Annotated in this window: 57 protein-coding genes and 2 tRNA genes (2 of these 59 only partly in view); 20 read left to right on the forward strand and 39 right to left on the reverse strand. The window is 52.9% G+C overall.

Translation table 11 applies throughout. From position 1 onward, the window contains the following. On the forward strand, positions 1–369 hold the final stretch of the coding sequence (locus CWM66_RS18160; protein WP_035887936.1) for a U32 family peptidase. The gene continues 510 nt to the left of window position 1, outside the view; only the last 369 of its 879 coding nucleotides appear in the window; its start codon lies beyond the left edge, outside the window; it ends in the stop codon at positions 367–369. A 141-nt stretch (positions 370–510) separates the two neighbouring features. Then, positions 511–1,518: an LLM class flavin-dependent oxidoreductase gene (locus tag CWM66_RS18165; RefSeq protein WP_007369936.1), complete on the forward strand. Its 1,008-nt coding sequence runs from the start codon at positions 511–513 to the stop codon at positions 1,516–1,518. 86 nt (positions 1,519–1,604) lie between these two features. Here the strand turns inward: CWM66_RS18165 and mtr are convergent, their stop codons facing one another. The 12 genes from mtr to CWM66_RS18235 all read right to left on the reverse strand — a co-directional run bounded on the left by mtr (position 1,605) and on the right by CWM66_RS18235 (position 15,422). After that, positions 1,605–2,849 (reverse strand): tryptophan permease, encoded by a 1,245-nt coding sequence (mtr, locus tag CWM66_RS18170; RefSeq protein WP_007369935.1) that lies wholly within the window; start codon positions 2,847–2,849, stop codon positions 1,605–1,607. A 138-nt stretch (positions 2,850–2,987) separates the two neighbouring features. Continuing rightward, entirely contained in the window at positions 2,988–4,904 is a 1,917-nt protein-coding gene (locus CWM66_RS18180) for a DEAD/DEAH family ATP-dependent RNA helicase (protein ID WP_007369934.1), read from the reverse strand. Next, positions 4,897–4,977, reverse strand: coding sequence for a protein YrbN (yrbN, locus tag CWM66_RS29550; protein ID WP_107147034.1), 81 nt, complete (start codon positions 4,975–4,977; stop codon positions 4,897–4,899). Before yrbN ends, CWM66_RS18180 begins: the two co-directional genes overlap by 8 nt. 106 nt (positions 4,978–5,083) lie before the next feature. Continuing rightward, positions 5,084–5,968 (reverse strand): lipoprotein NlpI, encoded by an 885-nt coding sequence (gene nlpI / locus CWM66_RS18190; protein WP_035887942.1) that lies wholly within the window; start codon positions 5,966–5,968, stop codon positions 5,084–5,086. Positions 5,969–6,078: 110 nt separating this feature from the next. Beyond that, positions 6,079–8,214, reverse strand: a complete 2,136-nt coding sequence (pnp, locus tag CWM66_RS18195) for a polyribonucleotide nucleotidyltransferase (RefSeq protein WP_007369932.1) — start codon at positions 8,212–8,214, stop codon at positions 6,079–6,081. 244 nt (positions 8,215–8,458) lie between these two features. Then, entirely contained in the window at positions 8,459–8,728 is a 270-nt protein-coding gene (rpsO, locus tag CWM66_RS18205; RefSeq protein WP_007369931.1) for a 30S ribosomal protein S15, read from the reverse strand. A gap of 148 nt (positions 8,729–8,876) precedes the next feature. Then, positions 8,877–9,824 carry a tRNA pseudouridine(55) synthase TruB gene (gene truB / locus CWM66_RS18210; RefSeq protein ID WP_107147035.1) on the reverse strand — a complete coding sequence of 316 codons (948 nt, stop codon included), beginning with the start codon at positions 9,822–9,824 and terminating at the stop codon, positions 8,877–8,879. Beyond that, a complete protein-coding gene (rbfA, locus tag CWM66_RS18215) occupies positions 9,824–10,225 on the reverse strand; it encodes a 30S ribosome-binding factor RbfA (protein ID WP_035887947.1) in 402 nt (133 codons plus the stop codon). The genes truB and rbfA overlap by 1 nt, the downstream gene beginning before the upstream one ends. A 207-nt stretch (positions 10,226–10,432) precedes the next feature. Continuing rightward, positions 10,433–13,144: a translation initiation factor IF-2 gene (gene infB / locus CWM66_RS18220; protein ID WP_007369928.1), complete on the reverse strand. Its 2,712-nt coding sequence runs from the start codon at positions 13,142–13,144 to the stop codon at positions 10,433–10,435. 24 nt (positions 13,145–13,168) lie between these two features. Further along, a complete protein-coding gene (nusA, locus tag CWM66_RS18225; RefSeq protein WP_007369927.1) occupies positions 13,169–14,656 on the reverse strand; it encodes a transcription termination factor NusA in 1,488 nt (495 codons plus the stop codon). A 28-nt stretch (positions 14,657–14,684) separates the two neighbouring features. Then, entirely contained in the window at positions 14,685–15,137 is a 453-nt protein-coding gene (gene rimP, locus CWM66_RS18230; RefSeq protein WP_017457352.1) for a ribosome maturation factor RimP, read from the reverse strand. A gap of 208 nt (positions 15,138–15,345) precedes the next feature. Further along, positions 15,346–15,422 (reverse strand) — tRNA-Met (locus tag CWM66_RS18235). 376 nt (positions 15,423–15,798) lie between these two features. On the opposite strand from CWM66_RS18235, the gene argG reads away from it, so the two are divergent. Next, on the forward strand, positions 15,799–17,145 hold the full coding sequence (gene argG, locus CWM66_RS18240) for an argininosuccinate synthase (RefSeq protein WP_007369925.1): 1,347 nt from the start codon (positions 15,799–15,801) through the stop codon (positions 17,143–17,145). A 107-nt stretch (positions 17,146–17,252) separates the two neighbouring features. Here the strand turns inward: argG and CWM66_RS18245 are convergent. From CWM66_RS18245 to rlmE, 6 genes are all read right to left on the reverse strand, one after another. After that, positions 17,253–17,339, reverse strand: a tRNA-Leu gene (locus CWM66_RS18245). 9 nt (positions 17,340–17,348) lie between these two features. Beyond that, complete coding sequence (gene secG / locus CWM66_RS18250; protein WP_007369924.1) at positions 17,349–17,681, reverse strand: preprotein translocase subunit SecG; 333 nt, start codon at positions 17,679–17,681, stop codon at positions 17,349–17,351. A gap of 226 nt (positions 17,682–17,907) precedes the next feature. Then, positions 17,908–19,245 (reverse strand): phosphoglucosamine mutase, encoded by a 1,338-nt coding sequence (gene glmM / locus CWM66_RS18255; RefSeq protein WP_007369923.1) that lies wholly within the window; start codon positions 19,243–19,245, stop codon positions 17,908–17,910. Next, positions 19,238–20,086, reverse strand: a complete 849-nt coding sequence (gene folP / locus CWM66_RS18260) for a dihydropteroate synthase (protein ID WP_107147037.1) — start codon at positions 20,084–20,086, stop codon at positions 19,238–19,240. Before folP ends, glmM begins: the two co-directional genes overlap by 8 nt. Before the next feature lie 98 nt (positions 20,087–20,184). Next, positions 20,185–22,116: an ATP-dependent zinc metalloprotease FtsH gene (ftsH, locus tag CWM66_RS18265; protein ID WP_007369921.1), complete on the reverse strand. Its 1,932-nt coding sequence runs from the start codon at positions 22,114–22,116 to the stop codon at positions 20,185–20,187. A 102-nt stretch (positions 22,117–22,218) separates the two neighbouring features. Further along, entirely contained in the window at positions 22,219–22,845 is a 627-nt protein-coding gene (rlmE, locus tag CWM66_RS18270; protein ID WP_007369920.1) for a 23S rRNA (uridine(2552)-2'-O)-methyltransferase RlmE, read from the reverse strand. 118 nt (positions 22,846–22,963) lie between these two features. Here rlmE and yhbY point away from each other — a divergent pair, with 118 nt between their 5' ends. Then, positions 22,964–23,257, forward strand: coding sequence for a ribosome assembly RNA-binding protein YhbY (gene yhbY, locus CWM66_RS18275; protein ID WP_007369919.1), 294 nt, complete (start codon positions 22,964–22,966; stop codon positions 23,255–23,257). A 152-nt stretch (positions 23,258–23,409) separates the two neighbouring features. On the opposite strand, the gene greA is transcribed toward yhbY, so the two are convergent. After that, a complete protein-coding gene (gene greA, locus CWM66_RS18280; RefSeq protein ID WP_035887959.1) occupies positions 23,410–23,886 on the reverse strand; it encodes a transcription elongation factor GreA in 477 nt (158 codons plus the stop codon). A 247-nt stretch (positions 23,887–24,133) separates the two neighbouring features. Between greA and dacB the strand changes: the two genes are divergently transcribed. Next, a complete protein-coding gene (dacB, locus tag CWM66_RS18285) occupies positions 24,134–25,567 on the forward strand; it encodes a serine-type D-Ala-D-Ala carboxypeptidase (RefSeq protein WP_035887962.1) in 1,434 nt (477 codons plus the stop codon). A gap of 79 nt (positions 25,568–25,646) precedes the next feature. Here the strand turns inward: dacB and cgtA are convergent, their stop codons facing one another. The 4 genes from cgtA to rplU all read right to left on the reverse strand — a co-directional run bounded on the left by cgtA (position 25,647) and on the right by rplU (position 28,491). After that, a complete protein-coding gene (cgtA, locus tag CWM66_RS18290) occupies positions 25,647–26,825 on the reverse strand; it encodes an Obg family GTPase CgtA (RefSeq protein ID WP_007369916.1) in 1,179 nt (392 codons plus the stop codon). A 15-nt stretch (positions 26,826–26,840) separates the two neighbouring features. Beyond that, a complete protein-coding gene (locus CWM66_RS18295; RefSeq protein WP_007369915.1) occupies positions 26,841–27,806 on the reverse strand; it encodes a DMT family transporter in 966 nt (321 codons plus the stop codon). A 95-nt stretch (positions 27,807–27,901) separates the two neighbouring features. Continuing rightward, a complete protein-coding gene (rpmA, locus tag CWM66_RS18300) occupies positions 27,902–28,159 on the reverse strand; it encodes a 50S ribosomal protein L27 (protein ID WP_035887967.1) in 258 nt (85 codons plus the stop codon). A gap of 20 nt (positions 28,160–28,179) precedes the next feature. Beyond that, positions 28,180–28,491 carry a 50S ribosomal protein L21 gene (gene rplU, locus CWM66_RS18305; RefSeq protein WP_007369913.1) on the reverse strand — a complete coding sequence of 104 codons (312 nt, stop codon included), beginning with the start codon at positions 28,489–28,491 and terminating at the stop codon, positions 28,180–28,182. A 258-nt stretch (positions 28,492–28,749) separates the two neighbouring features. On the opposite strand from rplU, the gene ispB reads away from it, so the two are divergent. Together ispB and sfsB are read left to right on the forward strand one after the other, a co-directional pair. Beyond that, a complete protein-coding gene (ispB, locus tag CWM66_RS18310) occupies positions 28,750–29,721 on the forward strand; it encodes an octaprenyl diphosphate synthase (RefSeq protein ID WP_007369912.1) in 972 nt (323 codons plus the stop codon). 204 nt (positions 29,722–29,925) lie between these two features. Continuing rightward, positions 29,926–30,201 carry a DNA-binding transcriptional regulator SfsB gene (gene sfsB, locus CWM66_RS18315; RefSeq protein WP_007369911.1) on the forward strand — a complete coding sequence of 92 codons (276 nt, stop codon included), beginning with the start codon at positions 29,926–29,928 and terminating at the stop codon, positions 30,199–30,201. Positions 30,202–30,259: 58 nt separating this feature from the next. Here the strand turns inward: sfsB and murA are convergent, their stop codons facing one another. The 7 genes from murA to mlaF all read right to left on the reverse strand — a co-directional run bounded on the left by murA (position 30,260) and on the right by mlaF (position 35,058). Then, positions 30,260–31,519 carry a UDP-N-acetylglucosamine 1-carboxyvinyltransferase gene (gene murA, locus CWM66_RS18320; RefSeq protein ID WP_007369910.1) on the reverse strand — a complete coding sequence of 420 codons (1,260 nt, stop codon included), beginning with the start codon at positions 31,517–31,519 and terminating at the stop codon, positions 30,260–30,262. A gap of 55 nt (positions 31,520–31,574) precedes the next feature. After that, positions 31,575–31,829 carry a BolA family iron metabolism protein IbaG gene (gene ibaG, locus CWM66_RS18325; protein WP_007369909.1) on the reverse strand — a complete coding sequence of 85 codons (255 nt, stop codon included), beginning with the start codon at positions 31,827–31,829 and terminating at the stop codon, positions 31,575–31,577. A gap of 126 nt (positions 31,830–31,955) precedes the next feature. Further along, on the reverse strand, positions 31,956–32,249 hold the full coding sequence (gene mlaB / locus CWM66_RS18330) for a lipid asymmetry maintenance protein MlaB (protein ID WP_035887968.1): 294 nt from the start codon (positions 32,247–32,249) through the stop codon (positions 31,956–31,958). Continuing rightward, complete coding sequence (gene mlaC, locus CWM66_RS18335) at positions 32,246–32,884, reverse strand: phospholipid-binding protein MlaC (protein ID WP_007369907.1); 639 nt, start codon at positions 32,882–32,884, stop codon at positions 32,246–32,248. The genes mlaB and mlaC overlap by 4 nt, the downstream gene beginning before the upstream one ends. A 15-nt stretch (positions 32,885–32,899) precedes the next feature. After that, positions 32,900–33,451 carry an outer membrane lipid asymmetry maintenance protein MlaD gene (gene mlaD / locus CWM66_RS18340; RefSeq protein WP_007369906.1) on the reverse strand — a complete coding sequence of 184 codons (552 nt, stop codon included), beginning with the start codon at positions 33,449–33,451 and terminating at the stop codon, positions 32,900–32,902. 4 nt (positions 33,452–33,455) lie between these two features. Beyond that, positions 33,456–34,238, reverse strand: coding sequence for a lipid asymmetry maintenance ABC transporter permease subunit MlaE (gene mlaE, locus CWM66_RS18345; RefSeq protein ID WP_007369905.1), 783 nt, complete (start codon positions 34,236–34,238; stop codon positions 33,456–33,458). A gap of 7 nt (positions 34,239–34,245) precedes the next feature. After that, the gene (gene mlaF / locus CWM66_RS18350) at positions 34,246–35,058 is read right to left on the reverse strand and encodes a phospholipid ABC transporter ATP-binding protein MlaF (protein ID WP_043956383.1); all 813 of its coding nucleotides are present in this window, start codon (positions 35,056–35,058) and stop codon (positions 34,246–34,248) included. 229 nt (positions 35,059–35,287) lie between these two features. Here mlaF and CWM66_RS18355 point away from each other — a divergent pair, with 229 nt between their 5' ends. The 11 genes from CWM66_RS18355 (at position 35,288) to npr (ending at position 43,201) form a co-directional block, all read left to right on the forward strand. Continuing rightward, positions 35,288–36,262, forward strand: coding sequence for a calcium/sodium antiporter (locus CWM66_RS18355; RefSeq protein WP_007369903.1), 975 nt, complete (start codon positions 35,288–35,290; stop codon positions 36,260–36,262). A gap of 13 nt (positions 36,263–36,275) precedes the next feature. Continuing rightward, positions 36,276–37,262, forward strand: coding sequence for an arabinose-5-phosphate isomerase KdsD (gene kdsD / locus CWM66_RS18360; protein WP_007369902.1), 987 nt, complete (start codon positions 36,276–36,278; stop codon positions 37,260–37,262). A gap of 14 nt (positions 37,263–37,276) precedes the next feature. Then, positions 37,277–37,843, forward strand: a complete 567-nt coding sequence (kdsC, locus tag CWM66_RS18365) for a 3-deoxy-manno-octulosonate-8-phosphatase KdsC (protein WP_007369901.1) — start codon at positions 37,277–37,279, stop codon at positions 37,841–37,843. Continuing rightward, positions 37,840–38,415 carry an LPS export ABC transporter periplasmic protein LptC gene (lptC, locus tag CWM66_RS18370; protein ID WP_007369900.1) on the forward strand — a complete coding sequence of 192 codons (576 nt, stop codon included), beginning with the start codon at positions 37,840–37,842 and terminating at the stop codon, positions 38,413–38,415. The genes kdsC and lptC overlap by 4 nt, the downstream gene beginning before the upstream one ends. Next, positions 38,384–38,938 (forward strand): lipopolysaccharide ABC transporter substrate-binding protein LptA, encoded by a 555-nt coding sequence (lptA, locus tag CWM66_RS18375; protein WP_007369899.1) that lies wholly within the window; start codon positions 38,384–38,386, stop codon positions 38,936–38,938. Before lptC ends, lptA begins: the two co-directional genes overlap by 32 nt. Positions 38,939–38,944: 6 nt before the next feature. Then, entirely contained in the window at positions 38,945–39,670 is a 726-nt protein-coding gene (lptB, locus tag CWM66_RS18380; protein ID WP_007369898.1) for an LPS export ABC transporter ATP-binding protein, read from the forward strand. Positions 39,671–39,718: 48 nt separating this feature from the next. Beyond that, positions 39,719–41,152, forward strand: coding sequence for an RNA polymerase factor sigma-54 (rpoN, locus tag CWM66_RS18385; protein WP_035887975.1), 1,434 nt, complete (start codon positions 39,719–39,721; stop codon positions 41,150–41,152). 22 nt (positions 41,153–41,174) lie between these two features. After that, positions 41,175–41,462, forward strand: coding sequence for a ribosome hibernation promoting factor (gene hpf / locus CWM66_RS18390; protein WP_007369896.1), 288 nt, complete (start codon positions 41,175–41,177; stop codon positions 41,460–41,462). A gap of 81 nt (positions 41,463–41,543) precedes the next feature. Next, the gene (gene ptsN, locus CWM66_RS18395; RefSeq protein WP_007369895.1) at positions 41,544–42,035 is read left to right on the forward strand and encodes a PTS IIA-like nitrogen regulatory protein PtsN; all 492 of its coding nucleotides are present in this window, start codon (positions 41,544–41,546) and stop codon (positions 42,033–42,035) included. A 42-nt stretch (positions 42,036–42,077) separates the two neighbouring features. Continuing rightward, positions 42,078–42,932 (forward strand): RNase adapter RapZ, encoded by an 855-nt coding sequence (rapZ, locus tag CWM66_RS18400; RefSeq protein ID WP_007369894.1) that lies wholly within the window; start codon positions 42,078–42,080, stop codon positions 42,930–42,932. Then, positions 42,929–43,201 carry a PTS phosphocarrier protein NPr gene (gene npr / locus CWM66_RS18405; RefSeq protein WP_007369893.1) on the forward strand — a complete coding sequence of 91 codons (273 nt, stop codon included), beginning with the start codon at positions 42,929–42,931 and terminating at the stop codon, positions 43,199–43,201. Before rapZ ends, npr begins: the two co-directional genes overlap by 4 nt. Before the next feature lies 1 nt (position 43,202). Here npr and mtgA read toward each other — a convergent pair whose 3' ends face one another. The 4 genes from mtgA to CWM66_RS18425 form a co-directional block, all read right to left on the reverse strand. After that, positions 43,203–43,934 (reverse strand): monofunctional biosynthetic peptidoglycan transglycosylase, encoded by a 732-nt coding sequence (gene mtgA, locus CWM66_RS18410; RefSeq protein ID WP_035942012.1) that lies wholly within the window; start codon positions 43,932–43,934, stop codon positions 43,203–43,205. Further along, entirely contained in the window at positions 43,931–44,584 is a 654-nt protein-coding gene (gene elbB / locus CWM66_RS18415) for an isoprenoid biosynthesis glyoxalase ElbB (protein ID WP_072439303.1), read from the reverse strand. The genes mtgA and elbB overlap by 4 nt, the downstream gene beginning before the upstream one ends. Positions 44,585–44,814: 230 nt before the next feature. Then, complete coding sequence (gene arcB, locus CWM66_RS18420) at positions 44,815–47,157, reverse strand: aerobic respiration two-component sensor histidine kinase ArcB (RefSeq protein WP_072439301.1); 2,343 nt, start codon at positions 47,155–47,157, stop codon at positions 44,815–44,817. A gap of 101 nt (positions 47,158–47,258) precedes the next feature. Next, positions 47,259–48,185 (reverse strand): TIGR01212 family radical SAM protein, encoded by a 927-nt coding sequence (locus CWM66_RS18425; RefSeq protein ID WP_071921602.1) that lies wholly within the window; start codon positions 48,183–48,185, stop codon positions 47,259–47,261. 672 nt (positions 48,186–48,857) lie between these two features. Between CWM66_RS18425 and gltB the strand changes: the two genes are divergently transcribed. Together gltB and CWM66_RS18440 are read left to right on the forward strand one after the other, a co-directional pair. Beyond that, positions 48,858–53,318 carry a glutamate synthase large subunit gene (gltB, locus tag CWM66_RS18435; RefSeq protein ID WP_007369888.1) on the forward strand — a complete coding sequence of 1,487 codons (4,461 nt, stop codon included), beginning with the start codon at positions 48,858–48,860 and terminating at the stop codon, positions 53,316–53,318. 9 nt (positions 53,319–53,327) lie between these two features. After that, positions 53,328–54,746, forward strand: coding sequence for a glutamate synthase small subunit (locus tag CWM66_RS18440; RefSeq protein WP_007369887.1), 1,419 nt, complete (start codon positions 53,328–53,330; stop codon positions 54,744–54,746). Positions 54,747–54,836: 90 nt separating this feature from the next. Here CWM66_RS18440 and sspB read toward each other — a convergent pair whose 3' ends face one another. The 5 genes from sspB to zapE all read right to left on the reverse strand — a co-directional run. Continuing rightward, positions 54,837–55,340: a ClpXP protease specificity-enhancing factor gene (gene sspB / locus CWM66_RS18445; RefSeq protein ID WP_007369886.1), complete on the reverse strand. Its 504-nt coding sequence runs from the start codon at positions 55,338–55,340 to the stop codon at positions 54,837–54,839. A gap of 4 nt (positions 55,341–55,344) precedes the next feature. Next, complete coding sequence (gene sspA, locus CWM66_RS18450; protein ID WP_007369885.1) at positions 55,345–55,983, reverse strand: stringent starvation protein SspA; 639 nt, start codon at positions 55,981–55,983, stop codon at positions 55,345–55,347. Between the two features lie 312 nt (positions 55,984–56,295). Continuing rightward, positions 56,296–56,688 (reverse strand): 30S ribosomal protein S9, encoded by a 393-nt coding sequence (rpsI, locus tag CWM66_RS18460; RefSeq protein WP_000829818.1) that lies wholly within the window; start codon positions 56,686–56,688, stop codon positions 56,296–56,298. A 15-nt stretch (positions 56,689–56,703) separates the two neighbouring features. Continuing rightward, the gene (gene rplM, locus CWM66_RS18465; protein WP_007369884.1) at positions 56,704–57,132 is read right to left on the reverse strand and encodes a 50S ribosomal protein L13; all 429 of its coding nucleotides are present in this window, start codon (positions 57,130–57,132) and stop codon (positions 56,704–56,706) included. 265 nt (positions 57,133–57,397) lie between these two features. Then, positions 57,398–57,671, reverse strand: partial view of a cell division protein ZapE gene (zapE, locus tag CWM66_RS18470; protein ID WP_107147038.1) — the end only. The gene runs 854 nt beyond the window's last position; 274 of the gene's 1,128 nt are visible here — the last part of the coding sequence; its start codon lies beyond the right edge, outside the window; the stop codon is at positions 57,398–57,400.

Below are 57,671 nucleotides of genomic sequence, written 5' to 3' on the forward strand. Positions count from 1 at the left end.
CACCTGCCGCTGGCGTATTCCGCCCGCTGCTTTACCGCTCGCTCGGAAGACAGACCAAAAGATGAGTGCGAAACCTGCTGCATTAAATACCCGAACGGGCGCGGCATGGTGTCGCAGGAGAACCAGCAAGTATTTGTTCTCAATGGCATCCAGACGATGAGCGGCTATGTCTATAACCTTGGTAATGAACTGACCTCAATGAACGGGGTTGTCGATATCGTGCGGCTGTCGCCGATGGGACCGGAAACGTTCGCCATGCTCGACGCGTTTAAAGCGAATGAAACGGGCAACGCGCCGCTGCCGCTCGCCGCTCACAGCGACTGTAATGGCTACTGGCGCAGGCTGCCCGGCTTGCAGTTAGAACTTTAATAAAGCTCACTTTGTTAACAGCTTTCAGCAAAGGTTAATGCACTATAAAAGTTACAGCTTTTCTGGCCTGTCCCGCCACTCTGGGCCAGGCTGGAAGAAGACCTTCAATCTGATGACGATGCTGTAGCAAAGTGAGTTTCTATGTCTGAGAAAACAATTCCCTTTTCGGTGCTGGATCTCGCGCCGATCCCACAAGGCTCCTCTGCCCGCGAGGCGTTTACCCATTCGCTGGATCTGGCGAAATTGGCTGAGAAGCGTGGCTATCACCGTTACTGGCTGGCCGAACACCACAATATGACTGGCATCGCCAGCGCCGCGACGTCGGTGCTGATTGGCTACCTTGCCGCCAATACGCAAACCCTGCACCTGGGTTCCGGCGGCGTGATGCTGCCGAACCATTCGCCGCTGGTGATTGCCGAGCAGTTTGGCACGCTGAATACGCTCTATCCGGGACGCATTGATCTGGGTCTCGGCCGCGCGCCGGGTAGCGATCAGCGCACCATGATGGCGTTACGTCGCCATATGAGCGGCGATATCGATAACTTCCCGCGCGATGTAGCCGAACTGGTGGACTGGTTTGACGCCCGCGATCCGAACCCGCATGTCCGCCCTGTGCCGGGTTACGGCGAGCAGATCCCGGTCTGGTTGCTGGGTTCCAGCCTGTACAGTGCGCAACTGGCCGCACAACTCGGCCTGCCGTTTGCTTTTGCCTCGCACTTTGCGCCGGATATGTTGTTCCAGGCTCTGCATCTCTATCGCACGAATTTCAAACCTTCCGCGCGGCTGGAGAAACCTTATGCGATGGTGTGCATCAACATTGTTGTCGCCGACAGCAACCGCGATGCGGAATTCCTCTTTACCTCCATGCAGCAGGCGTTTGTGAAACTGCGTCGGGGTGAAACAGCGCAGTTGCCACCGCCGATCGCCAATATGGATCAGTTCTGGTCACCGTCGGAGCAGTACGGTGTACAGCAAGCGCTGAGCATGTCGCTGGTCGGGGATAAAGCGAAGGTGCGCCACGGGCTGGAGTCGATCCTGCGGGAAACCGACGCGGACGAGATTATGGTTAACGGGCAAATTTTCGATCACCAGGCGCGGCTCTATTCGTTTGAACTGGCGATGCAGGTGAAAGAAGCACTGCTCGGGTAGTTTTTGTCGTGCCGGATGACGGCGTGCGCCTTATCCGGCACGGTGGATTTGCAGGCCGGGTAAGCGCAACGCCACCCGGACTGAAATTACTGATAAACCGGCAGCAGATTAAAGCTGGAAAGCAGGTGTACTGCGGCGTTACCGACGCCAAACAGCAGAATCAGGATAATCATTGGCTTGCCGCCCCAGACGCGAAATGCCGGGCTGCCAAAGCGTTTACGTGACGCATTCGCCAGCAGCGCAGGAACAATTGCCGCCCAAATCGTCGCCGCCAGCCCCGCATAGCCAATGGCATACAGAAAACCATTCGGCCACAGTAAACCACCGACAATCGGCGGTACGAACGTCAGCAAAGCCGTTTTGAAACGTCCAGCCGGTGAATCATCAAACCCAAACAGATCCGCCAGATAATCGAACAGCCCCAAAGTCACACCCAGGAATGAGCTGGCAACCGCAAAGTTTGAGAAAATCACTAACAGCAGATCCAGGCTACGGCTGTTCAACACACCGCTGAGCGCCTGCACCAGTACATCAATGTTGCCGCCCTTCGCTGCAATCTCAATAAATGCCGGACGCGGGATATTGCCCATCGTCACCAGCAGCCAGACAACATACAGTCCCAGCGCCAGTAACGTGCCGTAGACCAGGCAACGGGTGATGGTGCGCGGATCTTTGCCGTAGTATTTCATCAGGCTTGGAACGTTGCCGTGATAGCCAAATGAGGCAAGACAAAACGGCAGCGTCATCAGCAAATAGGGCGTATAGGATGCGTCGCTTTGCGCCACATTAAATAACGTCGCGGGCTGCACGTGCCCGAGCAGGCTGCCAAAGGTGAGGAAAAAAGTGATCACTTTCGCCCCCAGCACAATCGCCGTCATGCGGCTGACTGCGTGCGTGGAGAGCCAAACGATAAAAGCAACACCCAACGCAAAACACAATCCCGCCAGACGCGGCGACACGTCCAGCGACATTTCGGCAAAGGTGTGATGCAGAATGGAGCCGCTCGCTGAAATGTAAGCGTAAGTCAGAATATAGAGCACGAAGGCAATCGAGACGCCATTCACCAGATTCCAGCTTTTTCCCAGCAGATCTTTGGTGATGGTGTCGAAACTTGCCCCGCTGTGATAGTTAAGGTTGGCCTCAAGGATCATTAAACCCGAGTGCAGCATACAGAACCAGGTAAACAACAGTGCCAGCAGTGACCAAAAGAACCACGCGCCGGACATCACTACGGGCAATGAGAACATGCCTGCGCCAATGATGGTGCCGCCGATAATTACCACCCCGCCGAACAGCGAAGGGGAAGCCTGTGTGGTTGTCAGTGTCGACATCTGAAATATTCTCCTGTGGATTCAAAGCCTGGATTCAGGCCGCCGCATTGTACCAGTACAAGAGTACATTTCAGATAAAAAAAGCCCCGATCGTTTTGACCGGGGCTGTATCTTTTTCTTTACAGATCGTAAGGAAAATTATGCGTCGTTGCGACGACGGCTGGAGCTTTCGTCACGATCGCGGCGCGGCGCACGACGTTCGCCAGCAAAACTACGGCCTTCCTGACGCTCACCGCTGAAACGACGGCCTTCGCCACGACCGCCTTCACGACGTTCGCCACCGAAGCCACCACGGCGCTCACCGGCACCGGCACCGCCACCGCGACGTTCGTTACGCTCGCGCGGCTGTGCATCGCCCAGCAACTGCATATTCATCGGTTTGTTGAGAATACGCGTACGCGTGAAGTGCTGCAGAACTTCACCCGGCATACCTTTCGGCAGCTCAATGGTGGAGTGGGAACCAAACAGCTTGATGTTACCAATATAACGGCTGCTGATATCGCCTTCATTAGCAATCGCGCCGACGATATGACGAACTTCAACACCGTCATCACGGCCCACTTCAATGCGGTACAGTTCCATTTCACCAACGTCACGACGTTCACGACGCGGGCGATCTTCACCACCGCGCTCGGAACGCTCGCCACGCGGGCTGCGGTCATTGCGATCGCCACGGCGTTCGAAACGGTCATCACGCTCGCGGAATTCACGCTTAGGACGCATCGGCGCATCCGGCGGCAGAATCAGCGGACGTTCGCCCTGTGCCATTTTCAGCAGCGCAGCGGCCAGCGTTTCAATGTCCATCTCTTCTTCAGAAGAAGGCTGGATTTTTGCCAGCAGCGCGCGGTATTGATCCAGATCGCTGCTTTCCAGCTGCTGCTGTACTTTCGCGGCGAATTTTTCCAGACGGCGTTTGCCAAGCAGTTCTGCGTTCGGCAGTTCAACTTCCGGAATGGTCAGCTTCATGGTGCGTTCAATGTTGCGCAGCAGACGGCGCTCGCGGTTCTCAACGAACAGCAGTGCGCGGCCAGCGCGACCCGCACGACCGGTACGGCCGATACGGTGAACGTAGGATTCAGAATCCATCGGAATGTCGTAGTTAACGACCAGGCTGATACGCTCAACGTCCAGACCACGCGCCGCAACGTCTGTTGCGATCAGGATATCAAGACGACCATCTTTCAGGCGTTCCAGGGTCTGCTCACGCAGCGCCTGGTTCATGTCGCCGTTCAGCGCAGCGCTGTTATAGCCGCTGCGCTCCAGGGCTTCAGCCACTTCCAGCGTCGCGTTTTTGGTACGAACGAAGATGATCGCCGCATCAAAATCTTCCGATTCGAGGAAACGAACCAGCGCTTCGTTTTTGCGCATGCCGTACACCGTCCAGTAGCTCTGGCTGATGTCCGGGCGAGTGGTTACGCTGGACTGAATGCGCACTTCCTGCGGCTCTTTCATAAAGCGGCGGGTAATGCGACGGATCGCTTCCGGCATGGTTGCAGAGAACAGCGCGGTCTGATGACCTTCCGGGATCTGCGCCATAATCGTTTCAACGTCTTCGATAAAGCCCATGCGCAGCATTTCGTCGGCTTCATCCAGAACCAGACCGCTCAGTTTAGAGAGATCCAGCGTACCGCGTTTCAGGTGATCCAGCAGACGCCCCGGCGTACCGACGACGATCTGCGGCCCCTGGCGCAGGGCACGTAATTGCACGTCATAACGTTGGCCGCCGTACAGAGCAACCACGTTTACGCCATGCATATGTTTAGAAAAATCGGTCATTGCTTCAGCTACCTGAACCGCCAGTTCGCGGGTCGGAGCAAGCACAAGGATCTGCGGCGCACGCAGGTCCGGATCGATGTTATGGAGCAGCGGAAGAGAAAACGCTGCGGTTTTACCGCTACCAGTCTGGGCCATGCCCAGTACGTCACGACCAGATAGCAGGTGCGGAATGCACTCAGCCTGGATCGGAGATGGTTTTTCGTAACCGAGATCGTTCAGGGCTTCAAGGATAGGAGCCTTCAGCCCCAGATCTGCAAAAGTGGTTTCGAATTCAGCCATGTAGTACAAGTGCCTCTATGTCATTGGCGGCCAGTCTACATAACTCATCGTGAAAATGATTAGCAATTTTCATTGAAAAGTGTGAACCGGCTCAAAGTAGGTTAATTAACGAACAATGAAGCCCTCACCCGCGAAGATGATGGCAATCAAAAGAGATTACGGGCTGATATGTTCGTCAGCTATTGCTGGTCCGATTCTGCCAGGTCATCGTGCTCCTGGCCCAAGAGCGCTAATTCCAACAATGCGTAACGGTGCTCAACAAAATTATGGACGTTGTTGGCAACCGTTAGTTTGAACAGTGCCGTGGCGCTGTCCTTATCCCCCAGACTTAGGTAATACTTACCTAAATAGAAGTTGGTTTCACTGAGATGCTCAGCGAGCGAGGTGTTATCCGTTGCGTCTGCCTTCAGGCGATCCATCAGCGTTGCTTCGCTAATGTCACCGAGGTAGAACTCGACAATATTCCATCCCCATTGTTCCTTATCCGATTTTTCGAAGCGCTGTTTCAGTGCTTCTTTTGCCTGCTTCTCATCAAGCTTTCGCTCAACGATGTAAAGCCACAGGCTACGGAAAGGATCATTAGGATCGTCTTGATAAAACGCCAGCAGATCATCTTGCGCTAACTTATCGCGACCGCCGTAATACAATGCGATCCCGCGATTTAAGTGCGCGTAGTTGTAAGTTGGATCAAGCTCAAGTACAGAATCAAACGCTTCATAGGCAGCATCAAAATTGCCTGCCTGCGTTAAATAAATGCCTAAGTAGTTGAATACTTCGGGCATATCCGGTCGAATTGCCAGCGCTTGTGAGAAATCATTCCGCGCTAAGGCCCTCAGACCGAGACTATCATACAACACTCCGCGCTCATATAAAAGCTGTGCGCGTTCGTCATCGGTTAAAGCCCGACTGGCAAGAATTTGTTCCATGCGTGCCAGAATCACTTCTTGCTGCAAAGTCGGTTGCAATGGCACCGCGAGGACTTCGCTCTTACGCCAGGCAGAGTTGCTGCATCCTGCCAGCGTTAAAGCTGTCGCAACGAAACACCAGCGCAAAAAAGGCTTCATTTCCCACTCCCGAAGACAACAATTGGATGAACGTCCTGTCCCCCGGCTGCAAACATGGCGTCCTGCCTGCAAATAAGCCCTCCGCCTGATGTCGGAGGGCAAAGGCAACCTTACTCGCCCTGCTCTGCTTGCGGCGCTTCTAACGCTTCAGCAGGCTGAGTTTGTTCAGTCGCTTCTTTGATACTCAGACGAATACGGCCCTGGCGATCAACCTCCAGAACTTTCACCGGAACTTCCTGGCCCATCTGCAGATAATCGGTCACTTTCTCAACGCGCTTATCAGCGATCTGAGAGATGTGTACCAGACCTTCTTTACCGCCGCCGATGGCAACAAACGCACCAAAGTCAACGATACGGGTCACTTTACCATTGTAGATACGGCCCACTTCGATCTCAGCGGTGATTTCTTCGATACGGCGAATAGCGAATTTCGCTTTTTCACCGTCGGTGGCCGCGATTTTCACGGTACCGTCGTCTTCGATTTCAATAGTGGTGCCCGTTTCTTCGGTCAATGCACGGATAACAGAACCGCCTTTACCGATAACGTCTTTGATTTTGTCCGGGTTGATCTTAATGGTGTGGATACGCGGTGCGAACTCAGAGATATCGCCACGCGGCGCGTTAATCGCCTGCTCCATCACGCTCAGGATATGCAGACGTGCACCTTTAGCCTGGTTCAGCGCGACCTGCATGATCTCTTTGGTGATACCTTCAATTTTGATATCCATCTGCAGTGCAGAGATACCGTCGCGGGAACCCGCTACTTTGAAGTCCATATCGCCCAGGTGATCTTCATCGCCAAGGATGTCAGACAGAACAACAAAGTTGTCGCCTTCTTTCACCAGACCCATTGCGATACCTGCAACGGCTGCTTTCACCGGCACGCCCGCATCCATCAGCGCCAGAGAAGCGCCACACACGGAAGCCATGGAAGAAGAACCGTTGGATTCGGTGATTTCAGAAACCACACGAACGGTGTACGGGAATTTTTCCGCATCCGGCATTACTGCCAGCACGCCGCGTTTTGCCAGACGACCGTGACCGATTTCACGACGCTTCGGCGAACCAACCATCCCGGTTTCCCCTACGGAGTACGGAGGGAAGTTATAGTGGAACAGGAAAGAGTCAGTGCGCTCGCCCATCAGCTCGTCGATGATCTGAGCATCACGCGCAGTGCCCAGCGTTGCCGTTACCAGCGCCTGAGTTTCACCACGGGTGAACAGTGCAGAACCGTGAGTACGCGGCAGAACACCGGTACGAACGTCCAGACCACGGATCATATCTTTTTCGCGGCCATCGATGCGCGGTTCGCCAGCCAGTACGCGGCTACGGACGACATTTTTCTCGATAGCGTGCAGGATTTCGCCCAGCTCGTTAGCGTCCAGCGTTTCGTCTTCGGCTGTCAGAGTCGCGATAGTTTCAGATTTGATCACATCAACCTGAGCGTAACGTTCCTGTTTGTCGGTGATGCGGTAGGCATCGCTCAGACGAGATTCTGCCAAAGCAGCAACGCGCGCGTTCAGCGCTTCGTTTACCGCTTCCGGCTGCCAGTCCCAACGCGGTTTACCGGCTTCTTTCACCAGATCGTTGATGTTCTGGATAACAACTTGCTGCTGCTCGTGGCCAAATACCACAGCGCCCAGCATTTGATCTTCGCTCAGCAGTTCTGCTTCGGATTCCACCATCAGAACAGCCGCTTCAGTACCGGCAACAACCAGGTCCAGCTTGCTCGCTTTCAGCTCTTCCTGGGTCGGGTTCAGCACGTACTGGTCGTTGATATAGCCCACGCGAGCAGCGCCGATCGGACCATTGAACGGGATACCGGACAGAGACAGGGCTGCGGAGGCACCGATCATCGCGACGATATCCGGGTTAACCTGCGGGTTAACGGAAACGACGGTGGCAATAACCTGAACTTCATTAACGAAGCCTTCCGGGAACAGCGGGCGAACCGGGCGGTCAATCAGACGCGCAATCAGGGTTTCACCTTCGCTCGGACGGCCTTCACGACGGAAGAAACCACCGGGGATTTTACCAGCAGCGTAGGTACGCTCCTGATAGTTAACGGTCAACGGGAAAAAGTCCTGACCTGGTTTCGCTTTTTTCTGGCCAACAACGGTCACAAATACCGCGGTGTCATCCATGCTTACCATTACGGCAGCGGTGGCCTGACGCGCCATCATGCCGGTTTCCAGCGTAACGGTATGTTGACCGTACTGGAATTTACGAACGATCGGATTCAGCAAAATTCTGTCCTTTCTTAATGAATGTCAGCACACCAAAGGCGTGCTGACAATTAAACCGAATCTTCATGCATCCTCGCGACTAATGACAACCCTAACCCGCCCCATTGCGGATAAAGCCTCTCATTAGCCGCGCGAACCTCTGCAGTGAAGACATACATGGCAACAATACATTAGTTTACTGCCAATTGCTGCCGCCTGGTTGAAAAAAGGGGCCATAAAGGCCCCTTCTTGAAACTCGCCAGACTTAGCGACGCAGACCCAAACGCTCGATCAGCGAGGTGTAGCGTGCAACATCTTTGCGTTTCAGGTAGTCGAGCAGTTTACGACGCTGAGAAACCATGCGCAGCAGACCACGACGGCTGTGGTGATCTTTTTTGTGCTCTGCAAAGTGACCCTGCAGGTGGTTGATCTGTGCAGTCAGCAGAGCAACCTGGACATCGGTAGAACCGGTGTCGTTTGCATCACGACCAAACTCAGAAACGATTTTAGCTGTAGCTTCAGTACTTAGAGACATTTTAAAACTCCAAAGTATTTATAAATGAAAGGGCGCCGATCTCTAATTCAGCGCTCCAGGGTTTAGCGCCGGGCAATGTTAAATACATGGCCCAACGTTAAGCGGCAATATTCTACTCGTAGTGACAGGTTCTCGCAAGGTAAGCCCGTTATACAGCAGGATACTCTACAACCAGACGACGCGGCGCCACACGGCCATCATCATCCATCTCACCCATACCGATAAATTTACCTTCATCACCTTCCGTCACGCGTACCAGGCCCTTTTTGGGCGCGGCTGATGCACGTACCGGCTGACCGTTTTTGAAATACGCGGCCACGACAGAAGGAATATTGACGACAGGAAAATCGGATGCCGGGCTGTCCATCGGCATCAACAGCGGATCCAGTAGCTGCGCCGCCGGAATATTCTGCTGCTCAGCCTGGGCAACCAGCTCGTGCAGGTGCTCCAGGGTGACCATCCGCTCAACCGGGTATTTGCTCACCGCCAGACGACGCAGATAGATAACATGCGCGCCACAACCCAGCTTCTCACCCAGATCGTCAATAATGGTGCGGATGTAAGTCCCTTTAGAACAGTGGATTTCCAGCTCCAGCTCATTACCTTCATGACGAATAAATAGCAGCTCATAAACGGTTATAGGCCGGGCTTCACGCGGCACTTCAATACCCTGGCGTGCATACTCGTAGAGTTTCTTTCCCTGATATTTCAGCGCGGAATACATTGACGGCACTTGCTGCGTATCACCACGGAAACTCTCCAGCGCCGCAGCCAATTGCTCGTCGGTAAAGATTACCGGACGCTCTTCGACAATTTGCCCGTCCGCATCAGAAGTATCAGTTCGCTGGCCCAGCCGCGCAATGACCCGATAGCGTTTATCAGAATCCAGCAGATACTGGGAAAACTTTGTCGCTTCGCCCAGACAAATCGGCAACATACCGGTCGCCAGCGGATCCAGCGCCCCGGTATGCCCGGCACGGTTAGCATTGTAGAGGCGTTTGACCTTTTGCAGCACATCATTGCTCGACGCGCCCTGCTGTTTATCAAGCAGCAGCACGCCATGCACGTCGCGACCACGACGACGAGGACGACTCATCAGTCCTCCTTGCTGTCGTCCGGATTCACACGACGTTCGTCATCGTGCTTCACCACGCTGGTCACCAGGTTGGACATACGCATTCCTTCCACCAGCGAATTGTCGTAGAAGAAGGTCAATTCCGGCACGATACGCAGACGCATCGCTTTACCCAGCAGGGTACGAATAAAACCGGAAGCGTCCTGTAGCGCTTTGATGCCCGCTTTAACAGAAGCTTCATCTTTGTCGTTAAGGAAGGTAACAAACACTTTGGCATAAGCCAGATCGCGGGAAACTTCAACACCGGATACGGTGGTCATCATCCCCAGTCGCGGATCTTTGATTTCACGCTGCAGGATAATCGCAATTTCTTTTTGCAGTTCCTGGGCTACGCGCTGCGGGCGACCGAATTCTTTCGCCATAATAATTCTCCAGACTAAAAAGGGGCCGTAGCCCCTTTTGATATACTGCCGGGTGGCGCTTCGCTTACCCGGCCTACAATATTTGTATCCACGATGAATTGCGGGTTACAGCAGTGCGGCAACTTCGTGCCCCCCAGGAGCACAGATACCTCTCTAACTGGGGTACAAAACATGCCACCAACGCAGCAGCCCGAAAGGCGATGCGGATTACTCGATTGTGCGCTGAATTTCGATAATCTCGAACACTTCGATCATATCGCCAGTGCGCACATCGTTGTAGTTCTTCACGCCAATACCACATTCCATGCCGTTACGGACTTCGTTCACGTCATCTTTGAAGCGACGCAGGGATTCCAGTTCGCCTTCATAGATAACCACGTTGTCGCGCAGGACGCGGATCGGGTTGTGACGTTTAACCACGCCTTCAGTAACCATACAGCCTGCGATCGCGCCGAATTTCGGTGATTTGAACACATCACGAACTTCCGCCAGACCGATGATCTGCTGTTTCAGTTCTGGAGAGAGCATACCGCTCATCGCTGCTTTCACTTCGTCGATCAGGTTATAGATGACCGAGTAGTAACGCAGATCCAGGCCTTCAGCTTCGATCACACGACGCGCAGAAGCATCAGCACGAACGTTAAAGCCAACCAGAATAGCGTTGGACGCAGCAGCCAGAGTCGCGTCGGTTTCGGTGATACCACCTACGCCGGAACCCACGATCTTCACTTTCACTTCTTCAGTAGAGAGTTTCAGCAGAGAATCGGAGATCGCTTCCACAGAGCCCTGAACGTCAGCCTTCAGTACGATGTTCACTTCATGAACTTCGCCTTCAGTCATGTTGGCAAACATGTTTTCCAGTTTGGATTTCTGCTGACGCGCCAGTTTAACTTCACGGAATTTGCCCTGACGATACAGCGCAACTTCACGCGCTTTCTTCTCGTCACGCACAACGGTTGCTTCATCACCCGCAGCCGGAACGCCGGAAAGACCGAGGATTTCCACCGGAATAGACGGACCCGCTTCAGTGACTTCACGGCCCAGCTCGTCACGCATCGCACGCACACGACCGTATTCGAAGCCGCACAGAACGATATCGCCTTTATGCAGTGTACCTTCGCGAACCAGAACGGAAGCCACCGGACCACGACCTTTATCCAGGAAGGATTCGATAACTACACCGCTCGCCATACCTTTACGGACAGCTTTCAGCTCCAGGACTTCGGCCTGCAGCAGGATTGCATCCAGCAGGTCGTCGATACCTGTACCAGCTTTCGCGGAAACGTGTACGAACTGGCTTTCGCCGCCCCACTCTTCCGGGATGATGCCGTACTGAGCCAGCTCGTTTTTAACGCGATCTGGATCGGCTTCAGGTTTATCAATCTTGTTCACTGCAACCACCACCGGCACCTGAGCTGCTTTCGCATGCTGGATAGCTTCGATGGTTTGCGGCATGACGCCGTCATCGGCAGCAACAACCAGAACAACGATATCCGTTGCCTGAGCACCACGGGCACGCATTGCGGTAAACGCGGCGTGGCCTGGGGTATCCAGGAAGGTGATCATGCCGTTGTCGGTTTCGACGTGGTATGCACCAATGTGCTGAGTAATGCCGCCCGCTTCGCCGGAAGCTACTTTCGTCGAACGAATGTAGTCCAGCAGAGAGGTTTTACCATGGTCAACGTGACCCATGATGGTCACGACCGGCGCGCGCGGTTCAGCCGCTGCACCAGTATCACGGTCGCTCATTACCGCTTCTTCCAGCTCGTTTTCACGACGCAGGATAACTTTGTGGCCCATTTCTTCAGCAACGAGCTGCGCGGTTTCCTGATCGATAACCTGGTTGATGGTGGCCATCGCACCCAGTTTCATCATAGCTTTGATGACCTGAGAGCCTTTAACGGCCATCTTGTTCGCCAGTTCGCCAACGGTGAGGGTTTCACCGATTACCACGTCACGGTTAACCGCCTGCGCCGGCTTCTGGAAGCCCTGCTGCAGAGTGGAACCTTTACGCTGTCTGTTGCCTTTACCGCCGCGTACGGCTGCACGCGCTTCTTCACGGTCGGCTTTGCTTTCAGCGTGCTTGTTACCTTTTTTCGGACGCGGAGCTTTAGCGGTACGACCACGACCACGACCGCCTTCAACTTCGCGATCGCTATCATCTTCCGCCTGACGAGCGTGCTGAGAGGTGGTCACGTGATAATCACCGACAGTCTCTTCTTCATCGCTGCTGGCTACCCAGCCATTTTCATTTTGTTCCGCCATACGACGAGCTTCTTCCGCTACGCGGCGCGCATTTTCTTCCAGTTTGCGGCGAGCCTCTTCTTCCGCTTTGCGCTTGAGTTCTTGCGCTTCAGCTTCGCGACGGGCTTTCTCCGTCTGGGCTGCCCTGGTCATTTCGTCAGATTGTTGGTTGCTCACTTTGCTATTTTCCGCAGCCTCGCGTTTTGCATTTTCAGCATGTTCGCGTTTAGCTTTTTCTTCAGCTTCACGTTTCAGGCGACTTTCGGCCTCACGCTTCGCTTTTTCCTCGGCTTCGCGCTCAGCGGCTTCCTCTGCTTCACGACGGGCCTTCTCTTCCGCTTCACGCATCGCCTCTTCTTCCGCAGCGAGACGTTCAGCCTCTTGTGGATCGCGTTTTACAAAGGTGCGTTTTTTACGGACTTCGATCTGCACCGATTTACTTTTACCACCGGTGCCCTGGATACTTAATGTGCTGCGCGTTTTGCGCTGCAGCGTCAGCTTATCAGGCGACGAACCATGTTCACGGTTCAGGTGCGCCAGGAGCGTCTGCTTTTCTTGTGCCGTCACTGAGTCTTCAGCGGACTTGCGGATCCCTGCATCAGCAAATTGCTGTACCAGGCGGTCCACAGAGGTCTGAATCTCAGCGGCCAGCGTTTTTACGGTTACATCTGTCATGCTGTTCCTTCCTGCTACAGTTTATTACGCTTCGTCACCAAACCAGCAAATATTACGTGCGGCCATGATGAGCTCACCTGCTTTCTCGTCGGTTAACCCTTCGATATCACTCAGGTCATCCACGCCTTGCTCGGCGAGGTCTTCAAGCGTACAAACACCACGAGCAGCCAGTTTGAAAGCCAATGCACGATCCAGACCTTCCAGATTCAGCAGGTCTTCAGCCGGCTCTTTATTGCCGAGACTCTCTTCCTGCGCCAATGCCAGAGTAGTCAGGGCATTTTTCGCACGGTCGCGCAGGGCTTCAACGGTGTCTTCATCCAGACCGTCGATTTCCAGCAGCTCTTTAATTGGCACATAGGCCAGTTCTTCCAGCGTAGAGAAACCTTCTTCGACCAGGACGGTAGCGAAATCTTCGTCAATATCCAGGTAACGGGTGAAGGTATCAATTGCCGCATGCGCTTCAGCCTGATGCTTGGACTGCAGATCTTCAACGGTCATAACGTTGAGTTCCCAGCCGCTCAGCTGAGACGCAAGACGCACGTTCTGACCATTACGGCCGATAGCTTGCGCCAGGTTACCCGCCTCAACGGCGATATCCATGGTGTGCTTGTCTTCATCCACAACGATAGAAGCAACATCTGCCGGCGCCATTGCGTTGATCACGAACTGAGCCGGATTGTCATCCCACAGCACGATATCGATACGCTCGCCGCCCAGCTCGGTTGAAACCGCCTGAACGCGCGCGCCACGCATACCAACGCAAGCGCCGACCGGATCGATACGCTTATCGTTGGTCTTCACAGCGATTTTGGCGCGTGAACCCGGATCGCGGGCTGCAGCTTTAATCTCAATCACTTCTTCGCCGATTTCCGGCACTTCGATGCGGAACAATTCGATCAGCATTTCCGGTTTGGAACGCGTGACGAACAGTTGAGCGCCGCGCGCTTCAGGACGCACTGCATACAGTACGCCACGGATTCGGTCGCCCGGACGGAAGTTTTCACGCGGCAGCATATCCTCACGCAGGATCACGGCTTCAGCGTTGTTACCGAGGTCAAGAGTGATGTTATCGCGGTTAACTTTCTTCACCACGCCAGTGATGATTTCGCCTTCGTGTTCACGGAACTGATCGACCACCATAGCGCGCTCAGCTTCACGCACTTTCTGTACGATAACCTGCTTCGCAGTTTGCGTGGTGATACGGTCAAAGGTCACGGATTCAATCTGATCTTCGACGTAATCGCCGACATTCAGACTTTCGTCTTCGTAGCGTGCCGCTTCAAGCGTGATTTCACGCGTCGGTTGAGTTACCTCTTCAACAACCATCCAGCGACGGAAAGTATCGAAATCACCACTTTTACGATCGATACTTACGCGTACATCGATCTCTTGTTCATATTTTTTCTTGGTTGCTGTAGCTAAAGCACTTTCCAGCGCTTCAAAGATTTTTTCACGCGGAAGCGACTTTTCGTTAGAAACAGCTTCAACAACAGCCAAAATTTCTTTGTTCATCGGGGGCCTTTCACCTCAATCCAGACTGTTAAAAGTGGGGGACCAGGTTCGCTTTCTGAATATTACTCAATGCGAACACTTCATCTTTACCTTCGACCGTAACGGTGATCATCTCGCCATCGACATCTTTAATGATGCCCTGCCATTTACGGCGGTTCTGTACCGCCATACGTAGCACCAGCGAGACTTCGTCGCCCTTAAAGCGCGCATAGTGCTCAGCCGTAAACAAAGGACGCTCAAGACCTGGTGAGGAAACTTCCAGGTTGTAAGCAACGGTAATCGGATCTTCAACATCCAGTACCGCACTGACCTGGTGGCTGACATCAGCGCAATCATCAACATTGATGCCATCTTCACTATCAATATAGATGCGCAGCGTAGATGTGCGACCACGCACAAATTCGATACCGACCAGTTCATAGCCCAGTGCTTCAACCGGCGCCGTAATCATCTCTGTTAATTTTTGCTCTAATGTGGACAAGTCCACCCCCAAGACATAAAAAAAGGGCGTATAGCCCAGTTATTTCGTACTCAGATAACAAAAAACCCCGATAAATCGGGGCTTTAAATAACTGAACCCTATAGCCGCAACTGCGGCCTGGAGAACCTTCCGTGAGTATTTTTCTCAAATCCAGCTACGAAGGCGTTAAGTCTTCATAGTATATTTGAAAAAAAACACTTAGGGAAAGTGGTTGCGGGGGCCGGATTTGAACCGACGACCTTCGGGTTATGAGCCCGACGAGCTACCAGGCTGCTCCACCCCGCGCCTGAAACGTGGCAAATTCTACCCGGTTGAGCGCGAATTTGCAAATAATGCTGGGATTTGGTACCGAAGACGGGACGTAAAATCGGCCTACATTATATTGATAAATATAACTATCTGTCAACCGTATGTTATGTGCATCCTGTACACTTCCGACTATGCATTTTATTGCGGCAAATTATGCCTGTATAAAAGATGTCTTATACCAATAATTCCGATGAAAATTGCACTCTTCTCTTCCGGTCATCGCCAAAAAATGATTAAATGAAAACTCATTTATTTTGCATAACCATTCACTGAGATTTTCAAAATGAGTGGCAAATAGTATGGCGTGGCTGTTAAGCCTCTCACCATCTGTCTATCAAGCAGGGATTTTTTTATGACGACGATTCTCAAGCATCTTCCTACAGGTCAACGTATTGGTATCGCTTTCTCCGGCGGCCTGGACACCAGTGCAGCGCTGCTGTGGATGCGCCAGAAAGGCGCGGTTCCATATGCATACACCGCAAATCTGGGTCAACCGGATGAGGATGACTATGACGCGATTCCCCGTCGCGCGAAGGAATATGGTGCGGAAAATGCCCGCCTGATCGACTGCCGCAAGCAACTGGTCGCTGAAGGCATCGCAGCCATTCAGTGCGGCGCGTTCCACAATACCACGGGCGGTTTGACCTATTTCAACACCACCCCGCTCGGCCGCGCAGTTACCGGTACCATGCTGGTTGCAGCAATGAAAGAAGATGGCGTGAATATCTGGGGTGATGGCAGCACCTACAAAGGAAACGATATTGAGCGTTTCTATCGCTACGGGCTGCTGACCAACGCGGAGCTGAAAATCTACAAGCCATGGCTTGATACTGATTTTATCGATGAACTGGGCGGTCGTCAGGAAATGTCTGAATTCATGACTGCCTCCGGTTTTGATTACAAAATGTCAGCAGAAAAAGCGTACTCAACCGATTCCAACATGCTGGGCGCGACGCATGAAGCGAAGGATCTCGAATTCCTTAACTCCAGCGTTAAAATCGTCAACCCAATCATGGGCGTTAAATTCTGGGATGAGAGCGTCAAAATTCAGGCCGAAGAAGTGACTGTCCGTTTTGAACGTGGTCATCCGGTAGCGTTGAATGGTAAAACCTTTGCCGATGACGTTGAACTGATGCTCGAAGCGAACCGCATTGGCGGACGTCATGGTCTGGGCATGAGTGACCAGATTGAAAACCGTATCATCGAAGCGAAAAGCCGTGGTATTTACGAAGCACCGGGGATGGCTCTACTGCATATCGCATATGAACGTCTGTTAACCGGTATTCACAATGAAGATACCATCGAGCAGTATCACGCTCATGGCCGTCAATTGGGTCGTCTGCTGTATCAGGGCCGTTGGTTCGATCCGCAAGCGCTGATGCTGCGTGACTCTTTACAACGTTGGGTGGCCAGTGCGATCACGGGTGAGGTAACGCTGGAGCTGCGTCGCGGCAATGATTACTCGATCCTCAATACCGTATCCGACAATCTGACTTACAAAGCAGAACGCCTGACGATGGAAAAAGGCGAGTCTGTGTTCTCTCCGGATGACCGTATTGGGCAGTTAACTATGCGCAACCTGGATATCACTGATACCCGCGAGAAACTCTTCAATTACGTGCAAACCGGATTGATCTCCACCACTTCCGGCAATGGTCTGCCGCAGGTAGAGAATCAGGAGAACAGCGAGAAGAAATAATCGCTGACGGATTAAAAAAGACGCCTGATGGCGTCTTTTTTATTGTCTCTCTTTCCGGATTACAGACGAAAAAAAAGACATCTTACGATGTCTTTTTTCCGGAATATTGGTACCGAGGACGGGACTTGAACCCGTAAGCCCAATCGGGCACTACCACCTCAAGGTAGCGTGTCTACCAATTCCACCACCTCGGCACGACTTACTTAATGCGGGATATCGCTTGTCGGCTGCGCCGGCGCTGCAGGCTGAGTTTGTTCACTCTTCGCCGGTGCGCTCAGATTTTCCCACTCGCTTCCTTTATTGGTTTTATTGCTGTTAACGTTACCCAGCACAAGGCTGATGATAAAAAACAGGGTTGCCAGTATACCAGTCGTGCGAGTCATGAAGTTGCCAGAACCACTTGAACCGAACAACGTGCCAGACGCGCCAGCGCCAAAGGAGGCTCCCATATCAGCGCCTTTACCTTGTTGCAGCATAATCATGGCAACAAGCGCCAGTGCCACAATAAGGAAAACAACTAAAAGAGCTTCGTACATAATCAACCTGTTCCTTGCGGTATTGCCGCAGCAAATGCTTCAACCAATAAAAGTGGGGCGTTTTCTGCTTTCCCACTGAAGCGGGTGTGAATACTAACCAAAGCGAATGACCTTCGCAAGGGCAATTTCAGTGCATTTTATCAAGTGCGGAAAAAAACAGCAAAACTACAACTTCTGTCCCGTTAAAAGGCAGCAATAGCCGCCTTTTTAAGCACTTATCACACCATTATACGGCTTTCACCGCGTCGGCAATGCGATTTGCCATCTCCGTCACCTGAGCTTCGTCTTCGCCTTCCACCATCACACGGATTAACGGCTCGGTCCCCGACTTACGCAACAGCACGCGTCCACGGTTACCCAGGGTAGCTTCCACCTCAGATGTCGTCGTTTTTACATGCTCATCTTCCAGGGGATCACCTTTGCCAGCCGTAAAGCGCACGTTGACAAGCACCTGCGGGAACATCTTCATACCGCTACATAAATCGTGCAGTGACATATGGTTGCGTACCATTGCCGCCACAACCTGCAAACCAGCAACGATACCATCTCCGGTCGTCGTTTTATCCAGCAGGATCACATGCCCGGAGTTCTCTGCACCAATGCGCCAGCCTTTTTCCTGCATTTTTTCGAGGACATAGCGATCGCCTACTTTGGCACGAGCAAAAGGAATGCCCAATTGCTTGAGCGCCAGCTCCAGCCCCATATTGCTCATCAGCGTGCCTACAGCGCCGCCACGCAATTGCCCCTGACGCAAACCTTCACGCGCAATGATATACATGATCTGGTCGCCATCCACTTTGTTACCTTCATGGTCCACCATGATGACGCGATCGCCATCGCCATCAAAAGCGATGCCAAGATCCGCTTTCTCTGCCAGAACGCGTTGCTGCAATGCACTGACATCCGTGGCACCGCATTTTTCATTGATATTTACGCCATCAGGTTCACAACCCATGGCGATGACTTTCGCGCCCAGCTCGCGGAACACATTCGGTGCGATGTGGTAAGTTGCCCCGTTAGCGCAATCAACGACGATTTTTAGCTCATTCAGGCTCAGTTCATTGGGGAATGTGGCTTTGCAGAATTCAATATAACGTCCTGCAGCATCAACAATGCGGCTTGCTTTACCCAGTTCAGCGGAATCGACGCAGGTCAGTTCTTTCTCCATTTCTGCTTCAATCGCCTCTTCAACCGCATCAGGCAATTTAGTGCCATCGATTGAGAAGAACTTGATACCGTTGTCATAAAACGGGTTATGCGATGCGGAAATAACAATACCGGCTTCAGCACGGAAAGTGCGGGTCAGATAGGCCACAGCCGGTGTCGGCATCGGCCCGGTAAAGGAGGCGGACAACCCCGCTGCCGCCAGCCCGGCTTCAAGAGCGGATTCCAGCATATAACCGGAAATACGGGTGTCCTTACCAATAATAATCTTCCGTGAACCGTGGCGTGCCAGTACTTTTCCGGCAGCCCAACCCAGCTTGAGAACAAAATCCGGGGTGATCGGTGCGTCGCCTACTCGGCCACGAATGCCATCGGTGCCAAAATATTTACGATTACTCATAGCGTTTATTTTCCTTCGCTGACAGCGTGGCTTCAACCACCCGCATAGCTTCTACCGTTTCTTTTACATCGTGAACACGAATAATCTGCGCGCCCTGCATTGCCGCAATCACCGCACACGCAAGACTCCCACTTAAACGCTCAGAAGGACCGACATTGAGCAGTTGTCCTACCATGGATTTACGTGACATCCCAACCAGCAGCGGCAACCCAAAGTGATGAAATTCCGCTAGGCGGGCCAGCAGCGCATAATTGTGCGAGAGATTCTTACCGAAACCGAATCCCGGGTCGAGTATCAATTTCTCTTTTGCGATACCTGCCTTTTCGCAACGGGCAATATGTTCGACAAAGAAGCGATTTACATCAGCAAACACATCGTCGTACTTCGGCGCTTCTTGCATTGTTTTTGGTTGTCCCTGCATATGCATCAGACACACCGGTAAACCGGTCTCAGCGGCAGCGTCTATTGCACCCGGCTCCGTCAACGAGCGGATATCATTAATAATATGTGCGCCTGCTCGCGCGGATTCGCGGATCACTTCAGGCTTCGACGTATCAACAGAGATCCAGACCTCAAAACGCTGGGCTATCGCCTCAACCACCGGGATCACACGCTCCAGCTCCTCTTCAACGCTAACTTCCGCCGCACCCGGCCTTGTGGACTCCCCACCCACATCAACAATTGTCGCCCCGGCGTTGATCATCAAATTGGCATGTTTGACTGCCTCAACCAACGTATTATGCGTGCCGCCATCGGAAAATGAGTCCGGCGTAACGTTGAGGATCCCCATCACGTGCGGGTGGGAGAGATCGAGTATGGTGCCATGGGCGTCGAGTTTCATGACTTAAAGTCCCTGCGTTGTTGCGGTTAATACAATAAAGAAAACCCCGGAGCATGCCCCAGGGTTTTTCAGTTAGAACAGGTCCAGCAACGGATAACTTATTTGTCGCCCAGTTGCTCAGACATGGTGTTGCCCGGGTTCGGCGTACGCGGTTCATCAACCGGACGCGGTGCACGCGGAGTACCATTGTTGTCAGAGTTGTTCGCGCCAGGATCTTCCCAACCTGCCGGCGGACGTACCTCGCGGCGCGCCATCAGGTCATCAATCTGCGGTGCATCGATGGTCTCATATTTCATCAGAGCATCCTTCATTGCATGCAGAATATCCATGTTATCGTTCAGGATCTGACGTGCACGATCGTAGTTACGCTCGATCAACGCTTTCACTTCCTGGTCGATAATACGCGCAGTTTCATCGGACATATGTTTCGCTTTCGCTACAGAACGGCCAAGGAAAACCTCACCCTCTTCTTCGGCGTAGAGCAACGGACCGAGTTTGTCGGAAAAGCCCCACTGGGTAACCATGTTACGCGCCAGGTTGGTCGCAACTTTAATATCGTTGGACGCACCGGTAGAAACATGTTCAACACCATAGATAATCTCTTCAGCCAGGCGACCGCCGTACAGCGTTGAGATCTGGCTTTCCAGTTTCCGACGGCTGGCGCTGATCGCATCACCTTCCGGCAGGAAGAACGTCACACCCAATGCACGACCACGCGGGATAATCGTCACTTTATGCACCGGATCGTGTTCCGGCACCAGACGGCCGATAATCGCATGACCAGCTTCATGGTAGGCCGTGGACTCTTTCTGCGCTTCCGTCATCACCATGGAGCGGCGTTCCGCACCCATCATGATTTTGTCTTTCGCTTTTTCGAACTCGACCATCGAAACCACGCGTTTATTACCGCGAGCGGCAAACAGTGCAGCTTCGTTGACCAGGTTCGCCAGATCGGCACCAGAGAAGCCCGGCGTACCGCGCGCGATAATCGCGGCATCAATATCCGGCGACAGCGGCACGCGACGCATATGGACTTTCAGGATCTGTTCACGACCGCGAACATCCGGCAAACCAACCACAACCTGACGGTCAAAACGGCCAGGACGCAGTAACGCAGGGTCGAGCACATCCGGACGGTTCGTTGCAGCGATAACGATAATACCTTCGTTACCTTCGAAACCATCCATCTCAACCAGCATCTGGTTCAGCGTTTGTTCGCGTTCATCGTGACCACCGCCGAGACCAGCGCCACGCTGGCGGCCAACGGCGTCGATTTCATCGATGAAGATAATGCACGGTGCCGCTTTCTTGGCCTGCTCGAACATGTCGCGCACACGAGAAGCACCAACACCCACAAACATTTCAACGAAGTCAGAACCGGAAATTGTGAAGAATGGAACCTTCGCTTCCCCCGCAATAGCTTTCGCCAGCAGCGTTTTACCAGTGCCCGGAGGACCGACCATCAGTACGCCTTTGGGGATCTTACCGCCCAGTTTCTGGAACCGGCTCGGCTCACGCAGATATTCGACCAGTTCACCAACTTCTTCTTTCGCTTCGTCGCAGCCAGCAACATCAGCGAAAGTCGTTTTGATCTGATCTTCCGTGAGCATGCGCGCTTTACTTTTACCGAACGACATGGCGCCTTTGCCACCGCCGCCCTGCATCTGGCGCATAAAGAAAATCCAGACACCAATCAGCAACAGCATCGGGAACCAGGAAATGAAGATGTTAGCCAGCAGGCTCGGCTCTTCAGGCGGCTCACCAACAACCTTGACGTTTTTCGTCAGCAGGTTATCAAGCAGTTTCGGATCGTTGACCGGGATGTAAGTCGTGTAACGGTTACTATCTTTCTTGGTAACGTTGATCTCACGTCCGTTGATACGCGCTTCGCGAACCTGGTCCTGGTTGACCTCTTGCAGGAAGGTAGAATAATCCACCTTGCGGCCATTAGACTCGCTGGGCCCAAAGCTCTGGAATACTGACATCAGCACAACGGCAATGACCAGCCAGAGTATTAGGTTTTTCGCCATGTCACTCAAGGGATTAACCTCATATTACAACTGTGTTAAAAACAGCGTCAGGATACAACATATCCAGTTTCTTTCAAACCAAAGGCCGAAATCAACGGGGTATCATTTTCGCCCGGTCGCTACAATATACACTTCGCGTGAACGCGCACGCGAAGAGTCCGGTTTACGCACTTTTACCTTCGTAAACATGGAACGAATTTCCGTGAGATATTCATCGAAACCTTCGCCCTGAAACACCTTAACTAAAAAACTTCCGCCTGGTGCCAGCACATCGCGGCACATATCCAGCGCCAACTCAACCAGATACATCGAGCGGGGAATATCCACCGCTGGCGTTCCGCTCATGTTCGGCGCCATATCAGACATGACAACCTGGACTTTACTGTCGCCAACACGTTCCAGTAATGCTTTCAGGACTAATTCATCACGAAAATCGCCCTGAAGGAAGTCCACACCAACGATTGGATCCATCGGTAAAAGATCGCAAGCGATAATGCGGCCATTGCCGCCAATCTGCGTGACCGCATATTGCGACCACCCACCAGGCGCCGCACCGAGATCAACAACTGTCATCCCCGGCTTAAAAAGTTTGTCACTTTGCTGTATTTCATCAAGTTTAAACCAGGCACGGGAACGCAACCCTTTTTTCTGCGCCTGTTGAACATATTTATCGCTAAAGTGTTCCTGAAGCCAGCGGCTCGAGCTGGCAGAACGCTTTTTACCTGTCATTTAACTTTCCATCCGGGTTCATCGTCGACATCGATAAATTTCGACGCGCAATTTGGCGATACACAGGAGATGGCGGTAGAATGACCCGTTTTCAATCCCAACGTAAGCAAAATATACGATGAATCTGAGTACTAAACAAAAACAGCACCTGAAAGGTCTGGCACATCCGCTCAAGCCGGTAGTTATGCTTGGCAATAATGGTTTGACCGAAGGGGTACTGGCCGAGATTGAACAAGCGTTAGAGCACCATGAACTTATCAAGGTGAAGATCGCCTCTGAAGACAGAGAAACTAAGACCTTGATTGTGGAAGCTATCGTTCGCGAAACCGGCGCCTGCAATGTACAGGTCATCGGTAAAACGCTGGTGCTTTATCGCCCAACCGCGGAGCGTAAAATTTCGCTGCCACGCTAAGGATATCCTGAATTGAACACAAAAGCTGTGTAAAACGAGGGGTTTCCGCCAGCAGACGAGCAAAATGCCACGCTCCTGGTATTGATAAAAGGCCGCGATGCGGCCTTTTTCTTTTCTTTACAATAGATCAACAAACGTGACCTGTATTGTCATCATAAGTATTCCACTTTGATGATTTCGTATTCAACTTCGCCGCCAGGTGTGCGGATAACCACAACATCATCTTGCTCTTTGCCTACCAGGCCACGCGCGATCGGTGAATTTACAGAGATGAGGTTCTGTTTAAAGTCAGCCTCATCATCACCCACAATGCGGTAAGTCTGTTCTTCGTCGTTATCCAGATTCAAAACAGTAACCGTTGCGCCAAAAATAACGCGGCCGTTTTTCGGCATTTTCGTGATATCGATAACCTGCGCATTGGAGAGCTTCGCTTCAATGTCTTTGATTCGGCCTTCGCAAAAACCCTGCTGTTCACGTGCAGCATGGTATTCAGCGTTCTCTTTTAGATCGCCATGTTCGCGGGCTTCCGCAATAGCGGCGATGATTTCAGGGCGGCGAACGGATTTCAGAAACTCCAGCTCTTCGCGCAGTTTTTCGGCACCACGTAAGGTCATCGGAATAGCTTGCATTTGTTATACCTCTTAAACATTCCTGTAAGGAGCGTTAACCCGCCCCGTCTGCTCTGTCTCCCCGCGGACAGGGCTTCTCGCCGGGCAGGAGCAAAAGAAAACTGACCCGGGGACAAAGCCCCAGGTCAGCTACAATTTTTCAATTTGATACGTATTTTACCCGGAAGTTCACTATGGGTCATCGTTTACTTTCCGGGGCGTTGCGCCGTAGTATGACGGCTTGTTTCCAGGTTGTTAGCGCGAGATTATGCGATTTTCTAGCTTTATCATCGGATTGACCACTAGTATAGCCCTGACTGCTCAGGCCGCGAATGTTGACGAATATATTAATCAACTTCCGGACGGCGCGAATTTAGCACTGATGGTTCAAAAGGTAGGCGCGCAGGCGCCCGAGATTGATTACCACGGTAAGCAAATGGCGCTTCCCGCGAGTACGCAAAAGGTGATCACCGCACTGGCGGCACTTTTGCAACTCGGGCCGGACTTTCGCTTTACAACCACGCTGGAAAGCAAAGGTTCTGTCGAGAATGGGGTATTAAAAGGCGACTTAATTGCACGATTTGGCGGCGATCCGACGTTAAAACGCCAGGATGTTCGCAATATGATTAACGCTCTGAAAAAGTCAGGCGTGCAGAAAATCGAGGGTAATGTACTGATTGATACTTCCATTTTCGCCAGCCACGATAAAGCCCCGGGCTGGCCCTGGAATGATATGACGCAGTGCTTTAGCGCTCCCCCGGCTGCGGCGATTATCGATCGAAACTGCTTCTCTATATCACTTTATAGTGCGCAAAAACCAGGCGATCTGGCCTATATCCGTATCGCCTCTTACTACCCGGTCAATATGTTCAGCCAGGTTCGCACCCTCGCGCGTGGTTCATCAGAAGCACAATATTGTGAACTCGACGTTGTGCCCGGCGATTTAAACCGCTTCACACTCACCGGCTGCCTGCCACAACGAGCAGACCCACTCCCGCTGGCTTTCGCCATCCAGGACGGTGCCAGCTATGCTGGTGCCATTATTAAAGACGAACTCAAAACCGCAGGCATCACTTACACCGGCACACTGCTGCGACAAACGCTGGAAAACCAGCCAGGCACGGTGATCGCCAGTAAGCAATCTGCCCCATTACACGACCTGCTGAAGATCATGCTGAAGAAATCGGACAATATGATTGCCGATACCGTCTTTCGCATGATCGGACATGCTCGTTTTGGCGTGCCCGGCACCTGGAGAGCGGGCTCAGATGCAGTTCGTCAGATTCTGCGCCAGCAGGCCGGTGTTGATTTGGGAAATACGATTATTGCGGATGGTTCAGGTCTGTCGCGCCATAATCTGCTGGCGCCGTCAACCATGATGCAGGTACTGCAATATATTGCGCAGCATGATACTGAGCTTAATTTTATCTCGATGCTGCCGTTGGCTGGCTATGATGGTTCGCTGCAATACCGTGCGGGTCTGCATGAAGCAGGCGTGGACGGTAAGGTTTCTGCGAAAACCGGGTCATTGCAGGGCGTGTATAACCTGGCCGGATTTATTACTACCGCCAGCGGTCAACGGATGGCTTTTGTGCAGTACCTTTCAGGCTATGCGGTAGAACCTGCGGATCAACGAAACCGTCGTATTCCGTTGGTTCGTTTTGAGAGCCGTTTGTACAAAGATATCTACCAGAACAACTAATAAAAAATGCCGGGGTAGTTCACACTGTCCCGGCATTTCACAGATTACAGCGCCCCGCTAAACCGGGGCGTTTCAGGTATTAACGCTTGTAGATGAACTCGACACCTTCTTCGTCGTCTTCGTCCCAGTCGTCATCCCACTCTTCATCATCTTCAGCAACCGCTTCAGCATCTTCGAGTTGTTGGCGATGATAATCATCCCACATAAATTCAACTTTCTCAGGCTGCTGTTCTTCCTGTGCCTGCGCGATCGGGTTTTCAATGATGAACGTCATCACGTCCCAGCACAGCTCTTTGACGCCCTGCTGGCTGGCAGCAGAAATCAGGTAGAATTTATCTTTCCAGCCCAGTGCTTCAGCGATCGCTTTCGCTTTCTCTTCCGCTTCGGCTTTGTCCATCAGGTCAATCTTGTTGAACACCAGCCAGCGCGGCTTAGAAGCCAGCTTTTCGCTGTATTTTTCCAGTTCACCGACGATAACGCGCGCGTTTTCAGCCGGATCGGAACCATCGATCGGATCGATATCGATCAGATGCAGCAACACACGGCAGCGTTCCAGATGTTTCAGGAAGCGGATACCAAGACCTGCGCCATCGGCAGCCCCTTCAATCAGCCCCGGAATATCAGCAACCACAAAGCTCTTCTCGTTATCCATACGGACAACGCCCAGGCTCGGAACCAGAGTAGTAAACGGATAATCCGCCACTTTCGGTTTTGCAGCAGACACGGCACGAATAAAGGTTGATTTACCCGCATTCGGCATCCCCAGCATTCCCACATCCGCCAGCAGCATCAGCTCTAGTTGCAGATCGCGTTTATCACCCGGTGTACCCATCGTTTTCTGACGCGGAGTACGGTTAACGGATGATTTAAAACGGGTATTGCCCAGACCGTGCCAGCCGCCTTTGGCGACCATCAGACGCTGACCATGTTTGGTCATATCACCCATGGTTTCGCCAGTGCCCTGATCGATAACACGCGTACCAACAGGCACCTTCACGGTGATGTCTTTACCGCGCTTCCCGGTACAATCACGGCTCTGACCGTTCTGACCACGCTCTGCGCGGAAAGATTTTTCAAAACGGTAGTCAATCAGCGTGTTCAGGTTTTCGTCCGCTTCCAGCCAGACATCACCACCATCACCGCCATCGCCGCCGTCAGGGCCACCTTTCGGAATATATTTCTCGCGGCGGAAGCTTACACAGCCGTTACCACCATCGCCCGCCACGACAAGGATCGTAGCTTCATCAACAAACTTCATTTTACTCTCCGTAACTCATTCGCCTGAGCGGGGCACAGTGACGACCACTTCACGACTGCGCCAACGTCCCAGCAGACGATGGCCAATAGCGGAAAACATGGCGCCCGCAACCACGACAAACGCACCGAGATAACCGACCAGGTTTAACATCGGTCTGGCGAAAACATCGGGCCAGGCCATTGATAACACATCTGAAAATAACAACGTAAACAGCGGCGTCAACGTAATCAATGCGCTTACCTGCGCCGCCTGCCAGCGCGCCATTGCTTCCGCCAGCGCACCGTACCCAACCAGCGTATTCAGCCCGCAAAAAATCAGGCAAGCGAGTTGCCATTCGCTCAACTGGAACAGTACACCGGGCTTTGCCAGCGGCAATAATGCTATCGTACATAAAGTGTACAGCAAAAAGAGGATTTGCTGAGACGCCAGTCGACGCAATAATATTTTTTGCGCGACGCCGTAGCTCACCCACACCATTGCCGCACCGACCCCGAAAATAACACCCCAGGTGTAATCGGTCAGTCGGGTAAAAATCTCCACCAGGCTGGTATTGAAAAACATCACCAGACCACTGATTAGCATCAATGCACCAATCACTTGAGTACCACGCATCTTCTCTTTCAGAATAAAGACGCTGGCAATCATCATACCTACGGGAGAAAGCTGACCTATCACCTGCGAGGCCGTCGGGCTGACATACTGCAGGGAAGAGCTGAACAGAATAAAGTTTCCGAACAACCCACCAGTGGCAATAGCCAACAAAATTAACCAACGCGGCTTACGAAACATTTGCAGTGGAGGAAATTTCCTCTTGTAGCCCAGAATCAGGCCGAGGCCGATCCCTGCCATTAAAAAGCGATAAAATACCACCGTAGGCGGCTCCATCACTTCCAGCACCTGCTTCATCGCAATAGGTAGCGCCCCCCAGCACATCGCAGTGATGAGCGCCAGGACGATACCTATGCCTGCCTGCTGTTTCATGCCCGTATTCCCTGCCAGAAATTTTACCGGACTTCTAATGTAAAAAGCCCCGCAACCTGTGCGGGGCTTTCTTCCGTTACCGGGACGCGAAAAACTTATTCAGCAACGATGCTGATAAATTTACGGTTTTTCGGGCCTTTAACTTCGAACTTAACTTTACCGTCAGTCAAAGCGAACAGAGTATGGTCACGGCCGCAACCTACGTTAGGGCCAGCATGGAACTTGGTGCCACGCTGACGAACGATAATGCTACCTGCCAGAACTGCTTCTCCGCCAAAGCGTTTTACGCCCAGACGTTTAGCTTCTGAATCGCGACCGTTACGAGTTGAGCCGCCAGCCTTTTTATGTGCCATTTAAATCTACTCCTCAGGTCTTAGGCGCTGATGCCAGTAATTTTCACATCAGTGAACCACTGACGATGGCCCTGCTGCTTACGATAGTGTTTACGACGACGAAACTTAACGATTTTAACTTTCTCGCCACGACCGTGAGCAACAACTTCAGCTTTGATTAGGCCGCCATCAACGAAAGGAACGCCGATTTTGACTTCTTCACCGTTTGCGATCATCAGAACTTCAGCAAATTCAACAGATTCGCCAGTTGCGATGTCCAGCTTTTCCAGGCGAATGGTCTGACCTTCGCTTACTCGGTGTTGTTTACCACCACTTTGGAAAACCGCGTACATATAAAACTCCGCTTCCGCGCACATATTCTGATCAATCAGAGTGCGCTATAAATATTCACAATAGGGCGCGAATATTACGCAAATCGCGAGCCTTTGACAAGAGAGATCGTCACTCAACGAAGAAAAAAAACACAACTTGTAAGGTATCGTTTATCTGGCGCGTTTTTACAGTACAATCAACAATACTATTCTAACCCGTAACCCTTTGTTATCCCATTTTGATATGTGGTAAACAGGACTGAAAGCCCGGCTTTTGCGATGAATTTAGAAAAAATCAATGAGTTAACCGCGCAAGATATGGCGGGTGTGAATGCGACGATCCTGCAACAACTCAACTCGGATGTTCAGTTAATTAACCAGTTGGGTTATTACATCGTAAGCGGCGGTGGCAAACGCATCCGCCCAATGATAGCAGTACTGGCGGCGCGCGCCGTTGGATATGAAGGCAATTCACACATCACGATCGCAGCGCTGATCGAATTTATTCACACTGCGACACTTCTGCATGACGATGTTGTGGATGAATCTGACATGCGTCGCGGCAAAGCGACAGCCAATGCCGCATTTGGTAATGCAGCCAGCGTGCTGGTCGGGGATTTTATCTATACTCGCGCTTTTCAGATGATGACCAGTCTCGGTTCGCTGAGGGTGCTGGAACTGATGTCAGAAGCCGTGAACGTCATTGCCGAAGGTGAAGTGCTGCAATTGATGAACGTCAACGACCCGAACATCACCGAAGAAAACTACATGCGCGTCATCTATAGCAAAACCGCACGTCTGTTTGAAGCGGCGGCGCAGTGTTCCGGTCTGCTGGCCGGCTGCAACGAAGCAGAGGAAAAAGGGTTACAGGATTACGGCCGTTATCTGGGAACCGCATTCCAGTTGATCGACGACTTGCTGGATTACAGCGCTGATGGCGAGACATTAGGTAAAAACACCGGTGATGACCTGAACGAGGGGAAACCGACGTTGCCACTGTTGCATGCTATGCATCACGGTACTCCGGAACAGGCGCAGATGATTCGCGAAGCCATTGAGCAAGGTAATGGTCGGCATCTTCTGGAACCTGTACTGGAAGCAATGGCAGCTTGCGGCTCACTGGAGTGGACTCGTCGTCGCGCCGAAGAGGAAGCGGATAAAGCGATTTCTGCTCTACAGGTTCTGCCTGATACCCCATGGAGAGAGGCACTGATCGGCCTGGCCCATATCGCGGTGCAGCGCGATCGTTAATCCTTCCAGATTCCCGCGCTTTGTCGCGGGAAAGTTCTTGTAAGTTTCCATAAATAAATCAAAACCTTTCAAATCACCTGACATCATTGCTTTGTCAAAATCCTAAAACACAAAATATACATGAACTTTTTAGAACAAAAATTCCTGTATGAGTATAGTAAGTATCACAAAAGGATTGGTATCAACTTCTATCAGGGAGATGTTATGGAAACGAAATTTATCGACTGGCATCAAGCCGATATTATTGCAGGGCTGCGTAAAAAAGGGACATCGCTGGCCGCAGAATCGCGAAAAAACGGGTTAAGCTCATCCACCCTTGCGAATGCATTGACCCGTTCCTGGCCGAAAGGAGAGTTGATTATCGCCAGGGCGCTGGGAACAGAGCCGTGGGTAATATGGCCATCGCGCTATTACGATCCCGTCACGCATGCTTTTATTGATAAAACAAAGCTGATGCGCAAAAAGCGCGGCGATAAGTAAGTAAAACCGGCCAGTAAAAAAGGGAGCAGAGGCTCCCTTTTTTGTCGCTAACTGTCGCTTACTCGCCTTTAACGCGCTCGATGTTTGCACCGAGAGCGCTGAGCTTATCTTCAATGCGTTCATAGCCGCGATCGATATGATAGATACGATCGACGATGGTTGTCCCTTCAGCAATACACCCCGCGAGCACCAGGCTTGCGGAAGCACGCAGATCGGTCGCCATTACCTGAGCGCCGGAGAGAACTTCTACCCCGTGGCAAATCGCCGTATTGCTTTCGATTTCCGCATGCGCGCCCATGCGGATCAGCTCCGGAATGTGCATGAAACGGTTTTCGAAAATGGTTTCAGTGATGACGCCGGTTCCTTCAGCGACCAGATTCAGCAGCGTAAATTGCGCCTGCATGTCGGTCGGGAACCCCGGATGCGGCGCAGTCCGCACATTCACTGCTTTCGGGCGTTTGCCGTGCATATCGAGGCTAATCCAGTCTTCACCGACCTCGATTTCAGCCCCTGCATCACGCAGTTTCGCCAGCACTGCATCCAGCGTATCCGGCTGAGCATTACGACAGACAATTTTGCCGCCGGAGATCGCCGCTGCAACGAGGAAAGTCCCCGTTTCAATACGGTCGGGCAACACGCGATAAACACCACCGCCAAGGCGTTGTACGCCTTCGATAGTAATGCGGTCAGTACCCATACCGGAGATTTTCGCACCAAGCGTGTTGAGGAAGTTTGCCGTATCGACAATTTCCGGCTCGCGGGCAGCATTCTCGATGATGGTTGTACCTTCCGCCAGCGTGGCTGCGGACATAATCGTAACCGTCGCGCCGACGCTCACTTTATCCATCACAATATGTGCGCCTTTCAGGCGGCCATTGACAGAGGCTTTTACATAACCCTCTTCCAGTTTGATCTCGGCCCCCAACTGCTCCAGGCCGGTAATGTGCAAATCAACCGGACGCGCGCCGATTGCACAACCACCTGGCAGTGAAACCTGCCCCTGGCCGAAACGGGCAACCAGCGGCCCCAGCGCCCAAATAGAGGCACGCATGGTTTTCACCAGATCGTACGGCGCGCAGAACACATTCACTTTGCTGGCGTCGATCCATACGGACCCATTACGCTCCACCTTCGTACCCAGTTGGCTCAGCAGCTTCATGGTGGTGTCGATATCTTTCAGTTTCGGAACGTTGCGGATTTCGACCGGTTCTTCTGCCAGCAGGGCGGCAAAGAGGATCGGCAGTGCGGCATTTTTCGCACCTGAAATTGTCACTTCGCCCTGGAGACGCGTTGGCCCCTGTACACGAAACTTATCCATTCATCTGATCTCTGTTAAGAATTCACACGCGCAGCGGGACGAGCCCCACCTACGCTCAAAAGCCGTTTAATTTGCGATCGCGAGCCCACTCTTGCGGTGTATACGCTTTGATCGACAGGGCATGAATACGGTTATCCGCGATGTATTCCATCAGCGGGCCATAGATGGTTTGTTGTTTCTTTACCCGGCTCATGCCGTCAAAAATCTCACCCACAGCGACAACCTGAAAGTGGCTGCCATCGCCAGTGACGTGGGCTTCCTGGAGAGAGAGTGCGTTCATAAGCACTGTCTGGATTTCATGATTTTCCATGGGTGTAAATATCATCTGATAGTGAAAACAGTCACACATCTTAGAGGAAAGTGACGCGGTCTTAAACAAGCAAAAAGCCCCATCAATATAAAGGATGGGGCTTTAGATAGTAACGCTTTGAAAAAATTAGCGAGGGAGTATATCCTCGGGCAGGTTATACAGTGCTGCGAGCGTTGTGACATTATCGCTCATACCAGCCAACGAAATAGCGGTGCCCTGCTTTTTCCCCTCAGCGATAAGATGAATCAATAAAGCGACACCAGCCGTATCAACACGAGTTACGCCCTGTAAATCGATGCACGTTACACCTTTCATTGCCTCGACGCGTGCATTATACAGCGGGTTGAGGACATCCTGGTCCAGTTCCCCATGCAACGTCAGGCTTTCACCCTCGCGCGACCAGCTGAGCTGCGGCGTCATTGTTTCTTCTCGTCCAGGGTAATTTTCTGGCGGGAAATAGACTGCAATTCCGCAGTCAGACCATCGATACCTTTCGTACGCAGCAGATCGCTCCACTCATTCTGTTTAGTGGTGATCATGCTGACCCCTTCGGCAATCATGTCGAAGGCCTGCCAGTTTCCGGTCTGCGTGTTTTTACGCCACTGGAAATCCAGTCGCACAGGCGGACGGCCGTTCGGATCAATGATGGTTACGCGGATCGGCACAATCGTGGCATCGCCCAGCGGCTGTTCCGGTGCAATCTGATAAGTCTGGCCGTGATACATCGCCAGCGCCTGGCCATAAGCCTGTTTCAGATACTCGCGGAAAGCGGCGAAATACGCGTCGCGCTGCGCCGGCGTAGCTTCTTTATAGTAACGACCCAGCACCAACGCACCAGCATACTTCACCTGTACATACGGCAGCAGTTCCTGATCGACGACATCACGCAAGTAGTCCGGGTTAGCGCGGATCTGCGGTTGCTCATTTTTGAGGCGATCGAACGTTTTCTGCGCCGCATCTTTCATTGCAGCATACGGGTTGCTTTGATCGGCAGCGACTGCCGCACCCAGCGGCGCCACTACCAACAGGGCAACCATTAATAAGCGTTTAAACATAACTCGATTCTCCTCTTAATTCGTCTGACCAGCAGACGGTGCGGCTTGAGTATTCCCTTCACCATGCGCTACCGCATCGCCTGAATTCTTATTGTCACCGCCTTTACTGTTGTAAAGGAATTGTCCGATGAGATCCTCAAGCACTATCGCGGACTTGGTGTCCTGAATTGTGCTGCCATCTTTAAGCATCGAGGTTCCCATTTCTGGATCGTCAAACCCGACATTCAACGCCAGATACTGTTCCCCCAGCAAACCCGACGTACGGATAGCCAGCGAACTGGTATCCGGGATCTGGTTGTAACGATCTTCGATATCCAGCGCCACGCGCGGCAGATAGGTTTTAGGATCGAGGGAGATATCAGCAACGCGACCAATCACTACCCCACCAATGCGGACCGGCGAGCGCGCTTTCAGGCCGCCGATATTGTCGAATGTCGCGTAAACGCGGTAGGTCGGTTCAGTACGCATTGACGTGACATCCGCCGCCTTCAGGCAGATGAAGAGTGCAGCCAGCAGCGCCAGCACCAGAAAAACACCTACCCAGATTTCACTTTTTTTCGTTTGCATGAACTCAATTCCCAAACATCAATGCGGTGAGCACAAAATCAAGACCGAGTACGGCCAGCGAGGAGTGCACAACGGTGCGCGTTGTCGCACGGCTAATCCCGGCAGAAGTCGGGATTGCATCGTAACCGTTAAACAACGCAATCCAGGTTACGGTAATAGCAAAGACCACGCTTTTTATCAGGCAGTTAACCAGGTCCCGCCGCAGTTCAACGGCGTTTTGCATCGCCGTCCAGAAAAAGCCGCTATCAATACCTTTCCAGTTAACCCCAACCAGCGAACCGCCCCAAATCCCGACCGCGACAAAAATGATCGTCAGCAGCGGCAGCGAGATAACACCAGCCCAAAAACGGGGAGAAATCACGCGACGTAACGGATCAACCGCCATCATCTCCAGGCTGGAGATCTGCTCAGTAGCGCGCATCAGGCCAATCTCGGCCGTCAACGCAGAACCCGCGCGGCCGGCAAACAGCAGTGCAGCAACCACCGGCCCCAATTCACGCAGCAGCGACAGCGCCACCAGCATGCCAAGGCTCGTTTCTGCGCTGTAAGTCGTCAGCACCAGATAACCCTGCAGGCCGAGCACCATACCAATAAACACGCCGGAGACAATAATGATGAGCATGGATAACACGCCGACGTTATAAAGCTGGCGAACCAGCAACGGCGCATGCTTACGGAATTCTGGCTTGCCAATCACCGCGTTGAACAACATCAAACCGGCACGCCCAAATGTGGCGATCGTTTTGATGCCGCGATGTCCTAGCGCCGCCAGTGCATTTAACAGCATGAGCGTCTTAACTCCCTGAATCTAATAAATCGAGCTGGTAATCACCAGCCGGATAGCGGAACGGCACCGGGCCATCGGCAATGCCATCAAGGAACTGACGCACGCGAGGATCGCTATTTTCCTGTAACCCCTGCGCACTACCGTGGGCAATGATCTTACGGTCAGCCACGATGTAGGCATAATCAGCAATGCTCAGCACTTCAGGCACATCATGAGAAACCACGATGCATGTGACGCCAAGCGCGCTATTGAGTTCAGAAATTAATTTTACCAGCACGCCCATAGTGATTGGATCCTGACCAACAAACGGCTCATCGAACATGATCAGATCCGGCTCCAGCGCGATAGCGCGCGCCAGCGCAGCACGTCGCGCCATGCCACCAGAGAGCTCCGAAGGCATCAGCCATGCGGCGCCGCGCAAACCGACGGCTTCCAGCTTCATCATCACCGTGCTGTGCAATAGCGGCGCGGGCAGATGCGTATGCTCACGCAAGGGATAAGCAACGTTGTCAAAAACGTTCATATCCGTGAACAGCGCGCCAGACTGGAACAGCATGCTCATTCGTTTACGTACGGTAAAAAGACGCGAACGGCTCATTGCCGGCACGTTCTCGCCATCAAACAATATCTCGCCTTTGTCTGGCGGGATCTGGCCGCCAATCAAGCGCAGCAGCGTTGTTTTGCCGATCCCCGACGGCCCCATGATCGCGGTGATCTTACCGCGCGGTACCGTCAGTGAAATATTGTCGAAGATGGATCGATTGCCGCGGGAAAAACTCACGCCACGGACATCGACCAGATTCGCCACAGTCTGGCTCATTTTCTTTTCCTTTCGACCTTATCGGATATAAGCATGACGCTTGCTAACATCTAAAACCCAATATTTTTACAGAATATTACCCGCGGAGGTTAGCGAAAGCTGGCATTTGTTTTACTTTTGAGCCGCATAAAGTCAAAATTAGGAATCATTACGCTATGCGTAACGTCCGGTTTCGCACGACATGGCGGCCTGCAAACCGGCAGAATTATACCTTAAGAAAGGACGTTAGATGCTTTTAGCCACGGCGCTATTGATAATTGGTTTACTCCTGGTGGTCTACAGCGCCGATCGTCTGGTGTTCGCAGCTTCGATACTTTGCCGGGCATTAGGCGTACCCCCTTTAATCATCGGGATGACCGTTGTCAGTATCGGCACGTCATTACCAGAAATTATCACCTCGGTTGCAGCCTCCTTTCATGGCCAGCTTGATCTGGCTATCGGTACCGCCATCGGCTCCAACATTACCAATATCTTATTGATTCTCGGCGTCGCGGCGCTGCTGCACCCTTTTACCGTGCATTCCGATATTCTGCGTCGAGAATTACCGCTAACCTTGTTAGCCAGCTTGCTGGCTGGCGCTGTGCTTTACGATGGGCAGCTAACGCGCGTAGATGGCATTATTTTACTGTTATTAGCCGTGCTATGGCTGGTGTTCATTGTTAAAATTGCCCGCCACGCCGAGCGTCAGGGCAATGATAGCCTGACACGCGAGCAACTGGCTGAATTGCCACGCGATGGCACGCTCTCTGTCGCCTGCCTGTGGCTGGGCGTCGCGCTGATTATTATGCCGATGGCAACACGCATGGTGGTGGATAACGCCACCGTGGTGGCGAACTATTTTGCGATCAGCGAACTCACCATTGGCCTGACGGTTATTGCCATCGGCACCGGGCTTCCGGAACTGGCAACAGCCATTGCGGGAGCACGCAAGGGGGAAGACGATATTGCTATAGGCAATATCATTGGCTCCAACATTTTTAATATTGCTATCGTGCTTGGCTTGCCCGCGCTGATTGCGCCGGGCACGTTTAACCCGATGGCTTTTACGCGTGATTATGGCGTGATGCTACTGGTCAGCGCCATTTTTGCCCTTACCTGCTGGAAACGTAAGCAGATCAGTAAGGGCGTGGGCGCGCTGCTGTTTAGCGGGTTTATCGTATGGCTGGCGATGCTGTACTGGCTGTCGCCGCTTTTGACTGGATAATCGGATACGCATTATGTCGCAAATAGATTTGCAGCCGGGTTTTGACTTTCAACAAGCAGGCAAAGACGTCCTCGAGATTGAACGTGAAGGCCTCGCACAGCTTGATCAATACATCAACCATGACTTCGCCCAGGCGTGCGAGAAAATGTTCTATTGCGCCGGCAAAGTAGTGGTGATGGGGATGGGAAAATCTGGCCATATCGGCAGAAAAATGGCGGCCACATTCGCCAGCACGGGTACCCCTTCCTTTTTTGTCCATCCCGGCGAGGCGGCTCATGGCGATCTGGGTATGGTCAGCCCGCAGGATGTGGTGATCGCCCTGTCTAACTCTGGCGAATCAAACGAAATACTGGCGCTGATCCCGGTACTGAAACGGCTAAAAGTTTCGCTGATCTGTATGACCAGCCGCCCGGAAAGCAGTATGGCGCGCGCGGCGGATATTCATCTCTGCGTGAAGGTGCCTAAAGAAGCCTGCCCGCTTGGCCTGGCGCCGACTTCCAGTACCACAGCCGCGTTGGTCATGGGTGATGCGCTGGCGGTTGCGCTATTGAAAGCGCGTGGGTTTACCGCAGAGGATTTCGCCCTTTCTCACCCTGGCGGCGCGCTGGGACGCAAGCTGTTGTTGCGCGTCAACGATATCATGCACACCGGCGATGAGATCCCGCATGTCAGCAAGGCCGCCAGTTTGCGCGATGCGCTGCTGGAGATCACACGCAAAAATTTAGGTATGACGGTGATCTGCGACGATCTGATGAAGATCGAAGGCATTTTTACCGACGGCGACTTACGTCGCGTGTTTGATATGGGCGGAGATGTACGCAACATGGGTATTGCTGACGTGATGACACCGGGCGGCATTCGCGTACGGCCTAATACGCTTGCGGTTGATGCGCTGAACCTGATGCAGTCCCGCCACATTACCTCGGTGATGGTTGCCGATGGCGACCAGTTGCTGGGTGTGTTACATATGCATGATTTGCTGCGCGCTGGCGTAGTGTAAAGAAGGACATCAGAATGAGTAATGCTGGCGCGTCGCTTCCAACCTGTTATGGGCCGGTTAGCGCGCAAGTCATGAGTAAAGCGGAAAAAATTCGCCTGCTGATCCTCGATGTGGACGGCGTGCTATCCGATGGCCTCATCTATATGGGCAACAATGGGGAAGAGCTAAAAGCGTTTAACGTTCGCGATGGCTACGGGATCCGCTGTGCATTAACTTCCGGCATTGAGATCGCCATTATTACCGGTCGAAAAGCTAAACTGGTAGAAGATCGTTGTGAAACCCTGAAGATTAAGCACCTGTATCAGGGACAGTCGGATAAACTACTGGCCTACCATGAATTACTGGCCAGGCTGGCGCTAACGCCGGAGCAGGTTGCCTATGTGGGTGATGATTTAATTGACTGGCCGGTGATGGCCGAAATTGGTCTAAGCATTGCCGTCGCCGATGCGCATCCCTTGCTGCTTCCGCGTGCCGATTATGTTACGCGCATCAATGGAGGCCGCGGCGCAGTCCGTGAAGTGTGTGATTTGTTGCTGCTGGCGCAGGGCAAGCTGGATGAGGCCAAAGGGCAATCGATATGAGTAAAACCAGACGTTGGGTCATTATTCTACTGGCGCTGGTCGCTTTGGTACTGATTGGTATTAACCTGACCTCTCAGGATGAACCTGAACAAACCACAACTGACGACAAAGCGCCAACCTACACCAGCAAACACACCGACACGGTGGTTTATAGCCCGGAAGGTGCGCTCAACTACCGCTTGATTGCGCAAAATGTCGAATACTACTCCGTCGATGGCGTGAGTTGGTACGCGAAACCGGTGCTGACAACCTTTGACCAGAACAAAATACCGACCTGGTCAATTAAGTCAGATAAAGCGAAATTAACAAGCGACAGAATGCTTTACCTTTACGGACATGTTGAGGTCAACGCATTGACAGCAGATGCACAGCTACGAAAAATCACCACGGATAACGCCCAGATCAATCTGGTAACGCAGGATGTTACTTCCGATGATCAGGTAACATTGTACGGAACAACATTTAATTCCACCGGCCTGAAAATGCGCGGCAACTTACGCAGCAAAAACGCCGAGCTGATTGAAAAGGTTAGAAGCTCCTATGAAATTCAAAACAAACAAACTCAGCCTTAACCTGGTTCTTGCCAGTACGCTTTTTGCCGCTGCGCTTCCGGCTTTTGCCGTGACCGGTGATACCGAACAGCCGATCCATATCGACTCCGATCAGCAGTCGCTGGATATGCAGGGCAATATTGTCACCTTCACCGGCAATGTCGTGGTGACGCAGGGAACCATTAAAATCAACGCCGATAAAGTGGTGGTGACGCGTCCGGGCGGCCAGCAAGGCAAAGAGATCATTGATGGTTATGGCAACCCGGCTACGTTTTATCAGATGCAGGACAACGGCAAACCGGTGAAAGGCCACGCTTTACAGATGCACTACGAGCTGGAAAAAGATTTTGTCGTGCTGACCGGTAAGGCCTATCTCGAGCAGCTGGACAGCAACATCACAGGCGACAAGATCACCTACCTGGTGAAAGAGCAGAAAATGCAGGCGTTCAGCGACAAAGGTAAACGCGTCACCACCGTACTGGTGCCGTCGCAGTTGCAGGACAAGGGCAACACCCAAACCCCGGCTCCTAAGAAGAGTAACTAATTCGTTATGGCAACATTAACTGCAAAGAATCTCGCGAAAGCCTATAAGGGTCGCCGCGTGGTTGAAGACGTCAGCCTGACCGTTAACTCTGGCGAAATTGTTGGGCTACTTGGCCCTAACGGCGCAGGGAAAACGACCACCTTCTATATGGTGGTCGGGATTGTTCCGCGTGACGCGGGCAATATCATTATTGATGACGACGATATCAGCTTACTGCCACTGCATGCGCGCGCACGTCGCGGCATCGGTTATTTGCCGCAGGAAGCGTCTATTTTTCGTCGTTTGAGCGTGTACGACAACCTGATGGCGGTGCTTCAGATCCGTGACGATCTGACTTCCGAACAGCGCGAGGATCGCGCTAACGAGTTGATGGAAGAGTTCCATATTGAGCATCTGCGCGACAATATGGGACAGTCCCTTTCCGGTGGTGAACGTCGCCGCGTTGAAATTGCGCGCGCACTGGCGGCAAATCCTAAATTTATCTTGCTGGATGAACCCTTTGCGGGCGTCGATCCTATTTCGGTTATCGACATCAAACGCATCATTGAACACTTACGTGACAGTGGGTTAGGCGTGTTAATTACTGATCACAATGTTCGCGAAACGCTGGCGGTGTGTGAACGTGCTTATATCGTCAGCCAGGGGCATTTAATTGCTCATGGTACACCGCAGCAAATCCTTGAAGACGAACACGTTAAGCGCGTATATCTTGGGGAAGACTTCAGACTCTGATAGGGTAGAGTTTATTGAGGTATTTTGGCGGAGAGTGCTGCTCTGAATATGAAGCAAGGTTTGCAATTAAGGCTTAGCCAACAGCTAGCTATGACGCCGCAACTGCAACAGGCTATCCGTCTGTTGCAGCTGTCTACGTTAGAACTTCAGCAGGAACTTCAGCAAGCGCTGGAGAGTAACCCATTGCTGGAACAAGCCGATCTTCATGAAGAAGTGGATAGCCAACAAACCCAGGAAAATGAAGGCCTGGATACTGTAGACGCGCTCGAACAGAAAGAGATGCCTGAAGAGCTGCCGCTGGACGCCAGCTGGGATGAGATTTATACCGCCGGAACGCCTTCCGGCAGCAGCCACGATTATATTGATGACGAACTGCCGATTTATCAGGGTGAAACGACACAGTCTCTTCAGGATTACCTGATGTGGCAGGTAGAGTTAACGCCGTTTTCCGATACCGATCGCGCAATCGCAACCTCTATTGTCGATGCTGTCGATGAGACCGGCTACCTTACCGTGTCGCTTGAGGATGTGCTGGAAAGCATGGGCGATGAAGAAATCGGTCTCGATGAAGTTGAAGCGGTATTAAAGCGCGTTCAGCGTTTCGATCCGGTTGGCGTCGCTGCGCGCGATCTGCGCGACTGCCTGTTGATCCAACTGTCCCAATTCGCGAAAGATACGCCCTGGTGTGAAGAGGCTCGCCTGATTATCAGCGATCACCTTGATCTGCTCGCTAACCATGATTTCCGCTCTCTCATGCGCGTCACACGTCTTAAAGAGGATGTGCTGAAAGAAGCAGTAAATCTGATCCAGTCGCTGGATCCGCGCCCCGGCCAGTCGATCCAGACCGGTGAACCAGAATATGTCATCCCGGATGTGCTGGTGCGTAAGCACAACGGGCGCTGGACGGTAGAACTGAACTCCGACAGCATTCCGCGTCTGCAAATCAACCAGCACTACGCTTCAATGGGCGGCGGCGCGCGCAATGACGCCGACACCCAGTTTATCCGCAGTAATTTGCAGGAAGCGAAGTGGCTGATCAAAAGCCTTGAAAGCCGTAATGACACGCTATTGCGCGTCAGCCGCTGCATCGTCGAGCAGCAGCAGGCATTCTTTGAACAGGGCGAAGAGTTTATGAAACCGATGGTGCTGGCGGATATCGCTCAGGCCGTCGAAATGCACGAGTCCACGATTTCCCGTGTGACAACGCAGAAGTACCTGCACAGTCCTCGCGGCATTTTTGAACTGAAGTATTTCTTCTCCAGCCATGTGAATACGGAAGGCGGCGGCGAAGCCTCGTCAACAGCCATTCGCGCACTGGTTAAGAAATTAATCGCCGCAGAAAACCCTGCAAAACCACTGAGCGACAGTAAGCTGACGACGCTCCTTTCCGATCAAGGAATTATGGTAGCGCGGCGTACCGTTGCGAAGTATCGAGAGTCTTTATCCATTCCGCCGTCTAACCAGCGTAAACAGCTGGTGTGACCCAACCGATAAGGAAGACACTATGCAGCTTAACATCACAGGACAAAACGTCGAAATCACTGATGCCTTACGTGAATTTGTGAACAGCAAATTTGCCAAGCTTGAGCAGTATTTCGAAAGGATTAATCAGGTCTATATTGTGTTGAAAGTGGAGAAAGTGATCCATACCTCGGATGCAACCCTGCATGTTAATGGAGGCGAGTTGCATGCCAGCGCGGAAGGACAGGATATGTACGCTGCCATCGACGGTTTGATCGATAAACTGTCGCGGCAGCTCACGAAACATAAAGATAAACTGAAACAACACTAATTGTCCGGGCGTTCGTTTGGCGCGTTGCACCCTACCGCAACCCGGTAGGGTGCGTGGCTCTGACGGCGCTTAGGTGAAATTATGATGAATAACGATTCCGCTCTTCAACTGAGCAATGTCCTTAACCAGGAATGTACACGTAGCGGCGTTCACTGCCAGAGCAAAAAACGTGCTCTGGAAATCATCAGTGAACTGGCGGCAAAACAGCTTGGCCTGCCGCCACAGGTCGTTTTCGAAGCCATTCTTACGCGTGAGAAGATGGGCAGTACCGGTATTGGTAACGGTATAGCCATCCCCCACGGTAAGCTGGAAGAGGACACGCTGCGCGCCGTCGGCGTTTTTGTACAACTCGAAACGCCCATTGCTTTCGACGCTATCGATAATCAGCCTGTCGATCTGCTGTTTGCACTACTGGTGCCGGCCGATCAAACCAAAACGCATCTGCATACGCTCTCGCTGGTGGCCAAACGGCTGGCGGATAAAACCATTTGCCGTCGCCTGCGCAGTGCGCAGAACGATGAAGAGCTGTATCAGATAATCACGCAGACAGAAGGCGAAAGCGACGATGCGTAACGGGAAGAACACCTTTTTTGTCGTTATGGGGAGAAACGGTTCATGGTCCTGATGATCGTAAGTGGTCGTTCGGGTTCAGGCAAATCCGTGGCCCTGCGCGCCCTGGAAGATATGGGCTTCTATTGTGTCGATAACCTGCCGGTAGTGCTGCTGCCGCAACTGGCGCAGACACTCGCCGATCGTCAGACCTCTGCCGCCGTCAGTATTGATGTGCGTAATATGCCGGAATCACCGGAAATTTTTGAACAGGCGATGAGCAGCCTGCCTGACGCCTTCTCGCCGCAGTTGCTGTTCCTTGATGCTGACCGCAACACGCTGATTCGTCGCTACAGTGATACGCGCCGCTTACATCCGCTCTCCAGCAAAAATTTATCGCTGGAAAGTGCTATCGATGAAGAGAGCAACCTGCTGGAGCCACTGCGTTCCCGCGCGGACCTGATTGTCGATACCTCCGAAATGTCGGTACATGAGCTGGCCGAAATGCTGCGCACTCGCCTGCTCGGCAAGCGCGAGCGCGAACTGACCATGGTCTTTGAGTCGTTCGGCTTTAAGCACGGGATTCCTATCGATGCTGACTACGTCTTTGACGTTCGCTTTCTGCCCAACCCGCACTGGGATCCGAAACTGCGCCCGATGACCGGTCTCGACAAACCTGTCGCGGCGTTCCTTGACCGGCATACCGAAGTGCACAATTTTATTTACCAGACCCGCAGTTATCTTGAACTGTGGTTACCGATGCTGGAAACCAACAACCGTAGCTATCTGACCGTCGCTATCGGCTGTACTGGCGGTAAGCATCGTTCTGTTTATGTCGCCGAACAGCTGGCAGATTATTTCCGCTCGCGCGGTAAAAACGTTCAGTCCCGTCACCGTACGCTGGAAAAACGCAAAACATGACCGTAAAACAAACCGTTGAGATCACCAATAAACTGGGCATGCATGCGCGCCCGGCGATGAAACTGTTTGAGCTGGTACAGGGGTTTGACGCAGAAGTGTTACTGCGTAACGACGAAGGCACCGAAGCGGAAGCCAGCAGCGTGATTGCATTGCTGATGCTGGATTCCGCAAAAGGGCGGCAAATTGAAGTCGAAGCCAGCGGCCCGCAGGAAGAAGAAGCCCTGGCAGCCGTGATTGCCCTGTTTAACGCGGGCTTTGACGAAGACTGAGTTAGTACAGCTTATTGTTCTGCAAAAAGCCTTCGCCTCCGAGCTGGCGCATCTGGCGCAGGATCCACGCCTGACGGCTGCGGACATAGCCGGATGGCGCTGCCGCCTGGAAACGTATTGGGTTTGGCAGTACTGCCGCCAGCAATGCCGCTTCCGACATGGTTAACCGGCTGGCCGGTTTGTGAAAATAGCGCTGAGCCGCCTCTTCCACGCCAAACACGCCGTCGCCAAACTCCGCAATATTAAGATACACCGTCAGGATACGCCGTTTCGTCCACACCGCTTCCATCCCCAGCGTCAGCCCGGCTTCCAGCCCTTTTCGCACCCAACTTTTTCCATCCCATAACAGCAGGTTTTTCACCGTTTGCTGAGAGATAGTCGACGCGCCGCGAATACGGTTCTCATGGCGTTCATTATGTGAAAGTGCCTTCTGGATCGCGCCAAAATCCAGCCCCCAGTGATCGGGGAAACGCTGATCCTCTGCTGCGACAACAGCCAGCGCCATCCACGGCGAAATTTCATCCATACTGACCCAGTCGGAATGAGCAACATAACCAAAGTTACCTGTCAGCCAGGCCCCAATTTGCCGCTCGACCATCACGGCAGAAAATGGCACCGGCAGAAAGCTGAACAGCACAATGCCGCCGCCCCAGAAAATGGCCAGTACCAGTAAAACCCGCAGCGCAATACGTTTCAGCATAGTTTTCAGCGGGCCGCGAAAGCCATTTCTCATTCCGCCAGCACCAGTATGCGCGCAACCAGCTTTTCGATCCCCGCCGCAGCCTGCGCAATATCCTCAGCAAGCATATACGCTGGCGTGGTTACCACTTTATTCTCTTCATCCACCACAATATCGTCCACCGGGCACGGCACATGTTCCGCGCCCATCTCTTCCAGCACTTCAGCGATATCGACATCCGTACCGATTGTCAGACGCAGCGGGAAGTCGAAAATTTTCGGCAGCAACGCCGGAGCGATACACATAAATCCCAGCGGTTTACCCGCCTGATGCATCTCCAGCACTCGCTGTTTAAGCGTATTATCGACAACACACGCGCTGCCCTGGCTGGCAAAATTACTCAAATTTTTGGCCGCACCAAAACCACCAGGCACAATCAGCGCATCCAGATCATTTACTGATAGTTGTGCCAGCGGCCGGATATCTCCACGCGCAATTCGGGCCGCTTCGACCAGCACATTGCGGCTCTCCGTCATGACATCACCCGTCAGGTGATTCACCACATCGCTCTGCCATTTATCCGGCGCGAAACAAACTGCCTCAGCACCTGAACGGGCGATCGCCAGTAACGTGATCACCGCTTCATGGATTTCCGCACCGTCATAGACACCCGCGCCGCTAAGAATCACGCCTACTTTTTTCATTTTGCTCATCCTTTATGCAGCGTACTGTCGATAATTAAAAATTTTGATAAGGGAGCCTTGCTTCACACATTTCACTGATTGATGTAACAAATCATTTAAGATTTGCTATCTTATGTGCGTGTGGTCGAATTTTTTCAGGCTACGCCCTTGCAAAAAAGAGTAAAAACTACGGCGCAGCTACGGTTTCCCTGGTGTTGGCGCAGTATTCGCGCACCCCGGTTAATCCGGGGTCATTTTTTTCCAGCGTCCACCGCCGCAACCCAGGCTTTCAGTACCGCCACATCGTTCTGCCACTCCTGTTTCATCTCTTCCACCCATTCGCCGACATTGTCCCACCACGCCGGAAGATCGGGAGACTGGATCTGTTGCCCCAGTTGCTGCAGATGACGTAAACCGACAGAGCCTGCCGCGCCCTTAATCTTATGTCCCTCTTCGGTTATGCCTTTCTGATCGCGGGCCGTAAGATTTGACTCAAGCACATTGAGATAGCCCGGCATCATTTTCTCAAAGACAGCCAGCCCATCGGTGATCAATTTAGGCCCAACCAGCTCGATATATTGCTCAAGCATGGCCGTATCCAGCACCGTTTGTACTTTGCTGTTATCGACAGTCGTCACCTGCTTCTCCTCATTGGCGTTTGTATCCCAGAACTTTTTAATCATGGCAGTTAATGCCGGGACCGCCAGCGGTTTGCTCAATACGTCATTCATGCCCGCATCGAGATACTCCTGTTTGTTTTTCAGCACGTTGGCTGTCAGTGCTACCAGTGGCGGCAGATCTTCGCGCGGGTAACGGCTGGTTAGCGTGCGGGAAATATCCAGCCCGGTCATGTCCGGCAACTGAATATCCAGCAGCAGCAGATCGTATTCGCCAGGGGCAAACATCTCCAGCGCGGCGCTTCCGGTCATCGCCACATCGACGCTACAACCCAGCTTTTCCAGCACCGAGCGCGCGACAATGACATTCAGCTCAATGTCCTCAACCAGCAGCACATGCAGCGCTGGCAACGGCATATCATCATCTTCGAAAGCGTCATCAACTTCTTCCGCCACTGCGGGCGCATGAACGGTCAGCGTAAAGATGGACCCGGCGCCTGGCTGGCTGCTGACAGAGATATCCCCCCCCATATTTTTGGCGAGGCGACGTGAAACGGCCAGCCCGATACCCGTTCCCGTGGCCGGTTTGCCGCCGTGGCTATCTTTGACCTGGTAATACATGGCAAAGATCTTATCCTGCTCGTCGCGCGGAATACCGATACCGGAATCCTGCACTTCGAAGTGCAGCATTTCGCCTTCATCGTAGCGAACGCGCACTTCAACCTGACCTTGCGGAGTAAATTTCACCGCATTGCTGATCAGGTTCCACAGAATCTGCCGCAGACGCGTACCGTCGGTAATCACCTTGTGCGGCAGCGGCAACGTTGGCTCCAGTACAAAACGCAGCCCTTTTTGATGCGCCTGCAAACCGGAAAGGTTTTCCAGATCGGCAAGGAAGCTGGTGAAATCCAGCGGTTGGTTATCAAGCTGAACTTTACGGCGCTCCATTTTATCCATGTCGATAATATCGTTGAAGATATTTCCCAGCGTCACGGCGGAAACATGGATGGTCTTCAGGTATTTCTCTTGCTCCTGCGTTAACTCCGTGTCGAGCAGGATCCGGCTCAGGCCGACGATGCCATTCAGCGGTGTACGCAGTTCATGGCTAATCGTGGAAATGAAGGTGGTCTTATCCCGGCTGGCCCGCTCCAGCGCATCCTGGTAGCGTTTACGCTCAGTAATATCGCGGCCAAAGCCCATCAGCCCGTGGCGTTTACCCACTCGGTCGTAATAAGGCACTTTACGGATTTCGAAACAGGCTTTGCGCCCGTCCGGATAATCCAGCCACTGTTCGTAGGTCAGCGATACGTTATGACGAAAGACTTTTTCATCGGTTTCAATAACTTTCGCTGCGGCTTCCTCAGAATAGACATCCTGCGGTTTCAGGTGAATGAGCTGCTTCTCGCTTTTGCCAGTCAGCAGTTCCATCGCCCGGTTACAGCCGGAAAATTCTTTATCTTCGTTACGGTAGAAAACCAAATCCGGTGAGGCATCAAGGAAAGAGCGCAGAAAGGAGGATTGTTGTTCGAGCTGGATCTGCGTTTGCTCGCGCTCCTGCATCTCTATTTTTAGCTGTTCAAAGGTCTCCTGGCGCTCCGCTTCAGCCTTTTCACGATCGCTGATCTCCTGGTTAAGCTGGGCAATATTATCTTTTAACTGCACATTGAGCTTCAGATCGCGATCGCGCATCTCTTCGAGTTTTTCTACCAGCCGCGATAAGCGCTGACGGGATTCTTCCAGCTGCTCAACCACCACCGATAAAAAGTAGACCGCCCACGGAGTGATCAGCAGACCAAAAAAGATCGAGCGGATAACATCAATGCTCTCCACCTGACCCTGCAATACCATGGTGACCGCCATCTGCACGACGATTGCCAGCACCACCAGCGCTAAAGCCAGCAGCAAGGAAAAGCGCACCAGACCAAGCTTCATCATCAGATCGACGTAGTATTGCGCCAGTAAACGGATTTGCTTCATAGAGTTTCCCTCGGACAATTGCGCTCAATAATACTCAATTCTGGGCAAGGGATTGAAGCTTGTGTGAAAAATGCGGTGAGAGTTAGAGTTTCGTCGCCGGTTCAGACGGGCAATTGCCAGCAGCGCCCAAGCGCCGAACCTTGTCCGCCCTGCTCATTCAGATAGCGATCCAGCTCCACCATGCCGGTCCAGCGGTTTTCGCACCACAGCGGCGCCAGCAGGGTCGGACGGCGCGCGCTGGCGGAAACGCGGTGATAGATCACCTCCGGCGGCGTATGGCGAATCATCTCTCCGGCAATAACGGTATACTCTTCCAGGCCAATACCATTCAGGCGGCCAGCTTCCCATGCCTTCGCCATAATACTGCCTTTTACGATATGCAGCGGATGCAGCTTAATGCCATCAACGCCAGCATCTGTAACGCGCTGTAGGGTCTCCAGGCAATCCACGCGACGTTCCCCCGGTAACCCGACAATCAAATGCGTGCAGACTTTCAGACCGCGTTGACGGGCCTGTTGCGCCGTTTTCCGGTAGCAGGCGAAATCATGCCCACGGTTGATGCGATGCAGCGTTTTATCGTGAGCAGTTTGCAGGCCCAATTCCAGCCACACTTCATAACCCTGTTGATGGTATTCACAAAGCAAATCCAGCACCGCTTCCGGCACGCAATCAGGGCGCGTGCCGACGCACAAACCCACAATGTTCGCCTGGCTTATCGCCTGCTGGTACATCGACCGTAGCACCTGCACTTCCGCCCAGGTGCTGGTGTAAGCCTGGAAATAGGCGAGATAGCGACGTGCGCGATTGACGAGGTTCGCCTGATGAGCAAGCTGGTCAGCAATGGATTGATGCTGCTGTGCCTCATCGGCAAAAGACGCGACATTACAGAACGTACACCCGCCGCGTCCGATGGTGCCATCGCGGTTTGGGCAGCTAAAACCGCCATGCAAAGTGAGTTTATGGACTTTTTCTCCATATCGGCGAGCAAGATCCCCACCAAACATATTGACTAATTTCTGTAACTGCATAATCTGAAAGGCCGCCCTGACGAAAGGGTGTAGCCTGCCATTTTTAGCTTTCATCGGCGATGACCTGGATCAATCGCCCCGGAAGGCTTTTATCCATTGCATAAACAGTCAATATAACCGCAATTTCATTCACCCAAAAGGTGATTACTTTTCCTTATACTCCTGCCTTATTTTGCAGAAATACGTGTGGAAGTAAAAAACAGTGTCTTCATGCAACTCTCATCCGCACAGCAGAATAAAAATCTGCCGTTAAAGACACAATCAGGACAGAACATCAGAAACTACGCTTTGGTATAGTGAGTCAGATCACACTCCGCTACCGCTTGTCGCTGCGCTTCATGAATGTAAAAAACCTTAAATAAATATAAATATCAAACAGATAATACATCTTTAGCACATTTTTGTATAAATAAGCTCGGCATTTGACCTGTGTACGGATTCCCGATAACTTGGGAATCCGCTGGAAGCTTTCTGGATGAGCAGTCTGCTCATCATATTTATGCAGTAATTGAGATTCCCTCTTAAGCAAGTCCTCAACACTTGTGTATCGATGCGAAAAGGAAATTAAAGAGGGCGACATGCGAGGCATATGCCCCGTCGCCATGCTCTTTTTGCGCCTGTGCGTATCGATCAACGGAGGGTGTCTCGTAGAGCCTGGGGAGGTTCACTGATATGTTGTACGATAAATCTCTCGAGAGAGATAACTGTGGTTTCGGCCTGATCGCCCACATAGAAGGCGAACCTAGCCACAAGGTAGTGCGTACCGCTATTCACGCACTGGCCCGAATGCAGCACCGTGGCGCAATCCTTGCCGATGGTAAAACCGGTGATGGTTGCGGCCTGCTGCTGCAAAAACCCGACCGTTTCTTCCGTATTGTGGCGGAAGAGCGCGGCTGGCGCTTAGCCAAAAATTACGCCGTGGGCATGCTGTTCCTGAATCAGGATCCAGAAAAAGCCAGCGCGTCGCGTCGCGTTGTTGAAGAAGAGCTGCAACAAGAAACCCTGTCGATCGTCGGCTGGCGCGATGTGCCAACCAACGAAGGGGTACTCGGTGAAATCGCCCTCTCCTCGCTGCCTCGTATTGAACAAATTTTCGTGAACGCCCCTGCAGGCTGGCGCCCGCGCGATATGGAGCGTCGTCTGTTTATCGCTCGTCGCCGCATTGAAAAACGCCTGCAGGAAGATAAAGAGTTCTACGTTTGTAGCCTCTCCAATCTGGTGAACATCTATAAAGGTCTGTGTATGCCGGCGGATCTGCCGCGCTTTTACCTGGATCTGGCGGATCTGCGCCTGGAATCGGCCATTTGCCTGTTCCACCAGCGCTTCTCCACCAACACCGTGCCACGCTGGCCGCTGGCACAGCCGTTCCGCTACCTGGCGCACAACGGTGAAATCAACACCATTACCGGTAACCGCCAGTGGGCGCGCGCGCGTACCTACAAATTTAAAACGCCGTTGATCCCGGATCTTCATGATGCCGCGCCGTTCGTCAACGAAACCGGTTCTGACTCCAGCTCAATGGATAACATGCTCGAGCTGCTGTTGGCAGGCGGGATGGATATTGTGCGCGCCATGCGTTTGCTGGTGCCGCCAGCCTGGCAGAATAACCCGGATATGGATCCGGACCTGCGCAGCTTCTTCGACTTTAACTCCATGCACATGGAACCGTGGGACGGCCCGGCGGGCATCGTGATGTCTGACGGGCGTTTCGCTGCCTGTAACCTCGACCGTAACGGTCTGCGCCCGGCGCGCTATGTCGTTACCAAAGATAAGCTGATCACCTGTGCTTCAGAAGTGGGGATCTGGGATTATCAGCCGGACGAAGTGGTCGAAAAAGGCCGTGTCGGCCCGGGCGAACTGATGGTTATCGATACCCGAGACGGGCGCATTCTGCACTCTGCCGAAACCGATGACGATCTGAAAAGCCGCCACCCGTATAAAGAGTGGATGGCGAAAAACGTTCGCCGTCTGGTGCCGTTTGAAGATCTGCCTGATGAAGAAGTCGGTACCCGCGAGATGGACGACGATCTGCTGGCAAGCTACCAGAAGCAGTTTAACTACAGCTTTGAAGAGCTGGATTCGGTTATCCGCGTGCTGGGAGAAAATGGTCAGGAAGCGGTCGGCTCCATGGGCGATGACACCCCGTTTGCGGTGCTTTCCAGCCAGCCACGCATTATTTATGACTACTTCCGTCAGCAGTTCGCGCAGGTCACCAACCCGCCGATCGATCCGCTGCGTGAAGCCCACGTTATGTCGCTGGCTACCAGCATCGGTCGCGAAATGAACGTCTTCTGCGAAGCGGAAGGCCAGGCGCACCGCCTGAGCTTCAAATCACCGATCCTGCTGTACTCCGATTTCAAGCAGCTGACGACGATGGAAGAGGAGCACTACCGCGCCGACACGCTGGACATCACCTTCGACGTGACTGAAACGTCGCTGGAAGAGACCGTCAAAGCGCTGTGTGATAAAGCAGAGCAGATGGTGCGTAATGGTACTGTATTGCTGGTGCTCTCTGATCGTAACATCGCCAAAAATCGCCTGCCGGTTCCGGCGCCGATGGCAGTGGGCGCGATCCAGACACGCCTGGTGGATAAGAGCCTGCGCTGCGATGCCAACATTATTGTTGAAACAGCAAGTGCCCGTGACCCGCACCACTTTGCGGTGCTGCTCGGCTTCGGCGCGACGGCCATCTACCCGTACCTGGCGTATGAAACGCTGGCGAAACTGGTCGACAACAATGCCATTGAGAAAAATTACCGTACAGTGATGCTGAACTACCGCAACGGCATCAATAAAGGGCTGTACAAAATCATGTCCAAAATGGGCATTTCGACGGTCGCCTCATACCGTTGCTCAAAACTGTTTGAAGCCGTGGGCCTGCACGATGACGTTGCTGCGCTCTGCTTCCAGGGCGTTATCAGCCGTATTGGCGGCGCGGGCTTTAGCGACTTCCAGCAAGATCTGCTGAACCTCTCTAAACTGGCCTGGCTGGCGCGTAAACCGCTGTCGCAGGGCGGCCTGCTGAAATATGTCCATGGCGGTGAATACCACGCTTATAACCCGGATGTCGTACGCACGCTGCAACAGGCCGTACAGAGCGGCGAGTACAGCGATTATCAGGAATATGCGAAGCTGGTTAACGAACGCCCGGCAGCTACGCTGCGCGATTTGCTGGCCATCACGCCGAACGGTGAAGCGGTCAGTCTGAAAGATGTGGAACCGGCGACCGAGCTGTTTAAACGCTTCGATACCGCAGCGATGTCTATCGGCGCGCTCAGCCCGGAGGCTCACGAAGCGCTGGCAGAAGCAATGAACAGCCTCGGCGGTTTCTCCAACTCCGGTGAAGGCGGCGAAGATCCGGCGCGCTACGGCACCAATAAAGTGTCGCGTATCAAGCAGGTTGCTTCTGGCCGCTTTGGTGTAACCCCGGCGTACCTGGTGAACGCTGATGTCATTCAGATCAAAGTCGCCCAGGGGGCAAAACCGGGAGAAGGCGGCCAGCTACCGGGTGACAAAGTCACCCCGTACATCGCCAAACTGCGCTACTCCGTACCCGGCGTAACGCTGATCTCTCCGCCTCCGCACCACGATATCTACTCTATCGAGGATCTGGCGCAGCTGATTTTCGACCTGAAGCAGGTCAACCCGAAAGCGATGATCTCCGTGAAGCTGGTTTCCGAACCGGGCGTCGGTACCATCGCTACCGGTGTGGCGAAAGCCTATGCCGATCTGATCACTATCGCCGGCTACGACGGCGGTACTGGTGCAAGCCCGCTCTCTTCGGTGAAATATGCCGGTTGTCCGTGGGAACTGGGGCTGGTGGAAACCCAGCAGGCGCTGGTCGCGAACGGGTTGCGTCACAAGATCCGTTTGCAGGTGGATGGCGGTCTGAAAACCGGCCAGGACATCATCAAAGCCGCCATTCTGGGCGCCGAAAGCTTTGGTTTCGGTACCGGGCCGATGGTCGCGCTGGGCTGTAAATACCTGCGAATTTGTCACCTGAATAACTGCGCAACCGGCGTAGCGACTCAGGATGACAAACTGCGTAAGAATCACTATCACGGTCTGCCGTTCAAAGTGACCAACTACTTTGAATTTATCGCCCGTGAAACTCGCGAGTTAATGGCGCAACTGGGCGTGAAACGCCTGGTCGATCTGATTGGCCGCACCGATCTGCTGAAAGAGCTGGACGGTTTTACCGCCAAGCAGCAGAAGCTGGATCTGGCGAAACTGCTGGAAACCGCCGAGCCGCACCCAGGCAAAGCGCTGTACTGCACGGAAAACAACCCGCCGTTTGATAATGGCGTGCTGAACGCGCAGTTATTGCAGCAGGCGAAACCGTATGTCGATGAGAAGCAGAGCAAAACTTTCTGGTTCGATATCCGCAACACCGATCGTTCCGTGGGTGCTTCACTGTCTGGCTATATCGCGCAGTCTCACGGCGATCAAGGGCTGGCAGCCGATCCGATTAAAGCGCATTTCAGCGGCACCGCAGGCCAGAGCTTCGGCGTGTGGAACGCCGGCGGCGTTGAGCTCTATCTGACCGGCGATGCCAACGACTATGTCGGTAAAGGTATGGCGGGCGGTTTGCTGGCGGTGCGTCCGCCGGTGGGTTCGGCCTTCCGTAGCCATGAAGCAAGCATTATCGGTAACACCTGCCTGTATGGCGCAACCGGCGGTCGTTTGTACGCTGCGGGCCGCGCAGGCGAGCGTTTTGCGGTGCGTAACTCCGGCGCCATCACGGTTGTAGAAGGCATCGGCGACAACGGTTGTGAATATATGACCGGCGGCATTGTTTGCGTGCTGGGTAAAACCGGCGTCAACTTTGGCGCAGGGATGACCGGCGGCTTTGCCTATGTACTGGATGAAGACGGTGAATTCCGTAAACGCGTTAACCCGGAACTGGTGGAAGTGCTGAGCGTCGATGACCTCGCCATCCATGAAGAGCATCTGCGCGGTCTGATCACCGAGCATGTGCACCATACCGGTTCTCAGCGTGGCGAAGAGATCCTGGCGAACTGGCCGGCATTCTCATCGAAATTCGCCCTGGTGAAACCGAAGTCCAGCGATGTGAAAGCCCTGTTAGGTCACCGTAGTCGTAGCGCGGCAGAGTTGCGCGTGCAGGCGCAGTAAGGAATTGAGATGAGTCAGAACGTTTACCAATTTATCGACTTACAGCGTGTTGATCCGCCCAAGAAACCGATCAAGCTGCGTAAAATTGAATTTGTTGAAATCTACGAGCCCTTCTCTGAAGGGCAAGCTAAAGCGCAGGCCGATCGCTGCCTCTCCTGCGGTAACCCGTATTGCGAGTGGAAATGTCCGGTTCATAACTACATTCCTAACTGGCTGAAGCTGGCCAACGAAGGTCGTATTTTTGAAGCAGCAGAGCTGTCGCACCAGACTAACACCCTGCCGGAAGTATGCGGACGCGTCTGCCCGCAGGATCGTCTGTGCGAAGGTTCCTGCACGCTGAACGACGAGTTCGGCGCAGTCACCATCGGCAACATCGAGCGCTATATCAACGATAAAGCGTTCGAAATGGGCTGGCGTCCCGATCTGACCGGCGTGAAGCAAACCGGTAAACGCGTGGCGATTATCGGTGCAGGTCCGGCAGGTCTGGCGTGTGCCGATGTACTGACCCGCAACGGCGTAAAAGCTGTCGTCTTCGACCGTCATCCGGAAATCGGCGGCCTGCTGACCTTTGGTATCCCGGCCTTCAAGCTGGAAAAAGAGGTGATGACCCGCCGCCGTGAGATTTTTACCGGTATGGGCATTGAGTTCAAACTCAATACCGAAGTGGGTCGCGATGTGCAGATCGACGAACTGCTGAAAGATTACGACGCGGTGTTCCTCGGCGTCGGTACCTATCAGTCAATGCGCGGCGGGCTGGAGAACGAAGACGCTACGGGCGTATTCGACGCGCTGCCGTTCCTCATCGCTAATACACGTCAGATTATGGGCTTTGGCGAAACGCCAAATGAGCCGTATATCAGCATGGAAGGCAAACGCGTCGTGGTGCTTGGCGGTGGTGATACCGCAATGGACTGCGTGCGTACTTCTATTCGCCAGGGCGCAACGCACGTAATTTGTGCTTATCGCCGTGATGAAGAGAACATGCCGGGTTCCCGCCGCGAAGTGAAAAACGCGCGTGAAGAGGGCGTGGAATTCCAGTTTAACGTGCAGCCGCTGGGCATCGAAATCAATGCCAACGGCAAAGTGTGCGGCGTGAAGATGGCGCGGACCGAAATGGGCGAGCCGGATGCTAAAGGCCGTCGCCGTGCGGAAATCGTCCCGGGTTCTGAGCATGTGGTTCCGGCCGATGCTGTGGTGATGGCGTTTGGTTTCCGTCCTCACAGTATGGAGTGGCTGGCGAAGCACAGCGTTGAACTTGACGCTCAGGGCCGCGTTATCGCACCGGAAGGCAGCGAAAATCCGTTCCAGACCAGCAACCCGAAAATCTTTGCCGGTGGCGACATTGTACGTGGCTCCGATTTGGTGGTGACCGCGATTGCCGAAGGCCGTAAAGCGGCTGACGGCATCATGAACTACCTCGAAGTGTAATAACCATGTAGCGACCCAAAAGGAGGCTTCGGCCTCCTTTTTTATTGGCGGATCGCAGATAGTAAAACAGGGCCATTCGGCCCTGTTTGATTACTTCACTACCCGCAACGACGGGCGTCCACCTCGCGGCGGCGGATCGTCATCAGGGTCGTTGTCCTGATCGTCAGCGTGATCGGGTTTATCACCGTCGATAACCGACATCACCGTCTCACTTTCCTGCGCTGAAGTTTCGTGGTCGTCATTCATCATGGCGACGTCTTCATCGTAGGCAGCTTCCGGTTCGAACATGGTACCCGCGCCGTTTTCACGGGCGTAAATAGCCAGTACGGCCGCCATCGGTACCGCAACCTGACGCGGCACGCCACCGAAGCGCGCATTGAAACGCACCTCGTCGTTCGCCAGTTCCAGATTGCCTACCGCGCGCGGCGCGATGTTCAACACGATTTGACCGTCACGCGCATACTCCATCGGCACGCGAACATCCGGCAACGTCACATCAACAACCAGATGTGGCGTTAGCTGGTTATCCAGTAACCATTCATAGAAGGCCCGCAGCAGATACGGACGGCGTGGAGACAGTTGTGACAAATCCATTCAGTTAACCCCGGCCAAGGCGCATTTCGCGCTCGGCTTCAGTCAGAGATGCGAGGAAGGAATCACGCTCAAATACACGCGTCATATATCCTTTCAGCTCTTTGGCGCCTGCGCCGCTCAGCTCGATGCCCAGTACCGGTAAGCGCCACAGCAGCGGTGCGAGGTAGCAGTCAACGAGGCTAAACTCGTCGTTCAGGAAGTAAGGTTTCTGGGTGAACAGCGGGCCAATTGCCAGCAGCTCTTCACGCAGTTGCTTACGGGCGGCATCGGCCTGTGCGCCGCTGTTGTTCTGGATGATATTCATCAGGGAATACCAGTCCTTTTCAATGCGATGCATGTACAGGCGGCTTTCACCGCGCGCGACCGGGTAAACCGGCATTAGCGGCGGATGCGGGAAACGCTCGTCCAGATATTCCATAATGATGCGTGATTCCCACAGGGTGAGTTCACGATCTACAAGTGTCGGTACGCTTTGATTCGGGTTGAGGTCAATCAGATCCTGAGGAGGATTATCCTTTTCCACGTGCTCAATTTCGAAGCTGACACCTTTTTCGGCCAGCACGATACGGACCTGATGGCTATAGATGTCCACAGGACCAGAAAACAGCGTCATTACCGAACGTTTGTTGGCAGCGACAGCCATGAAAACCTCCAGGTATATTCAAGAATTTACTGCTACCGGACTTACTCGACCGGTCAGATGTGAGTTACCTACCCGCCCGTACTGTCACTTTCGTTCAGGAAGCAAACAAAAAATGAACAATCCCAGCCATTTGGGCAGAAAATTGGATGATAGTTTACCAGATTTTGCGGGGTTTGTGGTGAGGGGATTCTGCAAATGCTGAAAAAGACGCAATAAGCGATTGATTACTGTGGATAACACGATTTTTATCCATAAAAAAACCCGGCTTGCACCGGGTTTTTTCGCCAATCGTTCTGCCGAAGCAGAAAGCAATTAACGTTTGGAGAACTGCGGACGACGACGTGCTTTGCGCAGACCGACTTTTTTACGTTCAACCTGACGAGCGTCACGAGTGACGAAGCCAGCTTTACGCAGTTCGGAACGCAGAGACTCATCGTACTCCATCAGAGCGCGGGTGATACCGTGACGGATCGCACCTGCCTGACCGGAGATACCACCACCTTTAACGGTGATGTACAGATCCAGTTTTTCAACCATGTCGACCAGTTCCAGCGGCTGACGAACTACCATTCGGGCAGTTTCACGACCGAAGTACTGTTCCAGAGAACGCTGGTTGATTACGATTTTACCGTTGCCCGGTTTGATGAACACGCGAGCGGCGGAGCTTTTGCGGCGACCAGTGCCGTAGTATTGATTTTCAGCCATTGCCTATAATCCCGATTAGATGTCAAGAACTTGCGGTTGCTGTGCCGCGTGGTTGTGCTCGTTACCCGCGTAAACTTTCAGTTTACGGTACATAGCACGACCCAGCGGGCCTTTTGGCAGCATGCCTTTAACCGCGATTTCAATCACACGCTCAGGACGGCGGGCAATCATCTCTTCAAAGGTCGCTTGTTTGATACCACCGATGTGGCCGGTGTGGTGGTAGTACATTTTGTCAGAACGTTTGTTGCCGGTTACAGCAACTTTTTCTGCGTTCAGAACGATGATGTAATCACCAGTATCAACGTGCGGAGTGTATTCCGCTTTATGCTTACCGCGCAGGCGACGAGCCAGTTCGGTAGCCAGACGGCCCAGAGTTTTACCGGTCGCGTCGACAACATACCAGTCGCGTTTTACGGTTTCTGGTTTAGCTGTAAAAGTTTTCATTATAAAGCTTACCCAAATAATAAGTTACACGTTGGTGAACACCCAAACGCCTAAATACAAGTGAGGTTCACACGACATTGTCCAGTAAACCTACCCCTTCGGATATGTTTAGCCGGCACACAAGAGTTTCGGGAAAAAAACCTTGTAGTAACGTGGGGTCGCAGGATTATAGAGAAGTCGTGGGCAAAGATCGACCCCTTTTTGTGATTTGGCGCGGCTTTTGTGCAAGGCGAATCCCTTTCCCGGTGGGAAAGGGATTTACCGATTACGGCATATGCGCGCGCTTGAGATATTCTTCGCTCTGCATCTCTTGCAGGCGGGACAAACAGCGCTGAAACTCAAATTTCAGCCGTTCGCCCTGATAAATCTCATGTAGCGGCGCAGTCGCACTCACCACCAGCTTCACATGGCGCTCGTAAAACTCATCCACTAAAGCAATAAAACGTCGTGCTTCGCTCTCCATCAGTGGCGTCATTACCGGCACATCGAACAACATTACGGTATGGAACAATCGCGAGAGCGCGATGTAATCGTGCTGG

The sequence above is a fragment of the Kosakonia sp. H7A genome, from assembly GCF_003028445.1.
GTDB lineage: Bacteria > Pseudomonadota > Gammaproteobacteria > Enterobacterales > Enterobacteriaceae > Kosakonia > Kosakonia radicincitans.

Bases quoted from the DNA above. Each gene is read 5' to 3' on its own strand.
- CWM66_RS18165 (WP_007369936.1), top strand. From the start codon at position 511: ATGTCTGAGAAAACAATTCCCTTTTCGGTGCTGGATCTCGCGCCGATC.
- mtr (WP_007369935.1), bottom strand. From the start codon at position 2,849: ATGTCGACACTGACAACCACACAGGCTTCCCCTTCGCTGTTCGGCGGG.
- CWM66_RS18180 (WP_007369934.1), bottom strand. From the start codon at position 4,904: ATGGCTGAATTCGAAACCACTTTTGCAGATCTGGGGCTGAAGGCTCCT.
- yrbN (WP_107147034.1), bottom strand. From the start codon at position 4,977: ATGAAAATTGCTAATCATTTTCACGATGAGTTATGTAGACTGGCCGCC.
- nlpI (WP_035887942.1), bottom strand. From the start codon at position 5,968: ATGAAGCCTTTTTTGCGCTGGTGTTTCGTTGCGACAGCTTTAACGCTG.
- rpsO (WP_007369931.1), bottom strand. From the start codon at position 8,728: ATGTCTCTAAGTACTGAAGCTACAGCTAAAATCGTTTCTGAGTTTGGT.
- truB (WP_107147035.1), bottom strand. From the start codon at position 9,824: ATGAGTCGTCCTCGTCGTCGTGGTCGCGACGTGCATGGCGTGCTGCTG.
- rbfA (WP_035887947.1), bottom strand. From the start codon at position 10,225: ATGGCGAAAGAATTCGGTCGCCCGCAGCGCGTAGCCCAGGAACTGCAA.
- infB (WP_007369928.1), bottom strand. From the start codon at position 13,144: ATGACAGATGTAACCGTAAAAACGCTGGCCGCTGAGATTCAGACCTCT.
- nusA (WP_007369927.1), bottom strand. From the start codon at position 14,656: ATGAACAAAGAAATTTTGGCTGTTGTTGAAGCTGTTTCTAACGAAAAG.
- argG (WP_007369925.1), top strand. From the start codon at position 15,799: ATGACGACGATTCTCAAGCATCTTCCTACAGGTCAACGTATTGGTATC.
- secG (WP_007369924.1), bottom strand. From the start codon at position 17,681: ATGTACGAAGCTCTTTTAGTTGTTTTCCTTATTGTGGCACTGGCGCTT.
- glmM (WP_007369923.1), bottom strand. From the start codon at position 19,245: ATGAGTAATCGTAAATATTTTGGCACCGATGGCATTCGTGGCCGAGTA.
- folP (WP_107147037.1), bottom strand. From the start codon at position 20,086: ATGAAACTCGACGCCCATGGCACCATACTCGATCTCTCCCACCCGCAC.
- ftsH (WP_007369921.1), bottom strand. From the start codon at position 22,116: ATGGCGAAAAACCTAATACTCTGGCTGGTCATTGCCGTTGTGCTGATG.
- rlmE (WP_007369920.1), bottom strand. From the start codon at position 22,845: ATGACAGGTAAAAAGCGTTCTGCCAGCTCGAGCCGCTGGCTTCAGGAA.
- yhbY (WP_007369919.1), top strand. From the start codon at position 22,964: ATGAATCTGAGTACTAAACAAAAACAGCACCTGAAAGGTCTGGCACAT.
- greA (WP_035887959.1), bottom strand. From the start codon at position 23,886: ATGCAAGCTATTCCGATGACCTTACGTGGTGCCGAAAAACTGCGCGAA.
- dacB (WP_035887962.1), top strand. From the start codon at position 24,134: ATGCGATTTTCTAGCTTTATCATCGGATTGACCACTAGTATAGCCCTG.
- cgtA (WP_007369916.1), bottom strand. From the start codon at position 26,825: ATGAAGTTTGTTGATGAAGCTACGATCCTTGTCGTGGCGGGCGATGGT.
- CWM66_RS18295 (WP_007369915.1), bottom strand. From the start codon at position 27,806: ATGAAACAGCAGGCAGGCATAGGTATCGTCCTGGCGCTCATCACTGCG.
- rpmA (WP_035887967.1), bottom strand. From the start codon at position 28,159: ATGGCACATAAAAAGGCTGGCGGCTCAACTCGTAACGGTCGCGATTCA.
- rplU (WP_007369913.1), bottom strand. From the start codon at position 28,491: ATGTACGCGGTTTTCCAAAGTGGTGGTAAACAACACCGAGTAAGCGAA.
- ispB (WP_007369912.1), top strand. From the start codon at position 28,750: ATGAATTTAGAAAAAATCAATGAGTTAACCGCGCAAGATATGGCGGGT.
- sfsB (WP_007369911.1), top strand. From the start codon at position 29,926: ATGGAAACGAAATTTATCGACTGGCATCAAGCCGATATTATTGCAGGG.
- murA (WP_007369910.1), bottom strand. From the start codon at position 31,519: ATGGATAAGTTTCGTGTACAGGGGCCAACGCGTCTCCAGGGCGAAGTG.
- ibaG (WP_007369909.1), bottom strand. From the start codon at position 31,829: ATGGAAAATCATGAAATCCAGACAGTGCTTATGAACGCACTCTCTCTC.
- mlaB (WP_035887968.1), bottom strand. From the start codon at position 32,249: ATGACGCCGCAGCTCAGCTGGTCGCGCGAGGGTGAAAGCCTGACGTTG.
- mlaC (WP_007369907.1), bottom strand. From the start codon at position 32,884: ATGTTTAAACGCTTATTAATGGTTGCCCTGTTGGTAGTGGCGCCGCTG.
- mlaD (WP_007369906.1), bottom strand. From the start codon at position 33,451: ATGCAAACGAAAAAAAGTGAAATCTGGGTAGGTGTTTTTCTGGTGCTG.
- mlaE (WP_007369905.1), bottom strand. From the start codon at position 34,238: ATGCTGTTAAATGCACTGGCGGCGCTAGGACATCGCGGCATCAAAACG.
- mlaF (WP_043956383.1), bottom strand. From the start codon at position 35,058: ATGAGCCAGACTGTGGCGAATCTGGTCGATGTCCGTGGCGTGAGTTTT.
- CWM66_RS18355 (WP_007369903.1), top strand. From the start codon at position 35,288: ATGCTTTTAGCCACGGCGCTATTGATAATTGGTTTACTCCTGGTGGTC.
- kdsD (WP_007369902.1), top strand. From the start codon at position 36,276: ATGTCGCAAATAGATTTGCAGCCGGGTTTTGACTTTCAACAAGCAGGC.
- kdsC (WP_007369901.1), top strand. From the start codon at position 37,277: ATGAGTAATGCTGGCGCGTCGCTTCCAACCTGTTATGGGCCGGTTAGC.
- lptC (WP_007369900.1), top strand. From the start codon at position 37,840: ATGAGTAAAACCAGACGTTGGGTCATTATTCTACTGGCGCTGGTCGCT.
- lptA (WP_007369899.1), top strand. From the start codon at position 38,384: ATGAAATTCAAAACAAACAAACTCAGCCTTAACCTGGTTCTTGCCAGT.
- lptB (WP_007369898.1), top strand. From the start codon at position 38,945: ATGGCAACATTAACTGCAAAGAATCTCGCGAAAGCCTATAAGGGTCGC.
- rpoN (WP_035887975.1), top strand. From the start codon at position 39,719: ATGAAGCAAGGTTTGCAATTAAGGCTTAGCCAACAGCTAGCTATGACG.
- hpf (WP_007369896.1), top strand. From the start codon at position 41,175: ATGCAGCTTAACATCACAGGACAAAACGTCGAAATCACTGATGCCTTA.
- ptsN (WP_007369895.1), top strand. From the start codon at position 41,544: ATGATGAATAACGATTCCGCTCTTCAACTGAGCAATGTCCTTAACCAG.
- rapZ (WP_007369894.1), top strand. From the start codon at position 42,078: ATGGTCCTGATGATCGTAAGTGGTCGTTCGGGTTCAGGCAAATCCGTG.
- npr (WP_007369893.1), top strand. From the start codon at position 42,929: ATGACCGTAAAACAAACCGTTGAGATCACCAATAAACTGGGCATGCAT.
- mtgA (WP_035942012.1), bottom strand. From the start codon at position 43,934: ATGAGAAATGGCTTTCGCGGCCCGCTGAAAACTATGCTGAAACGTATT.
- elbB (WP_072439303.1), bottom strand. From the start codon at position 44,584: ATGAAAAAAGTAGGCGTGATTCTTAGCGGCGCGGGTGTCTATGACGGT.
- arcB (WP_072439301.1), bottom strand. From the start codon at position 47,157: ATGAAGCAAATCCGTTTACTGGCGCAATACTACGTCGATCTGATGATG.
- CWM66_RS18425 (WP_071921602.1), bottom strand. From the start codon at position 48,185: ATGCAGTTACAGAAATTAGTCAATATGTTTGGTGGGGATCTTGCTCGC.
- gltB (WP_007369888.1), top strand. From the start codon at position 48,858: ATGTTGTACGATAAATCTCTCGAGAGAGATAACTGTGGTTTCGGCCTG.
- CWM66_RS18440 (WP_007369887.1), top strand. From the start codon at position 53,328: ATGAGTCAGAACGTTTACCAATTTATCGACTTACAGCGTGTTGATCCG.
- sspB (WP_007369886.1), bottom strand. From the start codon at position 55,340: ATGGATTTGTCACAACTGTCTCCACGCCGTCCGTATCTGCTGCGGGCC.
- sspA (WP_007369885.1), bottom strand. From the start codon at position 55,983: ATGGCTGTCGCTGCCAACAAACGTTCGGTAATGACGCTGTTTTCTGGT.
- rpsI (WP_000829818.1), bottom strand. From the start codon at position 56,688: ATGGCTGAAAATCAATACTACGGCACTGGTCGCCGCAAAAGCTCCGCC.
- rplM (WP_007369884.1), bottom strand. From the start codon at position 57,132: ATGAAAACTTTTACAGCTAAACCAGAAACCGTAAAACGCGACTGGTAT.